Here is a 57,413-nt window from a genome sequence, read left to right on the forward strand (position 1 = left end):
TTTGTCTACAGTCTGAGACAAGCTTAGTATCACTAAGCTTGTCTTTTTGTTAGTGCTTTACAGTTGTAAGTTCTTTGGCAAGATCCGCGAAATTCATGGATGAATCTACTTCATGTTGCCCGATCTGCATCTTTCCAGATAAGCCATTTTTAGTTAGATATCCTTCAAATTCGGTTGCACTTTTTATAATTCCCGATTTTTCAAGAGAATCAGAAGCATCTTTAGAAGTGTCACCGGACGACAGGGTGAGAATCATCTTGGTAACAGAGTCCTTCTTCTCGGATTCGTCGGACTTTTGTGTAGATACTGTAGTTTTATCATCAGCTTTGGTAGCTTTTTGTGCGTCTGCTAAAGCAGCTTTAACAGTAGCTAATTCTTGATTGAGCTCTGCAATTGCCTTGTCCTGATTCACAGAGTTTTTGTCTTCTGAAGAAATAGTCGCGCTTGTGAAAAATAAAACAGTGCCTGCTGTTAAGCACCCGACGCCTATAAGTTGGAGGAGTTGTCGGATCATACGCGCACACCTTTCGAACGGAGGACTGAAAGTACCTGTTCAGAAGGGAGGGAAGAGCGTTTGGATATGTCATCAATAGAATATCCTTGCCCGTGAAGTGCAATAATCTGACTTACGATAATCGTATGTACTGGTTTCTGCATTTCATTTGTTCGGGGTAGTTGAGTGATTGGTGCTGGCTCTACCATTAACTCTTCTTCTAGTGCCTTCAACCTTTTTTTCAATTGGCTGGTCTCTTGGTGTAAACTGATTGAAATTTTTTCGATTTCGTCTGTATTCGGTTGCTTTGAACCAAAAAAGATGGAAACGAACAAAGCAATAATCCCTACTATCATAAGGGTGATAGGCAGTGACACAATAGCGCCCTCCTTGGTAAGTTAGTTTACTTAATGGTACCATATCAAAAACCAATTAGGGAATTTAGATTTCTTGCTAGACAATCATTGAATTTATGATACAATAGAACAGTCGTATAAATCATGCTCATAAATACTCTACTATCGCTGATGAGTGGGAGGGACAACAATGCGCGTAAATATTACACTTGCTTGCACAGAATGTGGTGAGCGTAACTATATCACAAAGAAAAACAAGCGTAACAATCCAGAACGTCTTGAAATGAAAAAATATTGCTCACGTGAAATGAAGCAAACGCTTCACCGTGAAACGAAATAATTGCTCATGCCAAAACCTATCACGGTTTTGGTTTTTTCTTTCAAAAAGAAGGGAAGAGAGTATATAATGAAAACTATAATCAGGAAAAATTGTTTATTGAAATTGAAAAATATGTCTGCGGATGAATATATAAGAAAGTCAGAATGTATCCGTTTACGCTTACTTAAAACCGCAGAATTTATAAAAGCTGAAACGATAGCTATTACTATATCACGTCAGACCGAAGTTCAAACACGTACAATTATTGAAGCATGTTGGACTTTAGGGAAAAATGTTGTAGTTCCGAAGTGTAACCCGGAACAAAAAACAATGGATTTCAGAGGGATTACTTCATTTGAACAACTAGAGACAGTTTACTTAGATTTACAAGAGCCTAATCTATTAACGACAGACTCTTTGAATAAGATTGAAATCGATTTACTGATCGTTCCCGGAGTTGTGTTCACAAAAGAGGGGTACCGCATAGGCTATGGAGGCGGTTATTATGATCGTTATCTAGAAACTTATACTGGAGAAACTATATCCATTGCTTTTGAACTTCAGCTTGTCGACCAAGTACCGATTGAAAATCATGATGTACCAGTGCGAAAAATAATCACAGAAGAGCGTGAAATTCAATGCAACATACAGGAATGAAAGAATTTTGGGACGTCATAAGACTTATGAAGCGTTTCGGTGCATATATCTATACGGGTGATAGAAGAGCGGATATATTATTAATGCAGTCCGAACTGAAAGATTTGTATGATGACAAACTTATCATGAAAGAAGACTATATCAGTGCATCATTACTCATACGAAATGAGTTGTCCAAATGTGTGGAAACTCCCGAAAAGTAGACACATCATTCCAATGTATTTTGTTATAGTGAAACTTTTGTGTGTCCTAAAACGTTATTATAAGGTAGATGCATGTTTTCGATTTAGAAAGGACGAGATGAAATGAATAGAATTAACTGGCCGAAACACTCCGTGCTAGTGGTTGCAGTTCTTGCAACCTGGCTAACGACCTACTTCGGTTATTTGACAAGTTTTAATATGAGTATAGATAATATGGTTCAACAACTAATTCTTTTTATAAACCCACTTAGTTTTTTATTGTTAGTTTATGGAGTAGCACTATTTATCAAAACAACGAAACGTCGTAATATTTATATAATCACTATCAGTGTAATGACATCGATTGTAATGTTCGCGAACGCAGTGTTTTATCGTTTCTTCAGTGACTTCATAACCATTCCAACGCTTTTCCAAACAAATAACTTCGGAGACTTGTCTTCATCGGTCATGGCAAATATTCATGGCACTGATATTTTCTTTTTCACGGATGTAATTATTGTGGCACTTGCTGTGAAATTTATCCCCCAGCCAACCGAGACCGTAAATCAATTTAAAATGGGTCGCCGGTTATATTTCATCGCAACAGCGGCATTGTTTATGGTGAACTTAGGTCTTGCTGAGGCAGAGCGTCCTCAATTATTGACACGAAGCTTTGATCGTGAATTGCTTGTGAAAAACATTGGTACGTACAACTATCACATTTATGACTTGATTATCCAGTCGAAGTCACATGCACAGCGTGTACTGGCTGATGGCAGTGAGCTTTCTGAAGTCGAGAACTATGTACATGCGAATCATAAAGAACCAAGTGTAGATATGTTCGAAGATGCAAAAGGACGTAATATTATTACGATTTCTCTTGAATCCCTTCAAAGTTTTGTCATTAACCAAGAAATGGATGGTCATGTAATTACACCATTCCTTAACGAATTGACAAAGGATGAAGATACATTCTACTTCGATAACTTCTACCACCAAACAGGGTTAGGAAAAACATCGGATGCAGAATTTATTGTTGAAAACTCAATTTATCCGAGAAATGGTAGTGCCGTGTTCTTTACACACAGTGGTAATACATTCGATTCTATGTCAGAAAAACTAGCTGACAACGGTTATTTTACTAACGTAATGCACGCGAATAACCGGAGCTTCTGGAACCGTGACATCATGTACAAAGCTCTCGGTATTGAAAAGTTCTATGATGTAGAGAGTTATGATATTGGTGAAGGTCAAGCTGTAAACTGGGGAATGAAAGATATTCCATACTTTGAACAGTCTGTAGAGATGATGAAAGAGATGCCACAGCCATTTTCTTCTCGTTTGTTGACTTTAACCAATCACCACCCTTTTGACTTGGATGATGAGGATATGCTAATTCCTCCATATACATCAAATTCGAAAACGTTAAACAAATACTTCCAAACGTCTCGCTACTTGGATGAATCGATCAAAGTATTATTCGAAGAGCTAAAAGAGAGTGGACTTTACGATAATTCCATTATTGTGATGTATGGTGACCACTATGGTATTTCTGAAAATCACAACAAAGCAATGAGTATGTATTTAGATAAAGAAATTACACCGTTTGACAATACTGAGCTTCAAAAAGTGCCATTCTTCATTCACATTCCTGGCAATGGTAAAGGAAAAGTGATGCATGAACTTGCTGGCCAAATGGATATTCGTCCTACAGTACTAAACTTGGCCGGAATTGATACGAAAGACGATTTACAGTTCGGCTCTGACTTGTTCTCGAAAGAACATGAAGACTTTGTAATTTTTAGAGACGGCAGATTTGTAACGGACAAATACGTTTATGCACATGAGGTTTGTTATGATGCTGAAACGGGTGAACCTACAGATGGAGAGCTATGTGCGCCTTATGTAGAGCGAGCATCCAAAGAACTTGAGTACTCAGATACAATTATTAATGGTGACTTGCTACGATTTAAAGATGGGCAAGGTAATCATTCAGAACCGCAGACAGAAATAAAACAACAAACAGAAACAAAAGGTAAAGAATAAGAAAAAACCCGATTGCGAGTTATTATGCGCAATCGGGTTTTCTGTGTGATCTAATAAGGAGAAAAAAGAAAACGTCTTTTGCAATTAAGCAAAAGACGTTTTCGATTGACATTAATGTAGGGATGGTGGATAGCCTTGGAAAACAATTGTAGCAATTGTAAAGCCACCAAAAATTACGGCTGCCAATAAGTTAAATACAATACTGAGCAAGTTACGCTCTTTGAATCCTTGCACGGTACCAACTACAGCTAAAATAGCAATAAGACCAAAAATAACCATTAAAAGATTCATGAATGATGACACTCCTTTCAAAAAAGAACAGATGAATGCCTAGTTAGCAATACTCACCTTCTATTGTACTGTTTCGTTGATAGTTTGTCGAGTTGTAAACGTGACGATTGTTTGAAATTTTTGCAAGGATTCCGTACTATAAAGTAGAGGAGGCGATTCTTATGAAAATTAAAACCTTACCACTCGGACCTATACAAGCGAATTGTTATCTGATTAGTAGTCCCAACGGTAATTGCCTAATAATCGATCCAGGAGAAGAGCCAGAGAAAATTATTGAAGCAATCGAAGCGGCAAATATGAAGCCGATAGCGATTTTACTGACACATGCACACTTCGATCATATTGGAGCACTTGAGCCAATACGTAAGCGATACGACATTCCGGTATACATCCATATAGATGAAAATTTATGGTTACGCAATCCGGATTTAAATGGATCAGCGAAATATCCAATGTTAGCACCTGTTGTATGTCAACTGGCAGATCATACTATTGACCGTGAAGGTACAATGCAACTCGGTCCTTTTGAGTTCGAAGTACGCCACACCCCAGGCCACTCACCAGGAAGCGTAAGTTACGTTTTTCATGATAATCGGTTCGTTATTGTTGGAGACACGTTGTTCCGCCAAGGAGTTGGTCGTACAGACCTTCCTGGAGGTAACACACATCAATTGCTGACAGCGATTGAGCAGAAGTTATTATCTTTAGACGAAGATTATAAAGTCTATCCAGGACACGGGCCAAAAACAACTCCTAAAGACGAGATGGACTCAAATCCATTTCTAAATGGATTTTAAAAAAAACAGCCGAATTTCGGCTGTTTTTACTTTTAGTGTCCTGCTCCTGGTACGTGAATGAATGTTGCATAGTACGTGAACCCAACTGTAAATAACATTAAGTACGCGCCAAACATATACAAGTACATTCTTTCAGTAAGTTTCATGTAGCCAAGCAGCATGAAGAAAATAGTACTTGCGACAAATAAAAGTGCGACTTGGTCCATATGACCAACAAAAAACATAACTGCGAAAATCCCTGTCCAGAAACCACACAGCTTGAACATATTATCCATAAGTGCGTCCCTCCTTACAACAATACAATAAACTCCTCTCTATTATATAGGATAGTGCTGTCAAAAGTAAACTCAAAGTAAAGGGTTCGATATGACAAATCCGTGATTTTAAAATAATTTTAATTAAATGAAAATTAAATTGACATACGGCTATGGGTATCCAAAATGCTACTTTCGCGCAAACTATTCCTTTTTGTCTTAAGGGGCATTATACTATGGGCAAGACATAAAGCGGTCTTATGTTTATAGAGAGAGGGGTGTACATGGAAACTCAAGAAAATGTGATTGAACAAAAGTGTTTTCAATTATTGCAAAAAGCAATTGATGTGGATGCAACAGATATTCACCTTGTACCAACTGAAGATGGCTATGGCTTGTTTCACAAAAAAAGCACCAAGCTGGAACGGATCGGTAAACTCCCCCCACAGTTAGCGACCCGCATGATTTCTTTTTACAAATTCCTATCTTCCCTCGATATTAGCGACCGCCGAAAACCCCAAAGCGGTTCATTCCACAAACAATTCAACAAAAGTAACTACTCATTTCGTATTTCAACAATTCCATCCATACATTTAAATGAAAGTGCGGTCATACGGATTCAACAACATGACCGGATTGTATCACTTGATCAATTATGCATCGAACCATCATGGGCTGAAATGCTGAAACACTCCATAACTAAGCAGCAAGGTCTTTTCATGATCACAGGTCCAACTGGCTCCGGCAAGACCACGACTATCTATTCGTTAACTGCACATTGTGTTAATGAGTTAGAGCGTCACGTAATTACATTAGAAGATCCCGTTGAGAATCCTCATAGTCATTTATTGCAAATTCAGGTGAATGAACGTGCGGGTATGTCTTATGCAGCGGGACTCAAAGCAATTCTACGCCATTCGCCGGATGTCATTATGATAGGTGAAATTCGTGACTCAGAAACAGCGAAAATTGCTGTGCAAGCTTCTTTAACGGGTCACTTAGTTTTAACTACTGTCCACGCAAAAGATCCTTTAGGCTGCTTTTATAGAATGATGGATTTCGGTATCTCGGCAGAGGAACTGCGGCAGACTGCCGTTTGCATTTCAGCTCAGCGTCTCATTCGTAAATCTGATGGCGAATTGGCAGCTGTTTTTGAGATTTATCAAGATGAAGAATTAGAGAATCTTAAAGACTCCCTTAGAAAGAAAGAACCGATCTATCTCTCTGAGGAAGGGAGTGTAGAGGCAGTTGCGAGAAAATACAGTAACTCCAATTATTCATCCTAAGCGTTGGTATTCACGAAAAAGAAATTCGTTATACGTTGTAAAAGACAAGTCGCTGTTTCTTTTGCGTGCTTCTGAATTACTGCAGGAAGGCTATACGATTCATGAATGTTTTTCTTTATTACTACCTCATCACAGTTTAAATAGTTTGAGTTTGATACAAGAAGTTGATGACATTTTTAGAGAAGGAGCCAACGTTTCCGAAGTACTTAGAGTACTCGGATTTCCAGACAGGATTTTATTGTCTGTTGAGTTGTCGGAGACTGATGGAAGGTTAGCAGAAGCGTTGAATGGCGCGTCCCTACGTCTAGAAGCAGCACAACAAAGAAAACAGAAATTCATTCAAGCAGCGACTTATCCAGTTGTACTCATGTTGGCTATGGCGTTATTGCTGATTGCATTCAAGATTTATTTTCTACCGAACTTCGAGACACTAGCCACTTCTCGTTCGGTGACAACTCAAGGTATTGAAAAATACTTACCTCGTGTGGTAGCGAAAGCACCTGATATGTTATTAGGAGGAATCGGCGCTGGTGGGGCTTTGTTAGTATTTACTAGAATCTATTTGAAACGATTAAGTCCTGCAGCAAAAATCAAAAGAATAGTAGCGCTTCCGTTTGTTGGTGAAATGTATAGTAGCGTTTTGACGAGACTATTTGCTTCTGAAACCGGAAACTTACTCTCAGCGGGTAATTCAATTCAAGAAGCGATGACTATTTTAACGAAACAAAAAACGGATCCCATTTTAGCGCGAGTTGCACAATCGATTCATGAGGAAGCAGGAAAAGGAGAACCTTTTCATATAGCGATAAATCTTACAGATGGGCTTACACGAGACTTATCGTTCTTTGCAAAACACGGATCTGACAGTGGCCATTTAGCTAAGGAATTGTTGCTCTATAGTGAGCAGTTAGGGAGCACAATTGATCGGAAAGTGAACCGGATGATGGCCATGTTGCAACCAGTTTTGTTTGTCGCTCTAGCCGTTTGCATAATTGCAGCGTATTTAGCACTATTATTGCCCGTATACGGAATGATAAAAAACATGTAAAAGGAGCAAATCCAATGAAATTTTTACGCAATGAGAAAGCGTTCACTCTGATAGAAATGATGATTGTTCTATTAATTATTTCTGTACTGATTTTAGTTGCGATTCCTAACGTGACAAAGCACTCCAAATCCATTGACACAAAGGGTTGTGATGCCTACTTGAAAATGGTGGAGGGGCAAGTGCAGGCTTACAAAATGGATACGAAACAAATTCCTACTAGTCTTGAGGATCTAACTGCTAAAGACTATTTGCCTGCAGAGGCGAAATGTCCAGATGGCACTGTGCTAACCATAAATGCAGAAGGGAAAGTGATTAATCCTAAATCAGCTTCTGGAACTGAATGAACAATTCGACTGAAAAGGGTATGACGTTTTTGGAGTTGCTCCTAGTTCTCACACTCTTAGGAGTCCTGACTGCAATTATTGTGCCGGTGAGCAGTGGATGGACAACCGTACAGTCGGAACGGGACGGGCTTGAAGCATTTAAGGCGACTATTCAAAAGATGCAGGCGTATTCCATTGCACATCAAACCACTACGTGGCTTAGTTTCACGAATGACGGGAAAACGTATTCGGTGACTTACTCTGATACTAATGAGAAGACAAAAACCAACTTTCCACCAACCGTAAAATTTGACAACACTAGTACATTACGGACTATCAGTTTTCAGGAAAATGGAAATATGTATAAAACAGGGACCATGACTTTTGAAACTTCAAGTGGATCGAAAAAGATTCGATTTCAGTTCCAAAGGGGGAGGATGCTGCTCTATGAATGAATCAGGTTATTCTTGGCCGGAAGCCATCTTAACATTAACTATTATGATGGTCATTTTTAGTACGTTACTGCCTTTATCGTTTAGGATGCTATCAGGATTAGAAAACAAAAAACATGAAATGAGAGCAAAAGAAACGATGTATCAAGGGGCTTTGCTCTATACGACTTATGGAATTAATGGAGGAGTTCGAACTGAAGAAGGTACGGAATATGAATGGACGGTAGTAAATGATCGGCTGTGCGTCAATTACCCAACATCCAAAAATACAGAAATGATATGTACACCGTGAAGGAAGCCCGGCATGAGTCAGGATATACGTTGCTTGAAAGTTTGTTTCAATTGCTCATTGCGGCAGCGTTCCTACACCTCATAATCATGTTCTTGCTCTTTAAAGAGTCCACACATAGCCAGTTAACAGATAGTCAAACTACTGAATGGGAGCTGTTTATGGTAGATTTGCAAACAGATCTCTCAGCAGTGCAAATGATTGGCGTCAACAATGATGGAACGATATTAACTGCCTTTACGATGGATACATCTACTAATACCGAGTATAGCAGCGTAGGTGGTGTCATACGAAGGAGAGTTGGAAGTCAGGGGCATGTCCCATTGCTAACAAACGTGCAAAAAGTCAATTTCGTTGATGAAGGTCCATTACTCGTAGTCTCTGTAACACTTCAAGATGGGACCGAACGCCAAAGGAGGGTTGCGGTTGGTCTTAGTGAAAAATGAACGAGGAGTCGTCCTTGTTATGGCACTTGCATTATTATTTTTCGTCTCCCTCTTTCTTTTTACATTCGTTTCGTGGCATGATAGTTTATATGGAACGTATGATTCGCTGGGAACGGTTTATGAGAAGGCAGTGATAACAAAAATGCAGGGCGGATGATTTTATGAACAAAGTATACCTAGTTGGATTCATGGGGTGTGGAAAAAGTGCAATCGGTAAGCGATTGAGTTTTTTTACAAAGCTCCCCTTTTATGACATGGATCATGAAATCGTACAGAAAACAGGTATGACGATCCCACAAATTTTTGCAACATATGGGGAAGAACGATTTCGTGAGATGGAAACCGAATTTCTTCAAACCTTTCGAGACGAAAAGTGTATCATTGCAACGGGTGGCGGTGTTGCTATGCGTAAAGAAAATCGCAAGCTCATGCGTGCAACTGGACTGGTGTTTTTCCTTGATGCCCCTTTTCGAGATATCTGGAGAAGGATTGCAACGGATAAAAACAGACCGATCGTTCAGCGCTCTTCCCGCGCTGAAATCGAGTTACTTTACCACAAACGCTACGATGCGTATAAACAATCCGCACATTTCATGGTTCAGACAAGGCAGCGATCTCTTAGTAAAGTCACCGAGTACATCGCATTCCAAATGGAACGTTTGTCTAGTGAAACGGATTCTATTGAAATCCCTTATGATCCATTAAGCAGCGCTCAAAAGTAATTGCACTTCAATCGACAAACTGGTAAGATAGGGTCGAAAGATATTAGTTTTCGGAATCTTAAACTATCTTGCGGCGAATTGAATAGTGCGGATGAATGCATGGGGAGAGAGCGCAAAAAGCGCCGCCGAAGGAGCAAGTGACAACGTCATGAATCTCTCAGGCAAAAAGACTCATGTTGGACGCATCTCTGAACAGTGTTGGTCAAATGTGGCCGACCTCTGAAGTTAGCTTCCGCAATAAGGAGCGTTCAGAAGGATGAACAGGGGCTCTCTTTTAAAAAAGGGGGTCTCTTTCTTTTTTTTAGATGAATGGGGGAGATTGTGTTGTCAGGAACTTTGAAACGAACACCGCTTTTTGATAGTTATGTGCGGTATAATGGAAAAACTATCGATTTTGGTGGTTGGGAACTACCAGTTCAGTTTTCTAGCATAAAAGCAGAACATGAAGCTGTACGAACAAAGGCTGGACTCTTCGATGTATCCCACATGGGTGAAGTTCTCGTTAGTGGTGAAGGCGCATTACCTTTCTTGCAAAAGCTTGTGACGAATGATGTTGCAAAATTAGTGGACGGGCAAGCCCAGTATACTGCTATGTGTTATGAAGATGGCGGCACAATCGATGATTTGTTAATCTATAAACGGGGAGAAAACGACTATCTTTTAGTTGTTAATGCATCCAATATTGAAAAAGATGTTAGCTGGATGAAAAAACAAGCTAATGAAGACGTGCAAATTGACAATCAGTCGGAGAACTGGGCGTTACTTGCATTGCAAGGACCTAAAGCAGAAACCATTCTACAACGCCTTACGGATGAACCACTGTCAGAAATTCGTTTCTTCCGTTTTAAAGACAATGTGGATATTGCTGGTGAAAAAACGTTGTTATCGCGTACCGGATACACTGGAGAAAATGGTTTTGAAATCTACTGTTCTCCTGAAGCAGCAGTTATACTTTGGGATAGAATACTGACTGAAGGGAAAGAAGATGGATTAGTTCCAACAGGTCTCGGTGCGAGGGACACGCTTCGTTTTGAAGCGGGTTTACCATTGTACGGTCAAGAGTTGTCGAAAGAAATTTCGCCACTGGAGGCAGGACTTGGTTTCGTTGTGAAATTGAAAAAGGAAGAGGACTTCCTTGGTAAGTCAGTTTTGGCAGCACAAAAGCAAGATGGCGTTCCGCGCAAACTTGTCGGAATTGAAATGATAGACAAAGGGATTCCGCGTACAGGATATCCCGTTTATCACAATGACGAATTGGTCGGTGAAGTAACGACTGGAACACAATCTCCTACACTGAAAAAGAATATAGGCTTTGCTTTAGTGAACCAAGAGGTATCTGATCTTGGACAAGAACTTGAAGTGGAAGTCAGAAATAAAAAGCTGAAAGCTCTAATTATCGAAACACCATTTTATAAGCGCTCATGAAGTGAAACGGATACTATTTCCGTACAAAGGGAAAGAGGGGAACTATTTATGATGCATCGTTATATGCCAATGACTGAAGCCGATCGTGAAGAAATGTTGAATGTTATCGGAATTTCTTCCGTCGACGAACTGTTCGCAGACATACCTGAAAGTGTTCGTTTCACTAGGGATTTAGCTATTAAGGAAGCAAAATCCGAATCTGCATTACTCAAAGAGCTTTCGAGATTAGCGGCGAAAAATGCGGATTCCAAACAGTTTGCATCCTTCCTTGGAGCAGGCGTTTATGATCACTACAAGCCAATCATTGTCGACCATGTTATTTCCAGATCTGAATTTTATACAGCGTATACACCGTATCAGCCGGAAATTTCCCAAGGGGAGCTTCAAGCAATCTTTGAATTCCAAACGATGATTTGTGAATTGACAGGAATGGATCTTGCAAACTCTTCCATGTATGACGGTGGTACGGCACTTGCAGAAGCGGGAACACTTGCAGCAGGACATACAAAACGTAAAAAACTGCTTGTTTCTGAAACGGTACATCCTGAATCCCGCGATGTAGTTCGCTCTTATGCAGATGGTCAACAGATTGAAGTTATCACCATTCCGCAAAAAGATGGCGTGACAGATGTCGAAGAATTAAAGAAATTGTTGGCTGATGACACGGCTGCTGTTCTAGTGCAATATCCGAACTTCTTCGGTCAAGTTGAAGAATTGCAGGCAATCGGCGAGTTGGCACACGACAATGGTGCATTGTTTGTCGTATCCTCCAATCCACTGGCGCTTGGAATTTTAACACCTCCAGGGGAACTTGGTGCGGACATTACAGTGGGGGATGCACAACCCTTCGGTATCCCTGAACAGTTCGGTGGACCACATTGTGGCTATTTCGCAGTAACTAAGAAACTTATGCGTAAAGTTCCAGGACGTCTTGTCGGCGAAACGACAGATGATCAAGGTCGACGAGGCTATGTACTGACATTGCAAGCGCGTGAACAGCATATTCGCCGCGATAAAGCCACTTCCAATATTTGTTCAAACCAAGCCTTGAACGCACTTGCAGCTTCTGTTGCGATGACAGCTCTAGGTAAAACTGGTGCACGTGAAATTGCCTATCAAAACTATGCAAAAACTCATTATGCTAAGCAAGCATTCGAAAAAGCAGGTTTTACAGTTCTTGGAGGGAATTCGCACTTTAACGAAATCGTAGTAGATTGCAAGCGTTCAGTGAAAGAGTTGAACAAACAATTGCTAGAGCAAGGTATTATTGGCGGATACGACCTCAGTTTGACATATGCAGGAATGGAAAATCACGCATTATTTGCAGTGACTGAGCAACGGACGAAAGAAGAGATTGATGCACTTGTGCAGGAAATGGAGGCCGTCCATGCATAACGAAAACCAACCACTCATTTTTGAAGTCTCAAAACCAGGGCGTATTGGATACAGCCTAACTGATTTGGATGTTCCAGAAGTAGATTTGTCAGCACTTCTGCCTAACTCGTTAGTTCGTAAAGAAGATGCTGCACTTCCTGAAGTTTCTGAGTTGGACATCATGCGTCATTACACAGCATTGTCGAACCGGAATCACGGCGTCGACACAGGATTCTATCCGTTAGGATCATGTACGATGAAATACAATCCGAAAATTAACGAAGCGGTTGCGCGGATTCCAGGATTCGCTAACATTCATCCTTTGCAAGATGAGTCAACTGTTCAAGGCGCAATGGAAGTTGCCTACGACTTGCAGGAGCATTTATGTGAAATTACAGGTATGGATGAAGTCACACTTCAACCAGCAGCTGGAGCACATGGAGAATGGACTGCATTGATGATGATCCGTTCATTCCATGAAGCGAATGGCGATACTGGACGTACAAAAGTGCTTGTTCCAGACTCTGCACATGGTACAAACCCTGCATCTGCAACGGTGGCAGGCTTTGATACGGTTACTGTTAACTCCGATGAAAACGGTCTAGTGGACATCGAGGACTTGAAAGCGAAAGTCGGAGACGATACGGCAGCTCTCATGTTAACGAATCCTAATACTCTTGGTCTTTTTGAAGAGCATATTATGGAAATGGCAAAAATCGTCCATGGGGCTGGCGGGAAGTTGTATTACGATGGTGCGAACTTGAATGCAGTCATGTCAAAAGCTCGACCTGGAGACATGGGCTTCGATGCAGTTCACTTGAACTTGCATAAAACGTTCACAGGGCCACACGGCGGTGGCGGTCCAGGCTCTGGTCCAGTTGGCGTGAAGAAAGATCTTGCTGCCTTCTTGCCAAAACCTGTATTAGAAAAGAACGATGGTGTCTACACGTTCAACTACGACGTTCCACAATCTATTGGTCGTGTAAAACCATTCTACGGGAACTTCGGAATTTACTTGCGTGCTTATACGTATATTCGTTCGATGGGGCCGGATGGTTTGAAAGCAGTTACGGAGAATGCAGTTCTGAATGCGAACTACATGATGCGTCGTTTGGAGCCGTTTTTCGACCTTCCATATCCGCAGCACTGTAAGCATGAGTTTGTTTTATCAGGTCGACGTCAGAAAAAACTTGGTGTTCGGACGCTCGATATGGCGAAGCGACTGCTCGATTTCGGATTCCATCCACCAACAGTCTACTTCCCACTCAATGTCGAAGAAGGCATGATGATCGAGCCAACTGAAACAGAGTCTAAAGAAACGCTCGATTCCTTTATCGATGCGATGATTCAAATCGCTAAAGAAGTGGAAGAAAACCCTGAAATCGTACAAGAAGCTCCTCATACGACTGTCATTAGTCGTTTGGATGAAACGAAAGCTGCGCGTAAGCCAGTACTTCGTTACACTCCTGCAACGGAAGAAGAATTAGTGAAAGCATAAAAAAAGGACCGAAGCCTAAGCGCTTCGGTCCTTTTCAAATAATTACTTTTTACTTTTCACTTTACCTGACCACGTACGGAATCCACCTTGTAAATGGTAAAGCTGCGTATAATCTTTCTTTTTCAAGAAAAGAGCTGTTCGCGCGCTTTTACCTCCATTTTGATCATACAAGTAGACGGGTTTGTCAGCACGGATTTCTTTATACCTTTGTCGCAGTTGAGTGTACGGAATGTTGCGGGCACCAAGTATATGACCTGCATCAAAATCTTTTGGTTCGCGCACATCGATCAGTTGTGCTTTCCTGTAACCTTCAATGAATTGCTCTTGAGTCAAATTCGTAACCGCTTTGCGGAGGCGAAGAGCCGTAATGACGAAATAAGCAATCATCACAACTAACATCCCTATTAATACATACCAATTAGCATCCAAAACATCTTTCCCCTTTCTATCTCATTCTTCATTATAAAGATTAAGTGGCACATGTTCAATTGCAATGATAAAATTGAGTTCGTTATGAAGGGAAAGGCGGGGGAAAATGGATAAATTGAAATGGAATTATATACAGTCAGGCAAGTGTTCTCCATCATTTAATATGGCATTGGACGAAGCACTACTCGACTGGCACAGTAAAGGGGAAATCGGTCCGGTTCTTCGTTTTTACGAATGGGATCCTGCAACGCTTTCCATCGGTTATTTTCAAAGTGTGTCTAAAGAAATAGATACCGAAGCTGTGCGGCAACACGGACTCGGTTTCGTGAGGAGACCTACAGGGGGAAGAGGGGTACTTCATGAACACGAACTTACATACAGTGTGATTGTTTCAGAAGATTATCCAGACATGCCTGAAACAGTGACAGAAGCGTATCGTGTCATTTCAGGAGGATTGCTCGAAGGATTTCGGAATCTCGGCTTAGAAGCCTCTTTTGCAGTACCATCAGACCAAGTATCGGAACAACTGAAGCGTCCGAAAAGCGGAGTGTGTTTTGACACTTCAAGTTGGTATGAGCTCGTTGTAGAGGGGAAAAAAGTGGCGGGCAGTGCACAAACACGTCAAAAAGGCGTGATTTTACAACACGGTGCGATTTTACTCAGTTTGGATGAAGACAAGCTTGTGTCGCTATTTAAATTCGATACTGAAGAAATTAGAGAACAAGTAAGAAAAGGACTCCCACAAAAGGCAGTCGCTATTGACCGTTTAACTGATCGTAATATCACTGTGACAGAGTGTTCGTTAGCTTTTTCTAGAGGTTTCGAAAAAGCACTCGACATAGAACTCGTACCGTATGATCTCTCTGCTGAACAACTCAAGATTGTGAAAGAAATTGAAAATCGTAAATACGCGAATGATGAATGGACATATAGAAAGTGAAAAAGGAAGGCTCCCAATCGTGGAAGCCTTCCTTTTGCGTTATAGGTTCACTGTACTCATTTCACTCTCGGGAGATAAAGGAGATGGATTAGTTAGAACATCCTCACCATGTACTTCAATCTCAAGCAATTTGTTAAACGAAGCAATCGCTACTTCTACCTGATCGTCTTCGGGCTCTTTTGTTGTTAACAATTGGAGCCATAACCCAGGATATCCCAAGTAACGTAACACTGGAATATTTCGCACAGCATTCGTTATTTGAAGCACTTCGAATGATACTCCAAGAACAACAGGGATCAGTAGAATTCGATTCACAATTCGTAACCAGAATGGATCGGTCGGTACTAAGAAGTAAATGAACATCCCAACAATGACCGTGAATAGCAAGAAACTACTGCCACATCGATAATGCAAGCGTGATTGAGCCTGTACATTTTCCACAGTTAACGGAAGATTATTTTCATAAGCATTGATGACCTTATGCTCCGCACCATGATACTTGAAGACCCGTTTTATAAGTGGCGTCATGGATATGAGGGAAACATAACTCAATAGGAGTGTCAGTTTAAACAACGTCTCTAACAGAATCTGAGCTGTTTTTCCTGGGAAGATCGGATGGAAAAGTCCAGCAAGGAATACTGGGAATAACGTAAAGACAAATTTCCCGAATAGGAAGGAAAGTACACCGACTGCCGCAACCCCTAAAATCATCGTCAATTTAGAGGATTCTTCATCTGATTTGTCGACTTCTTCGCCTGGCATCACATCATAATGATCACTTGCAAAAGTTAAATGCTTTGAACCGAGTCCTGCAGACTCGATTAGCGCCACAATTCCTCTGAGTAAAGGGATTTTCTTTAACTTTTGACGAAGCGGGCTACTCTCTTTTAGTACGTGAAAATAATCAATCGTACCGTCTTTTCGACGAATAGCGGTTACTGTATGTCGTCTTCCTCCAAACATGACGCCCTCAATAAGTGCCTGACCGCCATATGCAGGGGATTGATGATTTTTTTCCATGTACAGCCCACACTTTCTTTATAAAGTCTCAATTTTGTATCAATGTTCTCATTGTACAGGAAAATAAGTGATTGCTCCACCATCACGTTTAAAATTGAGAGAACCGGTGAGACTTGGAGCAGGAGGGACAACTATGCATATGCCTACACTTTTTTGGACCGCGTTAGTTGCTGCATTACTAACGGCTCTGAGTCTGAAGTTTTTAAAGGTATTCCATTTTGTTAAATGGTCACCAATTGGCTGGTCGCGCAAATGGAATATCCTTGCTACAGAATCACCGATTTCGAAATGGCTGGTTTTAACTATCGTATTACTTTTACTATTCATCGTGCTGTATAGTGTGATGCAATTCGCTTCTAAACTACCGCCCTCAATTATGTCAATCATACTTGCGGTATTGTTTGTTTGTGCAGTGGAATGGACGATTTCAAGACCTGATTCTGTAGGATCTGCTTTTAAATCTGTTTCAATTCCGTTTCTTTGTCTAGCCGCCATTATTACGAGGTTTGTCGTGGGCACTTCAGTTTTCATGAAGAATGAACTGCCGAAGAAAGCCAAATAGGTTACCTCGTCTAAATGTTGTGATAAAATAGAAAGGAAAATGGCTAGGGGCTGATAGACTATGGATTTGTTGCTGCTAAATGGTCCGAATTTGAATCGATTAGGAAAACGAGAACCTGATGTTTATGGACATGATACACTCGAGGATATTGAAGTTCGTATTCGCGCGTTATGCATGGACCATGATATCGGGTTATCGTGTTTTCAATCGAACCATGAGGGCGCGTTGATTGATCGTATTCATCAGGCGGCAGACGAGGATACATATGGAATCGTTTTTAATCCTGGAGCTTACACACATACGAGTATTGCTATTCGGGATGCCATTGCATCTGTGAACTTACCAGTTGTAGAAATACACATTTCGAATATACATAACCGAGAGTCATTCAGGCAGACCTCTTTGCTTGCTCCTGTGTGTGCAGGGCAGATTTCGGGATTAGGAACCGATGGCTATGAGTTGGGTGCACGCGCATTGATTCGTAAAATGGAAAGGAAATGATCATTATGAAACTTACAAAACTTAGAGAATTGCTGGTTGAAAAAGAACTGGATGCATTATTTGTTACGAGTGGCTATAATCGCCGATATATGACAGGCTTTACAGGGACTGCAGGTGTTGCGATCATTTCTAATGACGACGCGGTATTCATTACCGATTTCAGATATATGGAGCAAGCAGCAGACCAAATCAAAGATTTCCGCATTGTTCAACATGAAAAAACGATTATTGAAGAAGTTGCGCTACAAGTTGAGCAGATGAAGGTGCAACGTTTAGGGTTTGAAAAAGAAGATTTGACATTCGGGATGTATGAACTGTATAAAAGCAAAGTAACAGCTGAGCTGATCCCAACTGCAGGACTTGTTGAAAAACTCCGGATCATTAAGACACCAGAAGAATTGGAAGTATTGAAGCAAGCCGCAAAAATTGCAGATGATGCATTTACACATATTTGTGGATTCATCAAAGCGGGCATGACGGAACTGGAAGTAGCGAACGAACTGGAGTTCTTCATGCGTAAACAAGGGGCGACTTCTTCGTCATTTGATACAATTGTCGCTTCGGGTATTCGAGGTGCACTTCCTCATGGTGTAGCAACCGACAAAAAAATAGAAACTGGAGAACTCGTGACATTGGATTACGGTGCGTTGTATAATGGATACATCTCCGACATAACGCGAACAGTGGCTGTCGGTGAACCATCGGAAAAAATGCGGGAAATCTATGAGATTACCCTTGCTGCGCAGAAACTGGCAGTTGAAGGCATCAAACCAGGGATGACCGGCATCCAAGCAGATGCGATTGCACGGGATTACATTGCTTCAAAAGGGTACGGTGAAGCGTTCGGCCATTCTACAGGTCACGGTATCGGTCTTGAGGTCCACGAAGCTCCTGGGCTGTCCTTCCGCTCTGAAACAGTACTTGAACCGAACATGACGGTTACTGCTGAACCAGGCATTTATTTGCCAGGTATCGGAGGCGTAAGGATCGAAGATGATCTTGTAATCACTGAAAATGGTTGTGAACGGTTAACTCACTGTACAAAAGAACTGCAAATTTTATAAGAGCTATTGGAGGAAACAAGATGATTTCAGTAAACGATTTTAAAACAGGATTGACAATCGAAGTAGACGGCGATATTTGGCGCGTTATGGAATTCCAACACGTTAAGCCAGGAAAAGGCGCTGCGTTTGTCCGTTCGAAATTACGTAATTTACGTTCAGGTAACGTGAACGAGAAGACTTTCCGTGCTGGAGAGAAAGTAGCGAAAGCACAAATTGACAATAAACGTATGCAGTATCTTTATGCAAACGGTGACGATCACGTATTTATGGATAACGAAAGTTTCGAGCAAATCGAACTGCCTACAAAGCAAATTGAAGAAGAATTGAATTACTTGAAAGAAAACATGGAAGTGCACGTCATTCAATACAAAGAGGAAGTACTTGGCGTAGAAGTACCTGCAACGGTTGTACTTGAAGTTGCTGAAACTGAACCTGGTATTAAAGGAGATACAGCGAGTGGCGGATCGAAGCCTGCGAAGCTAGAAACAGGCCTTACCGTACAAGTTCCGTTCTTCGTAAACATTGGCGATAAACTCATCATTAATACTGGTGAAGGAGAATATGTGTCCCGCGCATAATCTCTAATGTATTGAAAACCTATATAAGTAACCTCTAAAACGCTTGCCCATTCACATCGAATGGGCAAGCGTTTTTCATATTGTCTGAAGCACATGCGTATAGTGAAACAGGAGGAGGATCGCCGGATGGAACTGAATGATTTATTGCGAATTGCCGGCATCGGACTAGTTATCGGTTGTTTGCACATCTTTTTCGAACAGACAGGAAAGAAAGAGTTCTCTTTTTTCTTATTTTTCATTGCGTATTTGTACATCGCAGTAGAAATGATTCGCTTTTTAAAGATTTTCTTTACTGAGATTTCTGAGTTTTTCCAATGGCTCTCTTTGGCAATGTAATGGCACTCCTTTTTCAATTACTCGTCGTTTTCTTGTTGCTGCTCGTTATCCGTTTTGCAGTCCCGCAGTTACATCCGATCTTGTATAGTGCCTTGTTTCTATTTGTTCTTGCTTATATCATGATGAACGTTTTGATCCCATTTATTAAAAAATTAAGCGATATTTTTCACGGTGTACCTGAGCCATATGGGCAACTTCTGTTGGTCAGCGCGTTTTTGTTTTTTATTTCCGAATCGATTACGCAACATTTGTCTGAATCCGGATATTCGTCGCTCGCGAACTTAGCTCAATTTGTAGTCAAAATTGCTATCCTGTCCTTCTGGCTGCCTGAGCTTGTCAATCTCATACAGACACTCACTGCGCTCATTTCGCCGTGAATGGGGGATGATTACCATACTCGATTTTCTGCAATCACTAATTAGTGGCTTGCTATATAGCTTCATTGTCGTAATTATCATTGCGCTATTGGCGACAGTATTGAATTATCTATTCCCCTCATTCTCGGAGTGGACAAAGCAATTACTTTATATCGTGATAATTCTAGTAGTTTTACGTCCGGCATTTGAGCAACTCTTGCTGATCCAACAACTCATGAAGTCGATAGCCATGTTATTTGTTACGAGCTATCCGGTTTTAACTGCAGGCATGGCTATCTCGGGAAATGCACTGAGCCTTCTCAACTTCCAGCCTGCTCTGCTGTTGTTTGCAAATGGTGCTGTGTTTTTCGCTGATAGATTGTTGTTGCCCTTGGTCACTGCTGCGTTGCTGTTTGATATCGTTACCCGGCTGAATCCTCTCATTTCGTATTCAAAGCTTTCGGACATGCTGCGGACAACATTATTAGCTGTTGTTTCATCAATTGTTGCGGCCTACTCGATTTTCATAACTGCTGGAGGAGCGGTTTCTTGGGGAATTTCAGAAGCAGCAAGTGAGCCTCTGAAGGAATTGATTCGACAGAACATTCCGTTCGTCGGATCATTTGTAACAGACAGCATGGGGACACTTGGCCGGTATTCATCAGGGGCAGGAGTTATGGTGGGAGGCTGGCTACTAGTAACATTGTGGGGGATTGCCATCCTACCTGTCGTGCAGACGTTGCTTTTGGCCTTTTTATATCGATGGTGTGCAGCGCTGATCGAACCGTTCACTTCATCTGAGTTATCTGACGTATTGGATGATATCGGCCGATCTCTATTCGTGTTATGCGCTATTACATTTCTAATGATTTTTGCTTTTGTTTATACAGTTCTATTTTTTATCGTTTACGTGAAGCTTTCAATGACTTAAGTGAAAAAGGGGGAATTCGAAATGGCAAATTTCTAATAGGAGTTGTCCTGATTTCGGTTCTCTCGGGGGTTTTGTCTATGATGATGCCAGAATCCAGAAAAGAAGAATTCGGCTATTTGGCTAAACTTGCTGCTGGAATGTGGTTGCTACTGAATATCTTTTCCTTTCTCAGGTTATAGGAACAGGAAATCGTGCATACATTGTTTCATAGATGAACAGGCCCCCGGTCCTAAACAGACAGATGGAATGGTGATGTCATGCAAAAACCGACTGGGAAAATGCAAGTGATCCTATTCATAGCGATCACGGTTCTCGTATTCATCTTACTCAATCCACCCTGGAAATCAGAAGGAACGACGTCCGGGAAGTCAAATGAAAAGGAGGGGAATACAGAAGCGGCAGCACTTGAAACAGCGTTGAAAAAGATTGATGGAGTGGGGGAGGTTTCCATATACCTTCATCCTCCTAAGGGAGCAAAAGAACAATCACCGCTTTCTGATTACTTCACAAAGTCAGCGGACTCCAACACAAACGAAGCGACGGGTGTACTTGTTGTGGCGGAAGGAGCCGGGAATCCTGGTCTCAAATCTGAACTCACAAGGATATTGTCTGCTGTCCTTCAAGTACCAGAACATCGAATTGTTATCGTGGAAATGACCAAAAGGGGGAACTATGATGAGAACAAATAAACGAACAGTTTGGTTTTTAACACTAATGAGCCTTGTTGCTGTCATCTCGATTTACTATATTAAAGAGAAAGCACCAATGCCTTTCGACGGAATCTCCATTTTTTCAAGTGATATGACTGAAACGGCTGAAGTCCCGAAAAAGGGTTCATCCGATAAGCAAACGCCGGTGTTTGCAACGTCGTATCTATTTGAAGAGATGCGGATGGCTGTCCGTGATGAGCGTAGCAAAATATCAGAACAACTGAATGCTAAGATGACATCCCCTGATTATACAGCTGAAGAGAAAAACGAAGCATTCGACGAAATGTCCGAGCTTAATAAACGGGATTCCGCGGAAGCGTTATTAGAATTACAAATCAAGGCGCTCGGATATCCAGAAGCATTTGTCCGAACAGAAAACGGAGAAGTGAAGGTAACTGTTCTCTCAACTGAAGGGCATTCTGCTAAATTGGCAGATGAAATCACACAATATGTTCTAGCAAGTTGGGACGATGCTAAAAAAGTACAAGTCGATTTCACAGGCAACCAGTAATCTGTTAAAGGCCCAAAATCCGGGTCTTTTTTTCTGTTTACATGTTTTTTAGAGGGGAAATGGGGGTTAACTATTTCAAAATCCTTAAAAAACGTCTACTATAGAGAATGAGGGTGTAAAACAAAACTTTATGGAGTCAGGAGAATCGTTCATGTTAAAGATTCAAGAAATTAGAGAAATTATTAAACTTATCGATCAGTCTTCAATCGACAAATTTACGTATGAAGCAGATGGGGCTAAAATTAAAATTGTAAAAAGCAATACAACTGCAACAGCTATGGCACCGGTTCAAGTTCAAATGCCAGTACCGGATGTTCAAGATTCCACTTCAGGAGCACAGGTTGTTCAACAAGCTGTACCAGAAACTGTAGAGGCACCTAAACAAGTGGCGAAGCCGGTTGCAGAACCTGCAGCTGAAGTAAAAGCTGCTGATCCATCATTAAAGAGTATCGTATCTCCAATGGTCGGTACGTTCTATAAGTCATCATCTCCAGAAGCAGCAGCATTTGTTCAAGTGGGACAGAAGGTTGGAACTGAAGATGTTGTCTGTATCGTAGAAGCTATGAAGCTTTTCAACGAAATTGAAGCAGAAGTATCTGGTGAAATTGTTGAAATCCTTGTTAAAGATGGACAGCTCGTTGAGTACGGGCAGCCACTTTTCCTTGTAAAAGAAAATTAAAGGGGGAATGGACGATGAAGAAAATTCTAATCGCAAATCGCGGTGAAATTGCCGTACGTATTATCCGTGCATGTAAGGAGCTCGGTCTGGAAACAGTAGCTGTTTACTCTGAAGCCGATCGAGATGCATTGCATGTAAAAATTGCCGATGAAGCGTTTTGCATCGGACCCAAACTCTCAAAAGACAGTTACTTGAACTTTTCAAATATCATAAGTGTTGCTAAAATGACAGATTGTGATGGAATCCATCCAGGCTATGGTTTCCTTGCTGAAAACGCAAGCTTCGCTGAAATGTGCGAAGAAGTAAATATTGAGTTTGTCGGCCCTACTTCTGATGCGATTGCACGTATGGGAACGAAAGACGTGGCTCGTGAAACTATGCGTCTAGCAGGTGTTCCAATTGTGCCTGGATCTGACGGTCTAGTTGCTGATGAAGAGGAAGCGCTTACGGTTGCTGAAGAAATCGGTTTCCCAGTTATTATTAAAGCAACGGCTGGCGGCGGTGGAAAAGGAATCCGTGTAGCACGTGATCCGGAGGAACTTAAAAAAGGTATCAAGATTACGCAGAAAGAAGCTGCAGCTGCGTTTGGTAACCCTGGGGTTTATCTTGAGAAGTTCATTGAAGTATTCAGACACGTTGAAATTCAAGTATTGGCGGACAAGCATGGCAACACAGTTCACCTAGGTGAACGTGATTGTTCCATTCAGCGCCGTATGCAGAAGTTAGTAGAAGAAGCACCATCTCCGGCGCTAACTCCTGAATTGCGCAAGGAAATGGGACAAGCAGCTGTGAAAGCGGCAGAAGCCGTTGATTATAGAGGTGCTGGTACTGTTGAATTCATCTTCGATCACATCAACAAGAAGTTCTACTTCATGGAAATGAATACGAGAATCCAGGTAGAACACCCTGTAACTGAAATGATCACGGGAATTGACCTAATTCAGCAACAGTTGAAAGTTGCAGCAGGTGAAAAGCTACCTTTCAAACAAAAAGACATTAAAATTAATGGCTGGTCAATCGAGTGCCGCATCAACGCGGAAAATCCAGAGAAAAACTTCATGCCGTCTCCAGGTACGGTTGAAATGTATCTTCCACCAGGTGGAAATGGAGTTCGTGTAGATTCAGCAGTTTATCCAGGATACAAAATTCCGCCGTTTTATGACTCGATGGTAGCGAAACTGATTGTTCATGCAGACACTCGTGAAGAAGCAGTTGCACGAATGAAACGTGCTCTAGATGAATTTGTAGTAGAAGGGGTTAAAACAACCATTCCTTTCCACTACAATCTTATGAAAAATGATGTGTTTAAATCAGGGGACTTTGACACGAAGTTTCTTGAAAAATATGATGTCATGAATTTAAACTAAGGAAGGAGGCGCGCTGATATGGCTGAAAAAGCGAATTCTTTTATTGAAGCAAACTCCTCTGCAAACGAGAGCCTTGGCCAGATTGAGCTCGCTCCTGAAGTTCTGGAAGTTATTATTGGAATCGCAACTTCTGAAGTGCAAGGGATTGCGATGACTTCAGGAAACTTTGCAACTGGTGTTGCAGAACGACTTGGGAAAGTCATGCATGGTAAAGGCGTGAAAACTGACTGGGTAGATAACAAACTCATTATTGACGTCTTTTGTATCGCAGAAGAAGGTCAACTTATTCCTCAAGTAGCTGCAAATGTGCAGAAAAAGATTAAAGAAGCGGTGTATCATATGACTTCGATTGAAACAGGAGAAGTCAATGTACACGTAACTGGAATCCGTTCTGAAGTGAATTCAGTGACAGAATGACGAAAAGCATCATCTTCGGATGATGCTTTTGCCTATTGTGACTGTATCTTCATACTGCATTTGTGCTATGATAAAGCCTAATCGAACCAGTGACGAAGGAGACAAATTGTATGAAACGAAGAGAAGCGAGAGAAAAAGCGGTTCAGACCCTTTTCCAGCTTGATGGAACAACACTGCCTGTAGATGAGGCAATTAGCTATATTACTGAAGGACCAATCGATTCTTTTTACGAAATGCTGGTAAAAGGAACACGTGACAAGCAAGAATCTATTGATGAAGTGCTAACTGGAAAACTAGAGAATTGGTCGTTGGAGAGACTTCCGAAAATTGAACGGACTGTACTACGACTTGCAGTATACGAGTTACTGTATAACGAGGACGTTCCACACAGAGTAGCAGTGAACGAAGCAATTGAACTTTGTAAAACATTTGGAGACGAAAAATCAGGACGATTTGTTAATGGTGTACTGTCGAAATTTGACCAACAAAGGATGTGACGAATTTGTCAAGTGTACTCATAGATGGAAAAGCGATCGGCGCAAAAATTCGAGAAGAGATTAAAATAGACGTGGACCGACTCATTGAAAGAGGATGTCGTCCAGGTCTTGCTGTTGTCCTCGTGGGAGAAGACCAAGCATCTCGTACATATGTGAAGAATAAGGAGAAATCCAGTACTGCAGCAGGTATGAAATCTGAAATGATTGAGTTGCCGATTACTGTGAGTCAGAAAGACTTGCTGGATACCGTTGAACGACTCAATAACGATCCAACAATTCACGGAATTCTTGTCCAATTGCCATTACCGCCTCATATCGATGAGAACAAAGTAATCCGCTCTATTTCCCCTAAAAAAGATGTAGATGGTTTTCATCCGGAAAACGTTGGGAAAATGATTATTGGACAAACATCATATGTTTCATGCACACCTGCAGGTATTTTAGAATTACTTAAACATACGGGTACTGATATATCCGGAAAACATGCGGTAATTGTTGGTCGCAGTAATATTGTTGGAAAGCCTATGGGGCAATTGCTTCTTCAAAAAGATGCAACAGTCACCTATTGCCATTCTAAAACCGAAGACTTGGTGTCATTTACACGTCAAGCGGATATATTGATAGTTGCAATTGGGCAGGCAAAATACATTACGGCTGAGCATATTAAAGCAGGTGCAACAGTGATTGACGTTGGTATGAATCGTGATGAAAATGGGAAACTATGTGGCGATGTCGATTTCGAGAGCGTCAAAGAGAAAGCAGGTGCACTAACACCTGTCCCTGGTGGTGTCGGTCCCATGACTGTAACCATGTTACTGAAAAACACGTTGAAGAGTGCGCAATTAGCGTGCAGTAATTATATTTAAGAAAGCGGCTGATGCCGTTACATAGAATACAACAGTGCTGTTTCTTGTAAGTGAGAGACAGCTTTTTATACGCAGGAGGGGAATTCGTTGTCAGGTAATCCATACTTAACCGTACAAGCTGTCACTAAATACATTAAGCGGAAGTTTGATGCCGATCCACACTTGCGGAATGTCTATATAAAAGGTGAATTATCCAATGTGAAAATTCATCCAAGCGGACACATATACTTCACGTTGAAAGATGACAAAAGTAGAATTCAAGCAGCCATGTTTCGTGGTAATGCCTCTAGTTTGAAATTCAAACCAGAAAGTGGCATGAATGTACTGATAACAGGGGATATTAATGTATATGAAAGTAGTGGACAATATCAGCTTTATGTACAATCCATGGAACCAGATGGTATCGGGGCTCTTTTTCTTGCTTTTGAGCAGTTAAAAGAGCAATTAAGCAAGGAAGGCTTGTTTGACGTCCGATGGAAACAGCCGTTACCGTGGATTCCTAAGAAAGTCGGTGTCGTTACCGCTAAATCTGGCGCTGCGTTCCAAGATATTTGTTCTACGATAGCTCGTAGATTTCCTATGGCTGAAATAGTATTATTCCCGGCAGCTGTGCAGGGAAAACAAGCGGTACCTTCAATTGTTGAAGCGATTGAACAAGCGCAACTCCAAGGAGATATAGACGTCCTCATTGTTGGAAGAGGCGGTGGCTCCATAGAAGATTTATGGGCATTTAACGAAGAGGCGGTCGCTCGTGCAATTTTTTCTTGCCGAATCCCTACCATCAGTGCAGTCGGACACGAAACAGATACAACGATTGCGGATTTTGTTGCAGATCATCGTGCGCCCACACCGACTGCCGCTGCAGAACTTGCAGTCCCTGCAAAGGAAGAGTTGGCAGGACGTATTTTGGATCGAAAGCGAGTGATTTATCGTTTTCTTGCGACGCGTCTGTCTCAAGAACAAAAGCAGTTGGATCGGTTGAAAAATGCGTATCCGTTTCTTTATCCGGAAAGATTATATCGACCATTTATTGAAAAACAGTCATCTCTTGAGGAGCGTCTTACTCGGAGTCATAGTGAATTGCTATATCGAAAATCCCAGCATGTCACTCAAGTAAGTGCTCGTTTACAATACGTTTCACCAGTCGTCCAGCTACAGCAACGTTTAAAAGATTCGGAGATTGCTGAAGAAAGACTCCTTCGGGCAATGCGCCAATCCTTAGGTGGCAAACAAGACCGCTTCCTGACTGGTATTCGAATGTTGCAAGCCCTCAATCCACTAAACGTGATGGAGAGAGGATTTACAATCGTATACAAACAGGGTGAACTAGTAAAGAACGCCGGATCTCTAACACCTGGAGATTTTGTAGAGATCAACATGCAGGATGGTACTGCGATTGCTGAAGTCCGCTCGATTGAACCCATTAAGGAGGAATCATGAATGGAAACTGATTCAATGAAATTTGAAGAAGCGATGCTGGAATTGGAAAAGATTGTTCAACAACTTGAAACTGGAGATGTTCAACTAGAAGATTCCATCACTTTATATAAAAAAGGGATGGAGCTTTCTACATTTTGTCAACAAAAACTGCAACATGCAGAGAAGCAACTCGTTACTATTGTAGACAAAAATGGAGAGACCACTTCATTGGACCCTTCGAAGGGAGAGGAAGCAAGTGAGTGAGCAGCTGAATAGGTTTATTGATGAAAAAATACCACTTTTACATACTCACTTCTCTGAGCTCTTTGACGGGATGAACTATCCACAAGTCTTGCAAGAAGCGATGGCTTATTCTGTGAATGCAGGTGGAAAAAGAATACGTCCTCTCCTTGTACTTGCAGTGTTACAAGATTTAGAAGTGACTTCTAAAGATGCAGTTCAAGTAGCTGGTGCAATTGAATTGATACACACATATTCTTTAATCCATGATGATCTTCCATGCATGGATGATGATGACTTTAGAAGAGGGAATCCAACCAATCATATTGTTTTTGGAGAAGCAACAGCCGTATTAGCTGCAGATGCTTTACAAACACTTGCATTTGAAGAACTTGCGTCACTTCAGCATACGGACCCAGCAACGATGCTTGCCATTTTGAAAGCTGTGAGCACAGCATCAGGTGCTTCCGGAATGGTAGGCGGTCAAATTCTGGATATGCAAGGAGAGGGTAAACAACTATCCTTGACAGAACTCGAAGAAATCCATGTTCATAAAACAGGCGCATTACTTGCGAGCTGTGTTGAATCAGGTGCTCTGCTTGCTGGAGTACCAGAAGTGAAAATGGAAAGTCTCCGTATATTTTCGCGTAATATCGGTCTAGCTTTTCAAATCAAAGATGACATATTAGACGTCACTGCTTCCACTGAGCAACTTGGAAAGACGGCTAACAAAGATACAGCGAGTGCTAAGAGTACATACCCTGCATTACTCGGGCTAGAAGGCGCTCAAGCAAAACTTGAAAATCATCACAAACAAGCACTAGATGCTTTAGAGGAAATCGGTTTAGGAAGTTCTTTATTATCTCAAATTGCAGACTATATTATTAATCGAAACGCATAAAGTAAGGCGTCTAGATGGTACTGTTTGTTGGATTGTTGATATAATAAGGAAAACGAGTGGAAACAGTAGTATTAACTTATGAAGGTGTGTGATAGAGATGGATCTTACAAAGATCAGCAGTCCATCGGATATTAAAAACTTGAACCTGGAAGAGATGAAAGAACTCGCTTCAGACATTCGGAAGTTTCTTATAAACAAATGTTCTGTAACAGGCGGTCATATCGGACCTAATCTAGGTGTTGTGGAGTTGACAATCGCTCTTCACAAATTTTTTAATAGTCCACAGGACAAATTCATTTGGGACGTTGGGCATCAAGCGTATGTTCATAAAATTTTAACCGGTCGAGCTGGTGATTTTGACACGCTACGTAAATACAAAGGGTTAAGCGGTTTCCCAAAGATGTTAGAGAGTGAACACGACGTCTGGGAAACAGGACATAGTTCAACTTCGTTATCTGCAGCAATGGGGATGGCGGCAGCACGTGACATTAAAGGTGACGACAACTACGTTATTCCTATTATTGGTGATGGAGCACTAACAGGCGGGATGGCGCTCGAAGCCCTTAACCATATCGGGAGTCAACAGACAAACATGATTGTTATCTTAAATGATAACGAAATGTCAATTGCGCCAAACGTAGGAGCACTCCATTCTGTACTAGGGAAATTACGTACAGCTGGAAAATATAACAGCGTAAAAGATGATGTAGAAGAATTGATCAAGCGTATCCCTGCAGTTGGAGGGAGGATGGCATCTTTAGCTGAACGTCTCAAAGATAGTCTTAAATATTTGGTTGTATCCGGTGTCTTCTTTGAAGAGCTTGGGTTTACGTATTTAGGACCAATTGATGGTCATGATTTCAATGAATTGGAACGCAATCTACTTTATGCTAAAAAAATGGAAGGGCCTGTCCTTCTTCATGTTGTTACGAAAAAAGGAAAAGGCTATCATCCAGCTGAAAATGATAAAGTGGGCACGTGGCATGGAACTGGCCCTTATAAAATAGAAACAGGAGACTTTGTAAAATCTCCTGCCAAAGGACCATCTTGGAGTGGCTTGGTTGCAGCAACGGTTGCAAGAATTGCTCGGGACGATCGACGTGTTGCGACGATTACACCAGCGATGCCTGTCGGTTCAAAACTAGAAGCAATTTCAGCGGAATTCCCTGACCGTTTTTACGATGTTGGAATCGCAGAACAACATGCAGCGACAATGGCTGCAGGTATGGCGACACAAGGGATGAAACCGTTCTTGTCCATCTACTCTACGTTCCTTCAACGTGCATATGATCAGTTAGTCCATGATATTGCTCGTCAAAAGTTAAACGTTTTCATCGGTATCGATCGTGCGGGACTAGTTGGCGCTGATGGAGAAACCCACCAAGGTGTTTTTGACATCGCATTCTTACGTCACTTACCAAACATGGTCATAATGATGCCGAAAGATGAAAATGAAGGTCAGCATATGGTTAAAACTGCGTTGGAGTATAACGATGGACCAATTGCTATGCGTTACCCACGAGGAAATGGGTTCGGTATTCCTATGGATGAAGAATTAAAAGTATTACCAATCGGGAAATGGGAAAAGTTAACCGATGGACAAGATGCAACAATCTTAACATTCGGTACGACGATTCCTATGGCATACGAAGCTGCAGAACTATTAGCAGAGCGAGGAATTTCAGTTAGCATCGTCAATGCTCGTTTCATTAAACCATTAGATGAAGAGATGTTGGATGAGCTCTTTGCAGCTGGCAAACCGATTATTACTGTGGAAGAAGCAGTTCTTGCGGGAGGTTTCGGTAGCGCAGTTCTTGAATACGCTCACGATACCGGCGTCAGTGCCCCGATTTACAGAATGGGAATTCCTGACCAATTCATCGAACATGGAGATGTCGATGCATTGCTTGCTGAGATCGGGATGACTCCTGGTGCACTTGCGGATTTGACGGCAGATGCAATTTCCGTATTGGAACGGAAGAAGGAAGTTCAATGACCAATACGGACCCTAAAGAACGGGTCGACGTTTTGCTCGTTCAACGTGGTTTGGTAGAAACGAGAGAACAGGCAAAGCGATCGATTATGGCAGGCATCGTGTATTCCAATGAAACACGTATGGATAAGCCTGGAGAAAAAATAAAATCCTCCTTACCGTTACAAGTAAAAGGCTCAACGTTGAAATACGTGAGCCGTGGAGGATTGAAATTAGAAAAAGCATTAGAGGAATTCGATGTTACGGTAGATGAACGGATAATGCTGGACATTGGTTCTTCGACAGGCGGATTTACGGATTGCGCTCTTCAGAATGGTGCACAACATTGCTATGCTTTAGATGTGGGTACAAACCAGCTTGCGTGGAAGATCCGCTCAGACGCTCGCGTTACGGTAATGGAGAAATGCAACTTCCGATATGCAACACCTGATATGTTTACTGAAGGATTACCTGATTTCGCGACAATTGACGTATCCTTCATTTCCCTAGGACTGATACTACCACCTTTGAAACAAATACTGATTCCTGGTGGAGATGTTTTGGCGCTAGTGAAACCTCAGTTTGAAGCTGGTAAGGAGAATGTTGGGAAAAAGGGAATCGTACGCGACGTTGCAGTTCATAAAGAAGTATTGCGGAAAGTAGCGGAGTTTGCTTCACAAGAAGGGTTTAGTTTACGGGATATGACGTATTCTCCAGTTACTGGAGGGGAAGGGAATATTGAATTCCTTTTCCATTTAGTTGCTGAAGATCAACCTACAACAAAGTTTGCAGACAAAGACTTCTCAGAATTAGTTAAGCGAGCCCATTCAGAATTATCGTAACAGGAAACGGGATTCATCTGAAAATAATGATGGAATCCCTTTCTTTTTATTACAAATGACGTGCAGGGAGTGATTGATATGAACAAAGGGCAGCGCCATCTTCGCATCCGCGAGATTATTACATCTCAAGCGATTGAAACGCAAGATCAGCTCGTGGATACATTAAAAAGTTCGGGTGTGGATGTGACACAAGCAACAGTTTCCCGGGATATTAAAGAATTACACTTATTTAAAACACCATTGCCTGATGGACGTTACAAATATAGTTTACCCGCAAATCCACAATTCAATATCGAGGATAAATTGCACCGAATGTTGACAGATGCTTTCATAAGTATTGATGGCGCAAGTCATTTTCTCATATTGAAAACGCTACCAGGTAACGCACATGCAGTCGGTTCGCTCATTGATCATTTGGAATGGATCGAAATGCTTGGTACTATTTGTGGTGACGACACGTGTATGATTATTTGTCGGGATGAAGTAGGTGCAGGTTCGGTGAGAGATCGCTTGCTTGCAATGCTGTAAGAAAGGGGGAGAATCCCTTGTTAAGTGAACTATCCATTAAGAATTTCGCAATTATAGAAGAGCTGGATGTTTCGTTTGAAGAGGGACTTACCGTTCTGACAGGTGAAACGGGAGCAGGCAAGTCCATCATTATTGATGCCGTGCAGCTCGTAGCTGGCGGGCGAGGCTCTGTTGAATTCATCCGTCATGGAACAAAGAAGGCGGAGCTTGAAGCAATGTTTATAATTACTGACTCCAAACATCCGGTTTTTCAAAAACTGAGTGAAGTTGGTATAGAAGCAGAAGAGGGCACCATCATTTTGCGCAGAGAGTTGAACCATAGCGGTAAAACGACTTGTCGGGTTAATGGAAAACTGGTCACGATTGCGATTCTTCGTGAAATTGGAAGTCAGTTAATTGATATCCATGGTCAGCATGAGAATCAGGAATTGATGCACCAGAAGCGACATATCCATTTGTTGGACTCGTTTGCGGGGGCGCCATTTAAACGAGCGATGAAAAACTACGCAGAATTATACGAAGACTATGTAAAGTTGCACAAAAAGTTAAGTCTTGCATCGGAAAACGAACAGCAAATTGCGCAACGCATCGATTTGTATACGTTTCAATTAACTGAAATCGATGAAGCCACGCTCCAAATCGGTGAAGAAGAAACGTTGGAATCCGAACGAGTGAAGCTTCAGCATTTTCACCGTCTTTTTGACCGGTTAAATAGTGCATACGAAGCCATTCAAGGTGATTCGCATGCATTGGATTACCTCGGAACAGCAATGGGCGATCTGGAGGATGCTGCGTCGGTGGATGGAGACTTAAAAACACTTGCAGAAACAGCGGGTGAGAGTTTTTATTCATTGCAAGATGTCGCCCATGACATTAAAGGCATGATTGATGAAATGGAATATGATCCGAATCGTTTAGAAGTTGTCGAAGATCGATTAGCTTTGTTTACAACCCTTAAACGGAAGTATGGCACTTCCATTGAAGATATATTACTGTACAGGGATAAAATTGCCGATCGGTTAGATGAGCTGATTAACCGGGATGACCGTCTTGAAAAAGAACAAGAAAAATTACAGCATTTGCGAGCAGACTTGGAAATCGAAGCAGGGGAACTTTCTGCCATTCGAAAAGAGTCATCATCGATGCTGGAAGAAGCAATTATGGAACAACTTCGTCAACTACATATGGGGAAAGCCGAATTCCAAGTCAAAATCGATCGCAAAGAAGCCGGTTCTTTTGATTATAATGGGTTCGATGATGTCGCGTTTTATATATCGACCAATGTTGGTGAACCTATGAAGCCGCTTGTCAAAGTCGCTTCAGGTGGAGAGTTATCACGTGTAATGCTCGCATTAAAAACGATTTTTTCCAAACACCAAGGAATCACATCGATTATCTTTGACGAAGTCGATACGGGTGTTAGTGGTCGTGTCGCCCAAGCGATTGCAGAAAAAATTGCAATGGTTGCGATGAATTCCCAAGTATTATGTATTTCCCATCTGCCTCAAGTAGCTGCAATGGCAGATCATCATTACCTCATCCACAAAGAAGTGACAGATGAACGCACACGGACTTCGATTCAAGATGTATTGGATGAAGATCGCACTAGGGAATTGTCTCGGATGTTATCAGGTGCTGAAGTGACGCCACTGACTTTGCGTCATGCTGACGAATTACTGCAGCTTGCTGAAGCACGTAAAAGCATATTATAAAAAACAAAGGAATGTCGGGTGTTGTTACCGATATTCTTTTTCAATTCCACCTTTGCATGTTTTACCCTTTCATAACAACCTTCATAACGCACACTCTATAGGTAATCTAAAATTGAAGGAGGTGACTTATGGAATGGAGTAGACAGCTGAAATTTTTCATGGCGTCTGTTGTGATGATTGTAGGTATGTCCTGTAGTTCTATCGCTGCCCTTGCGACAAGCGGCTCTTTAATTCCAATGGGAAATTCAATTGGAATTCAACTTGAGCTAGCGGGTGTCTTTGTGACAAGTGATGTGCCGCTAAGTAAAAAGAATGCTTCGCTTAAAGCTGGGGATCAGCTAATGAGCATCGATGGCACGTCCATTGAATCACTAAAGAACCTTCAAGAAAAAGCGGGAGTAATTGAAGATGAATCAGTTTTAAAACTCATTCTCAAACGTGATGAAAATGACGTTAAGATTGAAGCGGACGGATTGTCATTCAAGCGAGCGCTACCATTTTTAAAGGACACTACAGAAGGAACCGGGACACTAACATATGTCGATCTCAACGATGGGACATATGGAGCACTCGGACACCAAATCATCGATAGTTCTCTGAACAGTGCACCTAATTTCGATAGTGGTTCCATTTACTTGTCGGAAATCGAACAAATTAAGAAAAGTACTCCAGGAAACCCCGGTTATAAGATTTCTTCAATCATCGATCAGGAAAAAACACTCGGTTCAATTTTAACCAATAGTGTTTATGGAATCTTTGGCGATTGGAATACTTCTTATAAGGAAGTCTTGACGGAACCATTGGAAGTTATGCAACCAACAGAGTTAACTGTTGGAAAGGCTGAAATTTTAACGACGATTCAAGGGACGGAAGTCGAATCGTTTGATATTGAAATCTCCAAGCTGTCAAATGATTCATTTCAATTTAAACTGACAGATCAGCGTCTCCTTGAAAAAACAGGGGGCATTTTGCAAGGGATGAGTGGCAGTCCTGTCATCCAAAAAGGAAAATTTGTTGGCGCAGTCACCCATATGTTCGTAGACGAGCCTGAAAAAGGAGCCGGTCTATTCCTTGGAAAAATGACAGAAGTAGGTGCGAAGTAAACAAAAAACAGCCAACTCTGAAAAGAGTTGGCTGTTTTTTGTTAAATTAAAGTGTTAAAAATTAAAGAATTCTGTCGAAATAAAGAGAAACCGTACGCCATTGGATTCATTTTAAATTTCAATAAAGGAAATGAGGAACCTTTGTCGAAAATTTTACCAAGCAAGGAATCGACAGGGAATTGCAGCAACAGACTTGCTGCGTGTCAATCAAGGGGGAATTGAGAATGGGTAAAATTAAAATAGCAATAGCTGATGATAACAAAGAGCTTGTAAAAACAATGACTGCTTATTTTGAGAAGCATCCTGAAATAGATGTGCTATGGACAGCTCAAAATGGAAAGCAGTGTTTACAGAACTTAGAACAATCGGTTCCCGATGTACTATTATTGGATATTATAATGCCGTATTTGGATGGAATTGCCGTGTTAGAAAATATTCGTAATAACGATGTGACTTCGGACTTGAAAATAATAATGCTAACTGCCTTTGGTCAAGAAGACGTAATGACACAAGCCGCTGGATTAGGTGCATCCTACTTTATGTTAAAGCCGTTTGAATTTGAACAGCTCGTTAACCAGATTTTCCAAGCCGCAAGTGTACAGAAACCATCCCGTGAGCAACAACCAGCACAACAAGCTGTCAAAGCCGAAGAGGGCGTATCTCAAAAGGTACTGGATACAGCTATTACTACGACCATTAAAGAAATTGGAGTTCCAGCTCATATTAAAGGTTATTCATACCTTCGAGAAGCAATCCAAATGGTTTACAATGACAATGATCTACTAGGGGCTGTGACGAAAATTTTGTACCCTGATATTGCGGAAAAGTACAAAACAACTCCTTCACGGGTAGAGCGAGCAATTCGTCATGCTATTGAAGTTGCGTGGAATCGTGGGAATTATGAAGTTATCTCAAAAACATTTGGCTATACGGTTCACCATTTAAAGAGTAAACCTACAAATTCTGAGTTCATCGCTATGATCGCTGACAAAATCCGTTTGGAACATATGGCAAGCTAAAGACATTTGCCGCTGAATGTAGGATATAGCAAACAAACCTAAGAAACATACAAAGGCGGGAGAACTTGGACCTGCCTTTTCGTGTGCCCATAATTCCTAGTCAGTTCAATGGGCCATTACGAAGTAATTTTACCTAATCTGAATTTAGGAGGTGGAAAGCATCCCAACTTACTTTTTTTCTAGTAGACAAGTCGATGCTTACTGTGTGAAAAGATGCAAAACTTTATTGTTCCTTGAAAAGCGAAAGGGCTAAGTGTAGACGAAACACCTATTTCTTATAATGTTCAAAGATTTATAATGGATGAAGGGAGAGGTGAACAAAGTGTTATATGAAAACGATTTCATCGAACTAACACGAAATGAAAACACGATATCAATGCGAACTAAAAAGAGCGGTTTTCCGATCAAATCTTTTGATAAAATCACACAAAAATTACCCCGATTAAAAATCACATCTTTTCCAGAGCTTCGTCGAGCACTTTCTACTGAAGGGAACGAGGGAGAAATCGCTAGTTACGCTCCTATAATTGAAATTATCGTTTCATCCGACAAAATGAAAGCAGAAGCTGAGATTTATTTGACTGCAGAAGAAATTGAGGAAAAAAGAAATGAGCTTCCCTCGCTAGTAGCAGAGGCTTTAAAGAGCAAAGGAATTCAGCCAGGTCAATATAACGTAAATTGGAATGCAGTTAAGGCACGACAAACCATTGTTGTAGCTGAGGGCGAATTTCCAGTAAAAGGCGAAGATGCACGTATTACATACATAGAGATTCCTGAAAGACGTCCAGTTATACGCGCAGATGGCTCTGCGGATTATTACGAGATGAATTTTGTAACCCCCATTAAAAAAGGAGACTGGCTGGGTGAAAAAACTCCACCTCAAGAAGGAACACCAGGAATGGACGTTTTTGGAAATGAGTTAGCGAGCAAGAAAGGGCTGGACAACAAGCTCTACTATGATAGGAAGTCTGTCGAAGAAGTGGATGAACATGGAAAAAAGGTGCTTCGTGCAATCCATGGCGGCGTTTTGGAATTTGAAAATGGTGTCGTTGGTATTGGCCAACAACTCATCATTAATGGGGATGTTGGTCCGGAAACTGGCTCCATTACCTTTGATGGCACCGTTGTTATTTCAGGTACTGTACTTGCAGGGTACAGCGTAAATGCTACAGGGGATATTTCAATCGGAGCAAAAGAAGGCGTAACAAATGCAAAAGAAGTGAGATCTGAACAAGCTGATGTCTATATTAAAGGTGGTGTATTTGGCGGAGGTACAACTCTCATTGAAGCGAAAGGGAGTATCTTCATTAAACATGCTAATGAGTGTAGTCTTTTTGCAAATACTGTACAAGTCGGACTATATTTGCTTGGATCTGAAGTGATTGCAGATTATGTTTATGTAGATCGCCATAAAGGAAAAATCATCGGTGGAACTACCGAAGGGAAGTATCGTATAGAGTGCGCAACTGCTGGCAATCGTCATGAACGTGCTACTTTGTTGAATGCAAAAGGAATCGATAAAGAAGTACTCCAAATTGAAGTTCAAAGAATGGCCCAGTCGATTAAAAACTTGCAAAAACAGATCGTTAAGTTAGAGTCGCATATTGAACCATTAGAAAAAGTAGTTGCAACGTTAGTAGGCGCTCAGCGTGAAGCATATGATAAGATACAAGATACACTAACAACAAGTCGTGAGGAGATTTTTGTCCTCGATCAAGCCATTCAATCGAATTTACAAATCATGAAATCAGCGATTCCTCCACAAATCGAAATTACACATGAAGCAAATCCTGGAGTATGTATTCATATCGGACCTAAGACTTCTATTATTGAATCCCCGACAAAAGGTGTTTTTGAATTGATTGATGGGGTATTAAACATCTAAGTCATATCATAGACCAGGAGGTTGCTATATGTCTGTAGAAAACAAAGTAGAGAAACGTCGAGAAATTTATGCACATCGAGGTGCCTCAGGAAAATACTTTGAAAATACTATGAAGGCATTTTATGGAGCTGTTGAAGAAGGAGCAGATGGTATTGAATTAGATGTCCAGTTGTCAAAAGATGGCGTCTTTTTCGTCATCCATGATTCTGATCTCTACCGTTTGTCAGGTATTCGTAAAACGATTTCGGAAATGGATGCAGCTGAAATTCAACAAATTCGTATTGGAAAGCGGTTTTTGAGAGGAGTAAAAGGCAGTTCGATTCCTACTCTTACTTCCGTGATCTCATTTGCAGCGTTGGAGTCTATTGGGTTAAATATTGAACTCAAAGAGACTGTTTCGGATCATCCTGAATGTCTTTCCTCTTTACTAGACCAAATTTCAGTGCTTGATGAAGTTTACATATCCTCATTCGATTATAATTTGGTTGAGAAAGTGAAACAATTAAACCCGGATATGGAAGCAGGATTGCTACTTAAAAAATCAATGCTGACAGATAAACAACTATCAGATTATCCTGCTGCAGATGCATTTCACTTTCACAAAAGAATGATGAAAGAACCTTACCTTAGTCAATGGCAACAAACAAATAAAACGATAAGGGTTTACGGAGTGGATGGAGACGAATCCTTTGTCAAAAGTCCTCCAGACTTCATCTATGGGTGGATTACAGACTATCCCGAATGGTTTACCAAGTAGTTTACTGTTGCTCCTTGTCTCCGCAATGTTCTCTTGAGTAGAAGAAAAAAGTTCCTTGGAAAGCAGTTAATGGCAATAAGCGCGCTAAAAATATCCATATTAGAAATAGGAGACCTGGCAATTACGCCAAGTCTCCTATTTTTATTTTCTCTTTTTTTGTATTCTACCTGTTCGCTGATCTCTTCGAAACAAAAATCCAGCGAAAAACCCGATGCTTACCGCGAGTAAAAGAAACCCTGCAATAAATTGCATCCATATGTATGGGAACGGACTAAATAAGATACCGAACAATGCATCACGCATTAACTTTATGCCAAGAGCTGCGGCAATACCTGGTATTACGAGCACTATGAACGCTGCCAAACGAGCCATATGAACCCCTCCAATCCTTATTAATTTTACCTGCTGTCGAAAGATTGTCAAGACGCGAAGGATAATGTATGATAAAATTGGAAATGCAAAAGATTGCACAAAGGTGAGAGGGGGATTGAACATCTTTGCAAAACATTTTAATAATTGATGCTGACCAAGAAAGCATGTGTGTTTTACAACACATTGAGCAAATAGATACTTACCAAATCATCGGTATTGTTGACCGTACAGAGAACGGTGATAGCAATAAGTTTGCAAGTCAGAACGGAATCCCTCATGGACCTGATCCAGAAAGTTTTCTTTCAGGAAATGTGCAGCTAATTCTAGACTTTTCGGGGGATTCCCCATCCATTTACAATCAAAAATATCCACAAATTACAGTGATACCGAAATCCATTAGTCAACTTATAGTGAAGATTTTGGCTTATCACCACTCAGAATTGCATTCATTGGAATCTGACAACATAATATACAAATCCATTTTCAACTCAGTCGGTGAAGGCATGATAGGAATTGACAAAAAAGGTCATATAAACCTATTTAATGATAGCGCTTCCAAAATGCTTGATTTTTCAGTTGAAGAAGTAATCGGAAAGCCGATTTTATCGATAATCCCAGCTTCAGGTTTGCCGGACATTCTACAAAATGGTCAACCTGACTCTGATGTTGAACTTCAACTAACAAATGGACTGGATATTTTGAGTTCCAGATATCCTATCGTCATGCCAGACGGAACGATAACTGGAGCGTTTGCTGTTTTTAAAGATGTAACAGGTGTAATCCGCACCGCAGAAGAAATTACAGACTTGAAGCGGGTTAAAACGATGCTTGAGGCCATTATTCATTCGAGTGATGATGCAATATCCGTCGTCGATTCAGAAGGCTTAGGAATCTTAGTTAATCCAGCTTACACACGTTTAACGGGTTTAACAGAGAGAGAAGTTATTGGACAACCGGCAACTGTCGACATTAGTTCAGGCGAAAGTATTCACATGAGAGTCCTTGAGACAAAAGCACCCGCACGTGGTGTGAATATGCAAATCGGTGAAAATAATCGAGATGTGATTGTAAATGTTGCACCGATAATTGTTGACCAGGAAGTGAAGGGCAGTGTCGGTGTCATTCACGATATTACAGAAATACGCAGTCTTATGAAACAACTTGACCATGCAAAAGCGATGATCCGTGAGTTAGAATCGACGTATACGTTTGATGATATTATCGGCACCAATGAAGACCTGCTAATTGCAGTCAGTCAAGCAAAAATTGCAGCAGGTTCGGAAATCCCTGTCATGCTTCGAGGGGAACCAGGGAGCGGAAAAGAACTTTTCGCTCATGCCATTCATACAGGAAGCAGAAGAAATGAAGGAGAGTTCATCAGGGTTTCATGTGCGTCATTAGATGTAGAAGCAATTGAAGTCGCACTCATGCACACAGAAATTCAACATGATAAAAGTTCAGGAACGCTGTTTTTGGACGAAATCACTGAATTGAAACCAGCTGTACAGAAAAAGCTCTTGGAATACATAGGTTCTGGACGTATAACGGCAGCGGGGCAACCTATACAACTGACAGTGCGAATAATTACATCTTCTGCAGCCAACCTAGAACGCGCTGTTCACGAGGGAGTTCTATGTGAAGACTTGTACTATCAACTCACACGCATGTCTATCCGAATTCCTCCGTTGCGAACAAGGACAGATGATATTGAGCTTTTGACAGATGTTCTCCTCGCGATGCTTAATCAGGAATTCGGTATGACCATTCAGCAAGTGACGCCTAAGGCGATGCAACGTCTTCAGTCCTATGAGTGGCCAGGAAATGTCCGCGAACTGGAAAACGTGTTAAGTCGAGCGATGATTTTAACGGAAGCAGGTTCTACAAAGCTCGATGAAGAGGACATCGTACGAGCATTGTCTTCACGTAGTGAACAGCAAACAGATCCTGGAATTCCTGAAAAGCGGACGCTCGCTTCGCTGATGGAAGATCATGAAAAGATATTGCTTGAGACCTCATTGAAGGAAAATAACGGTCAAAAAGTTTTAACAGCTGATCGACTTGGCATTTCACTTCGATCCTTGTACTACAAATTAGAAAAATACAAATTGATTTAACGAAAGTGAGGTGACGGAATGGAGACACTTTCAGAACTTGTACAACAAGCAGCTGCGTTATCGGACAGACCGTGCACCGCTGTTGCTTGTGCAGCAGATGCGGATGTATTGGAGTCTGTTGAACTTGCTGTTTCGCGAGGTCTTGCAACTTTCAAGCTCTATGACGATAAAAAGCAATTGCTTGAAACAATTCAATCGAAGTATCCTCAGCTCGCTAATCATCCTGATATCGAATTGATTGATAGTGAAAGTATGCAGCATGCAGCTCAATTAGCAGTCGATGCAGTATCTACAGGGAACGCCCAAGTACTTATGAAGGGAAATCTTCCTACTGCAGCATTGATGAAGGTTGCACTACGAAAAGAAGCGGGTTTGAGAACTGGGAACGTACTTTCACACGTAGCTGCGTTTGAAATTCCGGGCTTCAACAAGCTATACTTCGTTACCGATTCTGCGATGAGCATTACACCTGATCTACAAGTGAAAGTACAAATCATCCAAAATGCGGTAACTGTTGCTAGAGCTTGTGGTATAGATGTTCCAGTTGTTGTTCCGCTCGCTGCGGTAGAGTCTGTAAACCCGGCGATGCAAGCAACATTGGACGCAGCTTCCTTGACGATGATGAATCAGCGAGGACAGTTGAAAAATTGTGTTGTTGAAGGTCCTATGGCATTGGACAATGCGATTTCACCAGAAGCAGCTCAACATAAAGGGCTCTCTGGTCCGGCAGCAGGAAAAGCGGACATTTTAGTTGCGCCCAACTTGGAAGCTGGTAACATTCTCTACAAATCGTTAACCTACTTTGCTCGTGCGAAAGTAGGCGGAATCATCCAAGGGGCTTCCGCGCCAATCGTTGTCACGTCACGTGCGGACAATGCCGAAACGAAACTTCATTCACTAGCACTTGCATTATTAGTAAGTAAAAACTGATTGAATAATTGGAGGAATTACAAATGGAAATTATCAAATACATGGAAACTTACGACTATGAGCAATTGGTGATCTGCCAAGACAAAACAACTGGCCTAAAAGCATTCATCGCAATTCACGATACGACACTTGGACCTGCACTTGGTGGAACTCGCATGTGGACATACAACAGTGAGGAAGAAGCAATTGAAGACGCGCTTCGCCTTGCACGCGGAATGACTTACAAAAACGCTGCTGCTGGTCTAAACCTTGGCGGTGGTAAAGCAGTTATTATGGGTAACCCTAAAACAGACAAAAACGACGAATTGTTCCGTGCATTCGGGCGCTTCATCGAAGGACTGAACGGTCGTTACATTACAGCTGAGGACGTAGGTACAACTGAAGAAGATATGGACTTGATCCACCTTGAAACAGATTACGTAACTGGTGTTTCCGCTGAATTCGGTTCTTCAGGTAACCCATCACCTGTAACAGCGCTTGGTGTATATGTAGGAATGAAAGCAGCAGCTAAAGAAGCATTCGGAGATGATTCTCTTAAAGGGAAGACTATCGCAGTACAAGGTGTCGGTAACGTTGCCTACACAATGTGTGAATACCTTCATGAAGAAGGCGCGAAACTGATTGTTACGGATATTAATGAAGAAGCGGTGCAACGTGCAGTCGACAACTTCGGAGCTACAGCAGTGGGCATTAACGAAATTTATGGCGTAGATGCAGACATCTTCTCACCATGTGCACTTGGAGCTGTCATTAATGATGATACAATTCCACAATTGAAGGCAAAAGTCATTGCAGGATCTGCAAACAACCAATTGAAAAATCCTGAACACGGAGATAAGATTCACGAAATGGGTCTTGTATACGCACCAGACTACGTTATCAATTCAGGCGGAGTTATTAACGTAGCAGACGAATTGGACGGATATAACCGTGAGCGTGCATTGAAAAAGGTCAACACGATCTACGATACAATCGAAAAAATCTTCGCGATTTCTAAGCGTGACAACATTCCTTCATATGTTGCAGCAGACCGTTTGGCTGAAGAGCGCATTGAACGAGTTTCAAAAGCACGCAACTCATTTCTACAAAAAGAAAAAAGCGTACTCTCAAATCGTCGATAAGGTACTTTGAGCTGTGCCGTGAAAGGAGACGATACTTGTGCACCATGGAGTTGCTAGAATTTTGACGATTAATCCTGGCTCTACCTCTACAAAAATTGGCGTGTTCGATAATGATCAACTCGTCATGGAAGAGACATTGCGTCATTCCACCGAACAACTTGCCCAGTTTGCTTCTATCACAGCGCAGTACGAATTTCGTAAGTCGATGATTGTGGAAGAGCTAAAACATCATAAAATTGATGTATCCTCGCTATCTGCAGTTTGCGGGCGCGGCGGTTTGCTGCGTCCGATTGCAGGAGGCACGTATCCTGTGAACGAAGCTATGCTTGAAGACTTGCGGAAAGGATATGCAGGTCAGCATGCATCTAACTTAGGCGGGATCCTTGCGAATGAAATTGCTGCAGAAGAGAATATTCCCGCCTACATTGTAGATCCAGTCGTAGTAGATGAACTGCAGCCTCTAGCAAGAGTTTCAGGATTTAACTTATTGGAGCGGCATTCGATTTTTCATGCATTGAACCAAAAAGCAGTTGCTAGAAGATATGCGCTGCGTACGGGGAGAAAGTATGAGGAACTTAAACTGATTGTGACACACATGGGTGGCGGGATTACTGTTGGCGCTCATCATCATGGAAAAGTTATTGACGTGAATAACGGACTTCATGGTGACGGTCCCTTTAGCCCAGAACGTGCAGGTACAGTTCCTGCTGGAGATTTAGTGGATATCTGCTTTTCTGGAAAGTACTATCGCCAGGAAATTATGGAAATGCTCGTCGGTAAAGGTGGTCTGACAGGATACCTTGGTACTAATAATGCGGTTGAAGTCGAAAAAAGAATTGCAGCTGGGGATGGACATGCAAAAGAAGTTTACAGCGCAATGGCTTACCAAGTCGCTAAGGAAATCGGTAGCGCAGCGGCCGTACTCCAAGGTAAAGTGGATGCAATTATTCTGACTGGCGGACTCGCATACGGCAAAGACTTTACAGCAGAGATACAAGGATATGTTGACTGGATAGCAGAGGTAGTTGTCTACCCGGGGGAAGACGAATTGCAAGCCCTTGCGGAAGGGGCAATCCGTGTTCTTACCGGTGAAGAGGAAGCAAAAGTGTATCCATCACGAGAGACAAACATAGAAATGGAGGCTGAACACATTGGCTCAAGAGTATGATGTAGTAATTCTTGGTGGCGGAACAGGCGGATATGTAGCTGCCATTCGTTCTGCACAGCTTGGTCTGAAAACAGCGCTCGTTGAAAAAGGCAAATTAGGCGGTACATGCTTACATAAAGGATGTATTCCTAGTAAAGCATTATTAAAAAGTGCAGAAGTTTACCAGCTGACGAAAGAAAGAGCTCAAAGTTTTGGTGTTGAAACAGAAGGCGTTACACTTAATTTCTCAGCTGTCCAAGAAAGAAAGAAGTCTATAGTCGACCAACTTTATAAAGGTGTTCAAGGTCTCATGAAAAAGGGCAAGATCGATGTCTATGAAGGAACAGGTAGAATGCTCGGACCCTCTATCTTCTCACCGATGCCTGGAACCATTTCAGTTGAGATGAATAACGGTGAAGAGAACGAAATGCTCATTCTGAAAAACTTAGTGCTTGCAACTGGATCACGTCCAAGAACATTGCCAGGACTAGAGTTGGACGAACAGCAAATCCTTTCTTCAGATGGTGCACTCTCTCTTGAATCATTGCCATCTTCTATGCTAATCATTGGCGGTGGAGTCATTGGAATTGAGTGGGCTTCTATGCTCAACGATTTCGGTGTTGACATTACTGTTGTTGAATATGCAGATCGAATTCTTCCTACTGAAGACGAAGTCATTTCAAAAGAGATGAAAAAACTTCTTGAGAAAAAAGGCATCAAATTCGTTACAGGAGCAAAAGTGCTTCCTGAAACAGTTGAAAAGACTTCAGAGAATGTAACCATTTCAGCAGAAATTGGTGATTCTACACAAAGCTTCACAGCAGAAAAAGTTCTAGTTTCAGTTGGCCGTCAAGCGAATACTGAAGGGATCGGTATTGAAAATACGGAAATTGAAATTGAAAAGGGTTACATCAAAACACGTCCAACCTTCCAAACAAAAGAAAGCCATATCTATGCGATTGGAGATTGTATCGGTGGACTTCAACTTGCACACGTTGCTTCTCACGAAGGAATTGCTGCAATTGAACATATCGCGAATAACACCCCAGAGCCTATGGATTATGAAAAAATCTCACGGTGTATCTATTCAAGTCCTGAAGCAGCAAGCGTAGGCATCACCGAAAAACAGGCGAAAGATCGCGGTTTCACTGTAAAAATCGGTAAATTCCCATTCCAAGCAGTAGGTAAAGCACTGGTAAATGGAAAAGCGGACGGCTTTGTGAAAATTGTTGCGGATGAAAAAACTGATGATATTCTCGGTGTACACATGATTGGTGCCGGCGTTACAGACATGATCTCTGAAGCAGGCTTAGCTATGGTATTAGACGCAACACCTTGGGAAGTTGCAGAAACGATTCATCCACATCCATCACTCTCAGAAGTGATTGGTGAAGCGGCATTAGCTGTAGATGGTAAAGCAATCCACATGTAAAAAGGGGGAAATAATCATGGCAACAAACCGCCACGAAGAGCTTGGGCTCACGAATGATGATGTATTACAAATCTATGAAACAATGTTAATGGCTCGAAAAATAGATGAGCGCATGTGGCTTCTCAACCGTGCAGGTAAAGTTCCATTTGTTATTTCTTGTCAAGGACAAGAAGCTGCACAAGTAGGAGCTGCATATGCACTCGATAAAGATAAAGACTGGACTGCCCCTTACTATCGCGACATGGGAGTCGTCTTGCACTTCGGTATGACGCCGAAAGATTTGATGCTTTCAGCATTTGCGAAAGCAGAGGATCCGAACTCAGGTGGACGACAGATGCCAGGTCATTTCGGACAACGCAAGAATCGTATTTTGACAGGTTCTTCACCTGTTACGACACAACTTCCACACGCAGTAGGGGTTGCACTTGCAGCGAAGATTAAAGGCGAAGATTTCATTACATTTACAACACTTGGGGAAGGGTCTTCTAACCAAGGAGATTTCCATGAGGGTATGAACTTTGCAGGCGTACACAAATTACCTACTGTTGTCATGGTAGAAAACAATAAATATGCAATTTCAGTTCCTGTTGAGAAGCAACTTGCATGTGAACATGTAGCAGATCGTGCAGCTGGTTACGGCATGCCTGGTACAACAGTCGACGGAACAGATCCACTTGAAGTCTATAAAGTCGTGAAAGAGGCGGCAGACAGAGCACGACGTGGGGATGGACCAAGTCTCGTCGAAGCAGTATGTTATCGCCTGACGGCTCACTCATCTGATGATGATCACCGTTTGTATCGTGATGCTGAAGAGTTGGAAACAGAGCGCAAACTCGATCCAATCCCTAAGTTTGCTAATTATTTGAAAGAAGCTGGTGTGCTTACAGATGAGCTGAATAGCGAAATCGAAGAGCGGATCATGAAGCAAGTGAACGAAGCGACAGATTATGCAGAAGCAGCTCCTTATGCAGATGCAGAGTATGCACTTCGTCATGTATATGCTGAACAAGGAGGGAACGACTGATGGCGGTCATTTCATATATCGATGCAATTACTAGTGCTATGGCAGAAGAAATGGAACGTGACGAAAACGTTTTCGTAATGGGAGAAGACGTTGGCCGTAAAGGTGGCGTTTTCAAAGCGACAACAGGCTTATACGATAAATACGGTGAATACCGTGCACTTGATACACCTCTTGCTGAATCCGCAATTGCTGGTGTTGCAATCGGTGCAGCGATGTATGGCATGCGCCCAATTGCTGAAATGCAGTTTGCAGATTTCATAATGCCTGCTGTCAATCAGATCGTTTCGGAAGCGGCAAAAATCCGCTACCGTTCAAATAATGACTGGTCTTGTCCACTTGTTGTACGTGCACCATTCGGTGGTGGCGTTCACGGTGCTCTTTATCATTCACAATCTGTGGAATCGATGTTTGCAGGAACTCCTGGACTTAAAATTGTTATTCCATCCACTCCATACGATGCGAAAGGTCTTCTAAAAGCAGCAATTCGTGATGATGATCCAGTTTTGTTCTTTGAGCATAAACGTGCATATCGACTTATCAAAGGCGAAGTACCTGAAGAAGAATATACAATAGAAATCGGAAAAGCGGATGTGAAGCGTGAAGGCGAAGACATTACAATCATCACATATGGTCTTTGTGTCCACTTTGCGCTGCAAGCTGCAGAGCGTCTTGCTGAAGACGGAATTTCAGCACATATTCTCGATTTGAGAACGATTTACCCGTTGGATAAAGAAGCGATCATTGAAGCGGCTAAAAAGACAGGTAAAGTTCTTCTTGTTACAGAAGATAACAAAGAAGGCAGCATCATGAGCGAAGTGGCAGCCATTATTTCTGAAAACTGCTTATTCGACCTAGACGCTCCGATTCAACGTCTCGCTGGACCGGATATACCTGCAATGCCGTACGCACCAACAATGGAGAAATTCTTTATGGTGAATCCGGATAAAGTAGAAAAAGCAGCGCGAGAGTTAGCTGAATTTTAATAATGAACGGAGGGAAATCCAGTGGCAATTGAATCCATTAAAATGCCTCAACTCGGTGAGAGTGTAACTGAAGGTACGATTGAAAAATGGCTCGTGAAGCCAGGTGATCACGTAGAAAAGTATGACTCACTTGCAGAAGTGAATACAGATAAAGTGACAGCTGAAGTACCTTCATCATTCACAGGGACGATTAAAGAAATCCTTGTTCAAGAAGGTCAAACAGTTGCTGTAGGTGAAATCGTTTGTACCATTGAAACTGAAGGCGGAAGCAGCGAGTCTGCCCAACCGGAAGCAGCACCAGCCCAAAAAGAGCCAGCGAACGAAATGCCGGCAGAAGGTTCACAAAAACCAAAAAGTCCTGTGAAGAAAGAAAAGGGTGCTGCTGCAGGTCGTTACTCACCAGCTGTTCTTCGTCTTTCCCAAGATCATAATATCAACCTAGCAGATGTCGATGGTTCCGGACGCGATGGACGGATTACACGTAAAGACATCCAAGCAATCATTGATAGTGGTGAAAAGCCACAACCGAAATCAGCTGTTGAGGCACCAGCTTCAGCTCAGCAATCCGCGCCAGTAGCGCCTGCTTCAAGTGCACCTGCACAAAGTGCAACCAATGTACCTGTTGCAGCAGGTGATATTGAAATTCCTGTTACTGGAGTACGCCGAGCAATCGCAAACAACATGCTGAAGTCTAAACACGAAGCACCGCATGCGTGGACAATGATCGAAGTTGACGTAACAGAAATGGTGAAATACCGCGATTCATTGAAAGCAGAATTCAAGCAAAAAGAAGGCTTCAATTTAACGTACTTCGCATTTTTCGTCAAAGCAGTTTCTCAAGCATTAAAAGAATTCCCGATGATGAATTCAATGTGGGCTGGCGACAAAATCGTGCAGAAAAAAGACATCAACATTTCGATTGCTGTAGCAACTGATGAGGCATTGTATGTCCCAGTAATCCAGCAAGCGGATGAGAAAACAATTAAAGGCATAGGCCGTGAAATTACAGAGCTTGCTGGGAAAGTTCGTTCCGGCAAACTGAAATCACAGGAAATGCAAGGCGGTACGTTTACTGTAAATAACACGGGATCATTCGGTTCTGTTCAGTCAATGGGAATCATTAATCACCCGCAAGCAGCAATTCTGCAAGTGGAATCGATTGTCAAACGTCCAGTTGTTATGGACAATGGCATGATCGGCGTTCGGGATATGGTTAACCTTTGTCTGTCATTAGACCACCGTGTATTAGACGGCCTCGTAGCAGGTCATTTCCTAGCACGTGTCAAGGAAATACTAGAAAACGTATCACCAGAAACAACATCTGTCTACTAAGTTAGACACACCAACCCCCTCGGCCATATTTAGAATGGACGTGGGGGTTGTCTTTTCAAGAAGGATCCATTTCAGGTACACTATGAGGTAACAGTTATACAGGGAGGGATTTTAAATGAGCAACTCTGACATACATAACATGATGCAACAACGATTTGAACTTCCGGATTGGAACGAATGGGAAGAAGTAGCGGATCGGTCATTGAAAGGGAAGACAGTAGACTCCCTTAAAACAACGACAGCAGAAGGTATCACACTTAATCCGCTGTATACAGCAACCGTCGATCCAAATAAAAATATACGTCCTAGTCAACGGAAGTGGATTAGTGCGCAACCGACAGCTGGAAGTACAGGCTCTGAGTGGATTGCTTCGATGTCTGAAAGTCTTGAAAAGGGAAATGAAGCGATCTATATTGATGGAAGAACATCGATTGAATGGAACGATGCTTCTTTACATGCACTTGCCAGATTAATGAAAAACCATCCTATTGCCTTTATACACATTGAATCTCAAGATCGTTTGCTTGAAGTATTTGAGATGATTTCCTCTGAAGAACGCGAAAAAGTGACAGGTCTATTGCTGACTGCTGAATTTGACTTACCTTCAGGATATGAAAAAATCAGGTCACTCGGTATCGATTTGGAACCACTTCATATGAATGGGGCAGATAGTGTCACTGAGCTTGCAATCGCATTATCAGAAGCAACGGATCTCGCAACGCAAGCGGCTTCATTTGATCAATTTAAGAAAAATGTCTTTTTTAGATTTCCTGCAGACACTCATTTCTTTATGGAAATCGCAAAATTTAGAGCGTTCCGTACTTTATGGCAATTATTCAGTAGTGCATACGATGAAAACGAGTTAAGTCCTGTTCCTTTAATTGGAGTAACTTCGCTGCGATCGTTCTCAAAAATAGATCCTTATGTGAACTTGCTAAGAGCAGGAAATAGCGCTTTTTCCGCAGTGTTAGGTGGGGCGGACTGGCTAACGGTCTACCCTTATAACGAGTTGACGGGAAATACGGCACAGTCACTCCGATACGCTAGGAATGTACAACTCATTATCCGAGAAGAAACGCATGCAGACAAAGTCATCGATCCTGGCGGCGGCTCGTACTTCATCGAACAACTAACAGAAGAACTAGTTCATAACGCTTGGGAACTGTTCCTAGAGATTGAGGAAAACGGCGGCAAAGATGTCTACCTGCAATCCGGTAAATTACAACAGCTTGCAGATGAACGAAAAGCTAATGCCGCAACTGGAGTTACTTCTTTGATAGGAACCAGTGTTTATGCAGATCCTGAGAATCATAATTTAGCTGAAAACGCTTTTAGAATCGAGACATCACGTCCGGCATATCCATTTGAGGAGCTGCGTAAAAAAGCAGCTGAACATCCGATTGATATTCGACTGCTCGTATTCGGCAGCTTAAAATCGTACAAACCCCGGGCCGATTTTGCAACAGGGTTTCTAGCAACAGGTGGGTTAACTGCCCAACATAGTCCAGCGTTTCCTGATGCCGCCTCAGCCATTGAGTGGCTGAAACTGGAGAAACCAGACTATGCAATCGTGTGTGCTGCTCCAGATATGACGGAACAGGTTGCTGCAGAACTAATTGCAAATAAGCCTCAAAGTCTTCTATTGGATGTTGCAGGGCGTGTGAGTGAAGAGTTAACGGACGGATGGCTGGCAAGCGGACTAGATGGATTTGTATACAACGGACAAGATCGTATTGGGAAGCTTACTCAAATCCTCAATCGTTTCAAGGGAGGCGCAGAAGCATGAAGAAGCCTGATTTTAGCAAAGTGGATATTAACCAAGTGACTCAGAAATTGACATCTGGTCAGAACGAAGTGACGGAATCATTTCTAACAAATGAAGGAATTCAAGTTAAGCCGTTCTATACTTCCGAGGATAGTAAAGGACTCGATCACTTAGGGGACTTTCCGGGAATAGCACCAAATACAAGAGGTCCATATCCGACTATGTATGTCGCTCGTCCATGGACCGTCCGTCAATATGCCGGGTTTTCAACTGCTGAAGAAAGTAATGCATTTTACCGAAGGAATCTCGCGATGGGGCAAAAAGGGTTATCAGTAGCATTCGATTTGGCGACACATCGAGGCTACGATTCAGATCATCCGCGTGTAACGGGCGATGTAGGAAAAGCAGGGGTTGCAATCGATTCAGTTGAAGATATGAAAATCTTATTCGATGGCATCCCTCTTGATCAGATGTCCGTTTCGATGACGATGAACGGTGCCGTATTGCCAATTATGGCATTCTACATTGTCGCTGCGGAAGAACAAGGGGTTTCTCCTGAGCAACTTGCTGGTACGATTCAAAATGACATTTTAAAAGAATACATGGTGAGGAATACGTATATATTCCCTCCAGAAATGTCGATGCGCATTATTGCTGACATTTTTGACTATACATCAAAGAATATGCCGAAGTTCAACTCTATTTCGATTTCTGGTTATCATATGCAAGAAGCTGGTGCAACGGCGGATATTGAACTGGCATATACACTTGCTGACGGTTTGGAATATGTACGAACAGGATTAAAAGCTGGAATAGACATCGACTCATTTGCTCCGCGATTGTCGTTCTTCTGGGCGATTGGCATGAATTATTTCATGGAAATTGCCAAGATGCGTGCAGCACGTATTATTTGGGCGAAAATGATGAAAACGTTCGAACCAAAGAACTCGAAATCTTTAGCGTTAAGAACCCACTCACAGACATCAGGCTGGAGTTTGACTGAACAAGATCCCTTCAACAATGTAACACGCACATTAATTGAAGCGAATGCGGCTGCAATGGGACATACCCAATCGTTGCACACGAACGCTTTAGATGAAGCGATTGCACTGCCTACGGATTTCTCTGCACGAATTGCGAGGAATACACAGTTGTTCTTGCAAGAAGAAACGATGATGACGAAAACAATCGACCCATGGGGTGGCTCTTATTATGTGGAGTCGCTTACGAATGAACTCGTTGAAAAAGCTTGGGAATTAATCGAAGAAATTGAAGAATTGGGTGGAATGGCGAAAGCGATTGAAACTGGTCTTCCGAAGATGAAAATTGAAGAAGCAGCTGCTAAGCGACAAGCGAAAATCGATTCGAAAAGTGAAACGATTGTCGGTGTGAACAAATATCGCTTAGATCAGGAAGAACCGATTGATATTTTAGATATCGATAATACGTTAGTACGTCAAAAGCAAATTGACCGTATCCATCGCATGAAAGAAGAGCGGGACGATATGTTAGTTGCACAAGCTCTTACTGAACTTACTCAGAGTGCCAAAGAAGGATCAGGTAACTTACTGGCGCTCGCTGTGAACGCAGCGAGATTGCGTGCCTCAATAGGGGAGATTTCAGATGCGATCGAAGAGGTTTCGGGTAGACATAAAGCTGTTATCCGTTCTGTGAGTGGTGTGTACAGTCAAAATTTCTCGAACTCAGAAGAAATTGATGAAGTGAAATCGATGACAGATGAATTTCTTGAAAACGAAGGCCGTCGTCCGAGGATACTAGTCGCCAAAATGGGGCAAGACGGTCATGACCGCGGTGCGAAAGTCATCGCATCTTCGTTTGCGGATCTAGGTTTCGATGTAGACATAGGACCACTTTTCCAAACACCGGAAGAAACAGCGTTGCAAGCAGCGGAAAATGATGTCCATGTCATTGGTGTAAGTTCGCTTGCAGCAGGACACAAAACACTCGTTCCAGCATTACGGGCAGAATTAGCGAAAATAGGTAGACCAGATATCTTAGTAATTGTTGGTGGGGTCATTCCTGCCCAAGACTATGAATTCCTTCGGGAGAATGGTGCAGCAGCGATATTCGGGCCTGGTACCGTCATTCCAGTAGCTGCTCAAAAAGTAATTGAAGAGATCTATCGCCAACTAGGTTATGAGGAAGTGATGGAGTGAACCGACGTGATGAGGACGTGCGGGAGGAAACCGCGCTCAACGTTATGGAAGGTCTGCATTCGTCCCATGATGGCATGAAGTCTGTAAAAAGAAGAAAGTTTAAACGAAACAAATCGCCGATTGATATTACTGAGCTTTCGCAAGGAATTGCTGAGGGCTCTCGGCTTAGTCTAGCAAAAGGAATTACTCTTCTTGAAAGTATCGCCATCCATGACAAACCGGCTGGTCAAGAATTGCTTCGTACGTTGTTGCCCAAAACCGGAAATAGCATCCGAATCGGAATTACTGGAGTCCCTGGAGCGGGGAAAAGTACTTTTATCGAAGCATTCGGACTCATGCTGACGAAGGCGGGTCATAAAGTAGCCGTTCTCGCGGTCGACCCAAGTTCTTCCATTACGGGTGGAAGTATTCTGGGTGACAAAACGAGGATGGAACTGCTGGCACGTGATCCTCAAGCCTTCATTCGACCGTCCCCTACAGCTGGAACGCTCGGTGGGGTCCATCGTAAAACACGTGAAACGATGTTGCTTTGTGAAGCAGCAGGCTATGATGTCATTCTGGTAGAAACTGTGGGCGTTGGTCAATCCGAAACTGCGGTACGCGAAATGACGGATTTCTTCTTACTGCTTGCGTTAACAGGTGCGGGGGATGAACTGCAAGGGATGAAAAAAGGAATTATGGAGCTTGCAGATGGCATCATTGTCCATAAAGCGGATGGAGAAAACGAAAGACTTGCAAAGAAAACGGTGCGGGAATATCGTCAGCTAGCTCATTTCCTTCAACCTGCTTCTCCTGGGTGGACAACACGCGCATTACCGGTATCCTCCATAAAGGAAACAGGGCTGTCCGCAACATGGGAGATGATTCAAGAGTTTAGAGTTGTGATGGAGCGGTCAAACTATTGGACAGAAAGACGGCAATCTCAAACGCGCAGCTGGTTTTACTCGATGATCAATGATCACTTGATCGATTCGTTCTACGGTGAACCAGGTCGCAAGCAGCAAGTTTCAGAGCTGGAAGGAAGGCTATTGAGCGATCAGATAACCGTTGCTGGAGCCGTTAAGCAACTATTTGATAAGGAAAGCCGCTAATTAATTACGCTGTCGTATTTGCATAAGTAAGCGAAATTGCTGAACAGTTTTCATCGCACTCGTAAACTGGTATGATAGTAGTATCATGCACCAAAGGGGGACAACTAGATGTCAATGGATTTTAATTTTTATATGGACGATATAACAGGCCAGGCTCGTGGAGAAATGGAAGCGGGTGGCTATGAGCAATTGAAAACAGCGGATGACGTTGAAAATGCATTCAAACGTGAAGGTACAACTCTTGTCATGGTTAACTCGGTATGTGGTTGTGCAGGCGGTATCGCACGTCCGGCAGCACTTCATGCAATCCACTACGATAAGGCTCCTGATCACTTAGTAACTGTGTTTGCAGGACAAGACAAAGAAGCGACTGCGCAAGCACGTATGCACTTTGGAGATTATCATTTACCATCTTCACCTTCATTCGTCTTGATGAAAAATGGAGAAATGGTTGCTGAAGTCGGACGTCATGAAATTGAAGGCCATGATCCAATGTCTGTTGTGACAAACTTGCAAGATCAGTTTGAACAGTATTGCGAAGAACTATAAAAAACAGGCCGGCATCAGTGTGACTGATGCCGGCCTGCATTTTCATGTCTTCTATTAAAATAATGTACTGAGACCGAACAAGACAGTAGAAGCAACCATAGCAGCTATCATAATAATGACAATCGTTTTTTGAACTTTTTTATTGCTCATGTGCAAAAACCCCTTAATTGGTTTGATACTTTTAGTTTAACAGAATCTGCACAATTCTCAACTGGTGGCGCATTATTTTAGGAGCAGGTACAATAGAATAGGGGTGGAATGGTGGAAAAGGTTGACCATATCGGTATTGCGGTGAAAAGTCTTGACGAATCAATGGATTATTATATACATACACTTGGTTTGAAGTTGTTGGGCGTGGAAAAAGTCCCGCAACAGCATGTGACGGTAGCATTTTTAGATGCCGGTAATATCAAGCTTGAGTTGCTCGAGCCGATTGGTACTGAAGGAGCCATTGCAAGTTTCCTGGAAAAACGCGGTGAAGGAGTCCATCATATTGCATTCGGTGTGAGCAATATTCGTGAACGAATGGAAGAATTGAAGACCAACGGCGTCCGGTTACTTCAAGAGGAACCTAAAATAGGTGCAGGTGGAGCAGAAGTCGCATTCCTGCATCCAAAATCTTCGTTTGGAGTTCTTTATGAACTATGTGCCAAACGCTCATTGGGGGATGAGTAAGATGGATATTTACGATAAAATTAACGAACTTTACGATAAGAAACGGAAGATAGAACTAGGTGGTGGCGATGAACGCATTGCCCGCCAACATGAAAAAGGAAAACTAACTGCTCGGGAACGCATCGAATTACTCGTCGACAAAGGAACATTTGTTGAATTGAGTCCTTTTGTGGCTCATCGGACACGTGACTTTGGGATGGACAAAATGGAAGGTCCAGGTGATGGAGTCGTGACGGGGTATGGCAAAGTGAATGGCCGTCCGATTTACTTATTCTCACAAGACTTTACTGTTTTTGGTGGAGCACTTGGTGAAATGCATGCCATGAAAATTGCCAATGTCATGGATCTTGCAGCAAAGAACGGAGCACCTTTTATTGGACTAAATGATTCAGGTGGCGCCCGTATTCAAGAGGGAGTTGTCTCTCTGGATGGTTATGGTGAGATTTTCTATCGCAACTCCATTTACTCAGGTGTGATTCCACAAATTTCGGTTATTCTAGGTCCATGTGCAGGCGGAGCCGTCTATTCACCAGCGATTACAGATTTCGTATTTATGACTGATGAAACAAGCCAAATGTTCATCACTGGACCGAAAGTCATTGAAACCGTTACGGGTGAAAAGATTTCATCTGAAGACTTGGGTGGTTCCAAAGTGCATAATGCCATTAGCGGGAATGCCCACTTCCGAGGAGCCGATGAGCAGACAGTACTTCAAGAAGTACGTCGGTTACTGACGTATTTACCTCAAAACAATGAAGAAAAAACACCAATTCAACCTATAGCTGAACAAGATGATTATCGTCCAGATTTAGCGGATATCGTGCCATTTGAAACAATCAGACCCTATGATGTTCGGAAAGTGATCGAGCAAATTGCGGATGCAGACTCATTCATGGAAGTTCAAAAAGAGTTTGCGCGTAATGCCGTCGTCGGGTTTGCAAGAATCAAAGGAGAGGCCGTAGGGTTTGTCTGTAACCAGCCGAAAGTAATGGCGGGTGGCTTAGATATCGATTCATCCGATAAAATCTCAAGATTCATACGTACGTGTGACTCGTTCAATATCCCACTGATTACGTTTGAAGATGTGACTGGATTCTTCCCAGGAGTGAAACAAGAGCATGGCGGCATTATCCGTCATGGGGCAAAGATTTTGTACTCTTATTCGGAAGCGACAGTACCAAAGATCACAGTGATTTTGCGTAAAGCATTTGGTGGTGCTTATGTTGCCCTCAATTCGAAAGCGATTGGTGCGGATCTCGTATTCGCTTGGCCGAATGCAGAAATTGCGGTAATGGGAGCAGAAGGTGCAGCGAACATAATCTTCGCACGAGATATTGCGGCTAGTGAAGACCCTGAAGCAACGCGAGCTGCTAAGATTGCAGAGTATCGGGATAAGTTTTCGAATCCATATGCAGCTGCAGCAAACGGAATGGTCGATGATGTCATTGACCCACGCGAAACGCGTATTAAACTTGTGCAAGCGCTAGACATGATGAGAAATAAAAAAGAACAACGTCCTAAAAAGAAGCACGGCAATATGCCGTTATAAGAGGAGAGATTCCATGAATTACGAACGTATGCTTGATGAATTTTTTGAATTAGTGAAGATAGACTCTGAAACACGACACGAAGAACAAATTGTTGGCGTTTTAAAAGAAAAAATGGAACAGATGGGCTTCGATGTCTATGAAGATGACTCAAAAGAACGTACAGGTCACGGTGCGGGGAACCTAATCGCGACGATGAAAGGTTCTGTACCGGAAGCAGATCCAATTTACTTCACTTGTCATATGGATACAGTTACGCCTGGAGTCGGGATTGAACCGGTCTTAAAAGAAGATGGATATATCTATTCTGCGGGTGAAACGATTCTAGGTTCAGATGACAAAGCAGGACTTGCGGCGTTATTTGAGATGATGCGGACACTTAAAGAGAGTGGAGAAGCGCACGGGGATCTACAATTCATCATTACTGCTGGGGAAGAAAGCGGTCTAGTAGGAGCTCGAGAAATCGATAGAACTCTCATGAAAGCAAAATACGGCTATGCAGTTGACAGTGATGGAAAAGTTGGAGGAATCGTCACTGCAGCGCCATATAATGCGAAATTGAAGACAGTCATTCATGGTCGTACTGCCCACGCAGGAGTTGAACCGGAAAAAGGTGTTTCCGCGATTACGATTGCTGCAAAATCAGTGGCAGCCATGAAACTTGGAAGAATCGACTCTGAGACAACTGCGAACATTGGAATGTTTTCCGGCGGACAAGCAACGAATATTGTTTGTGATGAAGTCAACATTGTTT

At 42.2% G+C, this 57,413-nt stretch carries 65 protein-coding genes and 1 riboswitch (1 of these 66 running past the window's edge); of the genes, 57 read left to right on the forward strand and 8 right to left on the reverse strand.

The window, feature by feature from the left end; genetic code table 11:
• Positions 1–49: 49 nt before the first annotated feature.
• Entirely contained in the window at positions 50–514 is a 465-nt protein-coding gene (locus RL70_RS12875) for a hypothetical protein (RefSeq protein ID WP_039043814.1), read from the reverse strand.
• Positions 511–870 carry a hypothetical protein gene (locus tag RL70_RS12880; protein ID WP_052245959.1) on the reverse strand — a complete coding sequence of 120 codons (360 nt, stop codon included), beginning with the start codon at positions 868–870 and terminating at the stop codon, positions 511–513. The genes RL70_RS12875 and RL70_RS12880 overlap by 4 nt, the downstream gene beginning before the upstream one ends.
• A gap of 169 nt (positions 871–1,039) precedes the next feature.
• On the opposite strand from RL70_RS12880, the gene rpmG reads away from it, so the two are divergent.
• The 4 genes from rpmG (at position 1,040) to RL70_RS12900 (ending at position 4,053) form a co-directional block, all read left to right on the forward strand.
• Positions 1,040–1,189, forward strand: coding sequence for a 50S ribosomal protein L33 (rpmG, locus tag RL70_RS12885; protein WP_025784754.1), 150 nt, complete (start codon positions 1,040–1,042; stop codon positions 1,187–1,189).
• A gap of 66 nt (positions 1,190–1,255) precedes the next feature.
• Positions 1,256–1,825, forward strand: coding sequence for a 5-formyltetrahydrofolate cyclo-ligase (locus RL70_RS12890; RefSeq protein WP_039043815.1), 570 nt, complete (start codon positions 1,256–1,258; stop codon positions 1,823–1,825).
• Positions 1,807–2,028 (forward strand): YqgQ family protein, encoded by a 222-nt coding sequence (locus RL70_RS12895; RefSeq protein ID WP_231567276.1) that lies wholly within the window; start codon positions 1,807–1,809, stop codon positions 2,026–2,028. Before RL70_RS12890 ends, RL70_RS12895 begins: the two co-directional genes overlap by 19 nt.
• A 102-nt stretch (positions 2,029–2,130) precedes the next feature.
• Entirely contained in the window at positions 2,131–4,053 is a 1,923-nt protein-coding gene (locus tag RL70_RS12900; RefSeq protein WP_039043816.1) for an LTA synthase family protein, read from the forward strand.
• 111 nt (positions 4,054–4,164) lie between these two features.
• Here RL70_RS12900 and RL70_RS12905 read toward each other — a convergent pair whose 3' ends face one another.
• Positions 4,165–4,344, reverse strand: coding sequence for a DUF2759 domain-containing protein (locus RL70_RS12905; RefSeq protein WP_025784750.1), 180 nt, complete (start codon positions 4,342–4,344; stop codon positions 4,165–4,167).
• A gap of 161 nt (positions 4,345–4,505) precedes the next feature.
• Between RL70_RS12905 and RL70_RS12910 the strand changes: the two genes are divergently transcribed.
• On the forward strand, positions 4,506–5,141 hold the full coding sequence (locus tag RL70_RS12910) for an MBL fold metallo-hydrolase (RefSeq protein ID WP_039043817.1): 636 nt from the start codon (positions 4,506–4,508) through the stop codon (positions 5,139–5,141).
• Positions 5,142–5,173: 32 nt separating this feature from the next.
• On the opposite strand, the gene RL70_RS12915 is transcribed toward RL70_RS12910, so the two are convergent.
• Complete coding sequence (locus RL70_RS12915; protein ID WP_025784748.1) at positions 5,174–5,416, reverse strand: DUF2626 domain-containing protein; 243 nt, start codon at positions 5,414–5,416, stop codon at positions 5,174–5,176.
• 263 nt (positions 5,417–5,679) lie between these two features.
• Here RL70_RS12915 and comGA point away from each other — a divergent pair, with 263 nt between their 5' ends.
• The 11 genes from comGA to gcvPB all read left to right on the forward strand — a co-directional run bounded on the left by comGA (position 5,680) and on the right by gcvPB (position 14,258).
• Complete coding sequence (gene comGA, locus RL70_RS12920) at positions 5,680–6,681, forward strand: competence type IV pilus ATPase ComGA (protein WP_039043818.1); 1,002 nt, start codon at positions 5,680–5,682, stop codon at positions 6,679–6,681.
• Positions 6,644–7,729, forward strand: a complete 1,086-nt coding sequence (gene comGB, locus RL70_RS12925) for a competence type IV pilus assembly protein ComGB (RefSeq protein WP_039043819.1) — start codon at positions 6,644–6,646, stop codon at positions 7,727–7,729. Before comGA ends, comGB begins: the two co-directional genes overlap by 38 nt.
• A gap of 14 nt (positions 7,730–7,743) precedes the next feature.
• On the forward strand, positions 7,744–8,073 hold the full coding sequence (gene comGC, locus RL70_RS12930) for a competence type IV pilus major pilin ComGC (protein ID WP_039043820.1): 330 nt from the start codon (positions 7,744–7,746) through the stop codon (positions 8,071–8,073).
• Positions 8,074–8,093: 20 nt separating this feature from the next.
• Positions 8,094–8,507, forward strand: coding sequence for a hypothetical protein (locus RL70_RS18410; protein WP_369795234.1), 414 nt, complete (start codon positions 8,094–8,096; stop codon positions 8,505–8,507).
• A complete protein-coding gene (locus tag RL70_RS12940; RefSeq protein ID WP_039043822.1) occupies positions 8,500–8,796 on the forward strand; it encodes a hypothetical protein in 297 nt (98 codons plus the stop codon). The genes RL70_RS18410 and RL70_RS12940 overlap by 8 nt, the downstream gene beginning before the upstream one ends.
• Positions 8,793–9,239: a competence type IV pilus minor pilin ComGF gene (gene comGF / locus RL70_RS12945; protein ID WP_197054124.1), complete on the forward strand. Its 447-nt coding sequence runs from the start codon at positions 8,793–8,795 to the stop codon at positions 9,237–9,239. The genes RL70_RS12940 and comGF overlap by 4 nt, the downstream gene beginning before the upstream one ends.
• Positions 9,220–9,396, forward strand: a complete 177-nt coding sequence (locus tag RL70_RS17925; RefSeq protein WP_156137979.1) for a hypothetical protein — start codon at positions 9,220–9,222, stop codon at positions 9,394–9,396. Before comGF ends, RL70_RS17925 begins: the two co-directional genes overlap by 20 nt.
• Positions 9,397–9,400: 4 nt before the next feature.
• Positions 9,401–9,961, forward strand: coding sequence for a shikimate kinase (locus tag RL70_RS12950; RefSeq protein ID WP_052245960.1), 561 nt, complete (start codon positions 9,401–9,403; stop codon positions 9,959–9,961).
• Between the two features lie 91 nt (positions 9,962–10,052).
• A riboswitch (glycine riboswitch) is annotated at positions 10,053–10,144 on the forward strand.
• Positions 10,145–10,285: 141 nt separating this feature from the next.
• Complete coding sequence (gene gcvT / locus RL70_RS12955) at positions 10,286–11,386, forward strand: glycine cleavage system aminomethyltransferase GcvT (protein WP_369795233.1); 1,101 nt, start codon at positions 10,286–10,288, stop codon at positions 11,384–11,386.
• A gap of 48 nt (positions 11,387–11,434) precedes the next feature.
• Entirely contained in the window at positions 11,435–12,781 is a 1,347-nt protein-coding gene (gene gcvPA, locus RL70_RS12960; protein WP_039043825.1) for an aminomethyl-transferring glycine dehydrogenase subunit GcvPA, read from the forward strand.
• Positions 12,774–14,258, forward strand: a complete 1,485-nt coding sequence (gene gcvPB, locus RL70_RS12965) for an aminomethyl-transferring glycine dehydrogenase subunit GcvPB (RefSeq protein WP_039043826.1) — start codon at positions 12,774–12,776, stop codon at positions 14,256–14,258. Before gcvPA ends, gcvPB begins: the two co-directional genes overlap by 8 nt.
• A 42-nt stretch (positions 14,259–14,300) precedes the next feature.
• Here the strand turns inward: gcvPB and RL70_RS12970 are convergent, their stop codons facing one another.
• Positions 14,301–14,657, reverse strand: coding sequence for a rhodanese-like domain-containing protein (locus RL70_RS12970; protein WP_039043870.1), 357 nt, complete (start codon positions 14,655–14,657; stop codon positions 14,301–14,303).
• 136 nt (positions 14,658–14,793) lie between these two features.
• Between RL70_RS12970 and RL70_RS12975 the strand changes: the two genes are divergently transcribed.
• Complete coding sequence (locus RL70_RS12975) at positions 14,794–15,627, forward strand: biotin/lipoate A/B protein ligase family protein (RefSeq protein ID WP_039043827.1); 834 nt, start codon at positions 14,794–14,796, stop codon at positions 15,625–15,627.
• Positions 15,628–15,666: 39 nt separating this feature from the next.
• Here RL70_RS12975 and RL70_RS12980 read toward each other — a convergent pair whose 3' ends face one another.
• Positions 15,667–16,647: a DUF1385 domain-containing protein gene (locus tag RL70_RS12980; RefSeq protein WP_052245961.1), complete on the reverse strand. Its 981-nt coding sequence runs from the start codon at positions 16,645–16,647 to the stop codon at positions 15,667–15,669.
• Positions 16,648–16,780: 133 nt separating this feature from the next.
• Between RL70_RS12980 and RL70_RS12985 the strand changes: the two genes are divergently transcribed.
• The 25 genes from RL70_RS12985 to RL70_RS13105 all read left to right on the forward strand — a co-directional run bounded on the left by RL70_RS12985 (position 16,781) and on the right by RL70_RS13105 (position 38,400).
• On the forward strand, positions 16,781–17,209 hold the full coding sequence (locus RL70_RS12985; protein WP_039043828.1) for a hypothetical protein: 429 nt from the start codon (positions 16,781–16,783) through the stop codon (positions 17,207–17,209).
• A gap of 60 nt (positions 17,210–17,269) precedes the next feature.
• Positions 17,270–17,710 (forward strand): type II 3-dehydroquinate dehydratase, encoded by a 441-nt coding sequence (gene aroQ / locus RL70_RS12990; RefSeq protein ID WP_039043829.1) that lies wholly within the window; start codon positions 17,270–17,272, stop codon positions 17,708–17,710.
• Between the two features lie 2 nt (positions 17,711–17,712).
• Positions 17,713–18,774: a Xaa-Pro peptidase family protein gene (locus RL70_RS12995; protein WP_304413266.1), complete on the forward strand. Its 1,062-nt coding sequence runs from the start codon at positions 17,713–17,715 to the stop codon at positions 18,772–18,774.
• 20 nt (positions 18,775–18,794) lie between these two features.
• A complete protein-coding gene (gene efp / locus RL70_RS13000) occupies positions 18,795–19,352 on the forward strand; it encodes an elongation factor P (protein ID WP_039043831.1) in 558 nt (185 codons plus the stop codon).
• Between the two features lie 126 nt (positions 19,353–19,478).
• Positions 19,479–19,688, forward strand: a complete 210-nt coding sequence (locus tag RL70_RS13005; protein WP_025784730.1) for a hypothetical protein — start codon at positions 19,479–19,481, stop codon at positions 19,686–19,688.
• Complete coding sequence (locus tag RL70_RS13010; protein WP_039043832.1) at positions 19,667–20,065, forward strand: SpoIIIAC/SpoIIIAD family protein; 399 nt, start codon at positions 19,667–19,669, stop codon at positions 20,063–20,065. The genes RL70_RS13005 and RL70_RS13010 overlap by 22 nt, the downstream gene beginning before the upstream one ends.
• Before the next feature lie 7 nt (positions 20,066–20,072).
• Positions 20,073–20,975, forward strand: a complete 903-nt coding sequence (locus tag RL70_RS13015; protein WP_082003416.1) for a hypothetical protein — start codon at positions 20,073–20,075, stop codon at positions 20,973–20,975.
• Positions 20,976–21,232: 257 nt separating this feature from the next.
• Entirely contained in the window at positions 21,233–21,664 is a 432-nt protein-coding gene (locus tag RL70_RS13020) for a hypothetical protein (RefSeq protein ID WP_039043833.1), read from the forward strand.
• Entirely contained in the window at positions 21,651–22,196 is a 546-nt protein-coding gene (locus tag RL70_RS13025; RefSeq protein WP_039043834.1) for a SpoIIIAH-like family protein, read from the forward strand. Before RL70_RS13020 ends, RL70_RS13025 begins: the two co-directional genes overlap by 14 nt.
• Positions 22,197–22,347: 151 nt before the next feature.
• A complete protein-coding gene (gene accB, locus RL70_RS13030; RefSeq protein WP_039043835.1) occupies positions 22,348–22,875 on the forward strand; it encodes an acetyl-CoA carboxylase biotin carboxyl carrier protein in 528 nt (175 codons plus the stop codon).
• Between the two features lie 14 nt (positions 22,876–22,889).
• Complete coding sequence (accC, locus tag RL70_RS13035) at positions 22,890–24,242, forward strand: acetyl-CoA carboxylase biotin carboxylase subunit (RefSeq protein ID WP_039043836.1); 1,353 nt, start codon at positions 22,890–22,892, stop codon at positions 24,240–24,242.
• A gap of 18 nt (positions 24,243–24,260) precedes the next feature.
• Positions 24,261–24,659: an Asp23/Gls24 family envelope stress response protein gene (locus RL70_RS13040; RefSeq protein ID WP_039043837.1), complete on the forward strand. Its 399-nt coding sequence runs from the start codon at positions 24,261–24,263 to the stop codon at positions 24,657–24,659.
• 110 nt (positions 24,660–24,769) lie between these two features.
• Positions 24,770–25,156, forward strand: coding sequence for a transcription antitermination factor NusB (gene nusB, locus RL70_RS13045; RefSeq protein WP_039043838.1), 387 nt, complete (start codon positions 24,770–24,772; stop codon positions 25,154–25,156).
• 5 nt (positions 25,157–25,161) lie between these two features.
• A complete protein-coding gene (gene folD, locus RL70_RS13050) occupies positions 25,162–26,022 on the forward strand; it encodes a bifunctional methylenetetrahydrofolate dehydrogenase/methenyltetrahydrofolate cyclohydrolase FolD (RefSeq protein ID WP_039043839.1) in 861 nt (286 codons plus the stop codon).
• 87 nt (positions 26,023–26,109) lie between these two features.
• A complete protein-coding gene (gene xseA / locus RL70_RS13055; RefSeq protein WP_039043840.1) occupies positions 26,110–27,462 on the forward strand; it encodes an exodeoxyribonuclease VII large subunit in 1,353 nt (450 codons plus the stop codon).
• Positions 27,463–27,705 (forward strand): exodeoxyribonuclease VII small subunit, encoded by a 243-nt coding sequence (locus RL70_RS13060; protein WP_039043841.1) that lies wholly within the window; start codon positions 27,463–27,465, stop codon positions 27,703–27,705.
• Positions 27,698–28,582, forward strand: a complete 885-nt coding sequence (locus RL70_RS13065; protein ID WP_039043842.1) for a polyprenyl synthetase family protein — start codon at positions 27,698–27,700, stop codon at positions 28,580–28,582. The genes RL70_RS13060 and RL70_RS13065 overlap by 8 nt, the downstream gene beginning before the upstream one ends.
• Before the next feature lie 97 nt (positions 28,583–28,679).
• Complete coding sequence (gene dxs / locus RL70_RS13070) at positions 28,680–30,578, forward strand: 1-deoxy-D-xylulose-5-phosphate synthase (RefSeq protein ID WP_039043843.1); 1,899 nt, start codon at positions 28,680–28,682, stop codon at positions 30,576–30,578.
• A complete protein-coding gene (locus RL70_RS13075; RefSeq protein WP_039043844.1) occupies positions 30,575–31,396 on the forward strand; it encodes a TlyA family RNA methyltransferase in 822 nt (273 codons plus the stop codon). Before dxs ends, RL70_RS13075 begins: the two co-directional genes overlap by 4 nt.
• Positions 31,397–31,474: 78 nt before the next feature.
• Positions 31,475–31,924: a transcriptional regulator AhrC/ArgR gene (ahrC, locus tag RL70_RS13080; protein ID WP_025784715.1), complete on the forward strand. Its 450-nt coding sequence runs from the start codon at positions 31,475–31,477 to the stop codon at positions 31,922–31,924.
• Between the two features lie 17 nt (positions 31,925–31,941).
• Complete coding sequence (gene recN / locus RL70_RS13085) at positions 31,942–33,636, forward strand: DNA repair protein RecN (RefSeq protein ID WP_039043845.1); 1,695 nt, start codon at positions 31,942–31,944, stop codon at positions 33,634–33,636.
• Between the two features lie 128 nt (positions 33,637–33,764).
• A complete protein-coding gene (locus RL70_RS13090; protein WP_052245963.1) occupies positions 33,765–34,739 on the forward strand; it encodes a SpoIVB peptidase S55 domain-containing protein in 975 nt (324 codons plus the stop codon).
• A gap of 224 nt (positions 34,740–34,963) precedes the next feature.
• Entirely contained in the window at positions 34,964–35,758 is a 795-nt protein-coding gene (gene spo0A, locus RL70_RS13095) for a sporulation transcription factor Spo0A (protein ID WP_039043846.1), read from the forward strand.
• Between the two features lie 313 nt (positions 35,759–36,071).
• Positions 36,072–37,643, forward strand: a complete 1,572-nt coding sequence (locus RL70_RS13100; RefSeq protein WP_197054125.1) for a DUF342 domain-containing protein — start codon at positions 36,072–36,074, stop codon at positions 37,641–37,643.
• Positions 37,644–37,671: 28 nt separating this feature from the next.
• Positions 37,672–38,400 (forward strand): glycerophosphodiester phosphodiesterase family protein, encoded by a 729-nt coding sequence (locus tag RL70_RS13105; RefSeq protein ID WP_052245965.1) that lies wholly within the window; start codon positions 37,672–37,674, stop codon positions 38,398–38,400.
• A gap of 141 nt (positions 38,401–38,541) precedes the next feature.
• Here RL70_RS13105 and RL70_RS13110 read toward each other — a convergent pair whose 3' ends face one another.
• Complete coding sequence (locus tag RL70_RS13110; RefSeq protein WP_039043848.1) at positions 38,542–38,772, reverse strand: DUF2627 domain-containing protein; 231 nt, start codon at positions 38,770–38,772, stop codon at positions 38,542–38,544.
• Positions 38,773–38,897: 125 nt separating this feature from the next.
• Between RL70_RS13110 and RL70_RS13115 the strand changes: the two genes are divergently transcribed.
• From RL70_RS13115 to RL70_RS13170, 12 genes are all read left to right on the forward strand, one after another.
• Positions 38,898–40,886 (forward strand): sigma-54-dependent Fis family transcriptional regulator, encoded by a 1,989-nt coding sequence (locus tag RL70_RS13115; protein WP_039043849.1) that lies wholly within the window; start codon positions 38,898–38,900, stop codon positions 40,884–40,886.
• Between the two features lie 18 nt (positions 40,887–40,904).
• Positions 40,905–41,816 carry a bifunctional enoyl-CoA hydratase/phosphate acetyltransferase gene (locus RL70_RS13120; protein ID WP_039043850.1) on the forward strand — a complete coding sequence of 304 codons (912 nt, stop codon included), beginning with the start codon at positions 40,905–40,907 and terminating at the stop codon, positions 41,814–41,816.
• A gap of 23 nt (positions 41,817–41,839) precedes the next feature.
• On the forward strand, positions 41,840–42,937 hold the full coding sequence (locus RL70_RS13125; protein WP_039043851.1) for a Glu/Leu/Phe/Val dehydrogenase: 1,098 nt from the start codon (positions 41,840–41,842) through the stop codon (positions 42,935–42,937).
• 37 nt (positions 42,938–42,974) lie between these two features.
• The gene (buk, locus tag RL70_RS13130; RefSeq protein WP_039043852.1) at positions 42,975–44,105 is read left to right on the forward strand and encodes a butyrate kinase; all 1,131 of its coding nucleotides are present in this window, start codon (positions 42,975–42,977) and stop codon (positions 44,103–44,105) included.
• Positions 44,089–45,516 (forward strand): dihydrolipoyl dehydrogenase, encoded by a 1,428-nt coding sequence (lpdA, locus tag RL70_RS13135; protein WP_039043853.1) that lies wholly within the window; start codon positions 44,089–44,091, stop codon positions 45,514–45,516. Before buk ends, lpdA begins: the two co-directional genes overlap by 17 nt.
• A gap of 16 nt (positions 45,517–45,532) precedes the next feature.
• A complete protein-coding gene (locus RL70_RS13140) occupies positions 45,533–46,540 on the forward strand; it encodes a thiamine pyrophosphate-dependent dehydrogenase E1 component subunit alpha (protein ID WP_025784703.1) in 1,008 nt (335 codons plus the stop codon).
• Positions 46,540–47,523, forward strand: coding sequence for an alpha-ketoacid dehydrogenase subunit beta (locus tag RL70_RS13145; RefSeq protein ID WP_025784702.1), 984 nt, complete (start codon positions 46,540–46,542; stop codon positions 47,521–47,523). The genes RL70_RS13140 and RL70_RS13145 overlap by 1 nt, the downstream gene beginning before the upstream one ends.
• Positions 47,524–47,544: 21 nt before the next feature.
• Complete coding sequence (locus tag RL70_RS13150; protein WP_039043854.1) at positions 47,545–48,855, forward strand: dihydrolipoamide acetyltransferase family protein; 1,311 nt, start codon at positions 47,545–47,547, stop codon at positions 48,853–48,855.
• A gap of 115 nt (positions 48,856–48,970) precedes the next feature.
• Positions 48,971–50,641 carry a methylmalonyl-CoA mutase family protein gene (locus RL70_RS13155; RefSeq protein WP_039043855.1) on the forward strand — a complete coding sequence of 557 codons (1,671 nt, stop codon included), beginning with the start codon at positions 48,971–48,973 and terminating at the stop codon, positions 50,639–50,641.
• Positions 50,638–52,797: a methylmalonyl-CoA mutase gene (gene scpA / locus RL70_RS13160; protein ID WP_039043856.1), complete on the forward strand. Its 2,160-nt coding sequence runs from the start codon at positions 50,638–50,640 to the stop codon at positions 52,795–52,797. Before RL70_RS13155 ends, scpA begins: the two co-directional genes overlap by 4 nt.
• 44 nt (positions 52,798–52,841) lie before the next feature.
• Positions 52,842–53,888, forward strand: a complete 1,047-nt coding sequence (gene meaB / locus RL70_RS13165; RefSeq protein ID WP_052245966.1) for a methylmalonyl Co-A mutase-associated GTPase MeaB — start codon at positions 52,842–52,844, stop codon at positions 53,886–53,888.
• Positions 53,889–53,996: 108 nt separating this feature from the next.
• Positions 53,997–54,437 (forward strand): BrxA/BrxB family bacilliredoxin, encoded by a 441-nt coding sequence (locus tag RL70_RS13170; protein ID WP_039043858.1) that lies wholly within the window; start codon positions 53,997–53,999, stop codon positions 54,435–54,437.
• Between the two features lie 54 nt (positions 54,438–54,491).
• On the opposite strand, the gene prli42 is transcribed toward RL70_RS13170, so the two are convergent.
• Complete coding sequence (gene prli42, locus RL70_RS17930; protein ID WP_156028906.1) at positions 54,492–54,587, reverse strand: stressosome-associated protein Prli42; 96 nt, start codon at positions 54,585–54,587, stop codon at positions 54,492–54,494.
• 111 nt (positions 54,588–54,698) lie between these two features.
• Here prli42 and mce point away from each other — a divergent pair, with 111 nt between their 5' ends.
• The 3 genes in view from mce to RL70_RS13185 are tightly spaced (at most 13 nt apart) and all read left to right on the forward strand, a layout consistent with a single transcriptional unit that may run on beyond the window.
• On the forward strand, positions 54,699–55,112 hold the full coding sequence (mce, locus tag RL70_RS13175; RefSeq protein ID WP_039043859.1) for a methylmalonyl-CoA epimerase: 414 nt from the start codon (positions 54,699–54,701) through the stop codon (positions 55,110–55,112).
• A 1-nt stretch (position 55,113) separates the two neighbouring features.
• Positions 55,114–56,661, forward strand: a complete 1,548-nt coding sequence (locus RL70_RS13180) for an acyl-CoA carboxylase subunit beta (protein ID WP_039043860.1) — start codon at positions 55,114–55,116, stop codon at positions 56,659–56,661.
• 13 nt (positions 56,662–56,674) lie between these two features.
• Positions 56,675–57,413, forward strand: the 5' portion of a protein-coding gene (locus tag RL70_RS13185) for a M20/M25/M40 family metallo-hydrolase (RefSeq protein ID WP_039043861.1). 398 nt of this gene lie beyond the right edge of the window; the window shows 739 of its 1,137 coding nt (coding positions 1–739); its start codon is at positions 56,675–56,677; its stop codon lies beyond the right edge, outside the window.

This window comes from Sporosarcina sp. ZBG7A (assembly GCF_000813425.1).
Taxonomy (GTDB): Bacteria; Bacillota; Bacilli; order Bacillales_A; family Planococcaceae; genus Sporosarcina.

Excerpts from the sequence above, each read along its gene's own strand:
- RL70_RS12875 (WP_039043814.1), bottom strand. The coding sequence starts at position 514 with ATGATCCGACAACTCCTCCAACTTATAGGCGTCGGGTGCTTAACAGCA.
- rpmG (WP_025784754.1), top strand. The coding sequence starts at position 1,040 with ATGCGCGTAAATATTACACTTGCTTGCACAGAATGTGGTGAGCGTAAC.
- RL70_RS12890 (WP_039043815.1), top strand. The coding sequence starts at position 1,256 with ATGAAAACTATAATCAGGAAAAATTGTTTATTGAAATTGAAAAATATG.
- RL70_RS12895 (WP_231567276.1), top strand. The coding sequence starts at position 1,807 with ATGCAACATACAGGAATGAAAGAATTTTGGGACGTCATAAGACTTATG.
- RL70_RS12900 (WP_039043816.1), top strand. The coding sequence starts at position 2,131 with ATGAATAGAATTAACTGGCCGAAACACTCCGTGCTAGTGGTTGCAGTT.
- RL70_RS12905 (WP_025784750.1), bottom strand. The coding sequence starts at position 4,344 with ATGAATCTTTTAATGGTTATTTTTGGTCTTATTGCTATTTTAGCTGTA.
- RL70_RS12910 (WP_039043817.1), top strand. The coding sequence starts at position 4,506 with ATGAAAATTAAAACCTTACCACTCGGACCTATACAAGCGAATTGTTAT.
- RL70_RS12915 (WP_025784748.1), bottom strand. The coding sequence starts at position 5,416 with ATGGATAATATGTTCAAGCTGTGTGGTTTCTGGACAGGGATTTTCGCA.
- comGA (WP_039043818.1), top strand. The coding sequence starts at position 5,680 with ATGGAAACTCAAGAAAATGTGATTGAACAAAAGTGTTTTCAATTATTG.
- comGC (WP_039043820.1), top strand. The coding sequence starts at position 7,744 with ATGAAATTTTTACGCAATGAGAAAGCGTTCACTCTGATAGAAATGATG.
- RL70_RS18410 (WP_369795234.1), top strand. The coding sequence starts at position 8,094 with ATGACGTTTTTGGAGTTGCTCCTAGTTCTCACACTCTTAGGAGTCCTG.
- RL70_RS12940 (WP_039043822.1), top strand. The coding sequence starts at position 8,500 with ATGAATGAATCAGGTTATTCTTGGCCGGAAGCCATCTTAACATTAACT.
- RL70_RS12950 (WP_052245960.1), top strand. The coding sequence starts at position 9,401 with ATGAACAAAGTATACCTAGTTGGATTCATGGGGTGTGGAAAAAGTGCA.
- gcvPA (WP_039043825.1), top strand. The coding sequence starts at position 11,435 with ATGATGCATCGTTATATGCCAATGACTGAAGCCGATCGTGAAGAAATG.
- gcvPB (WP_039043826.1), top strand. The coding sequence starts at position 12,774 with ATGCATAACGAAAACCAACCACTCATTTTTGAAGTCTCAAAACCAGGG.
- RL70_RS12970 (WP_039043870.1), bottom strand. The coding sequence starts at position 14,657 with ATGTTAGTTGTGATGATTGCTTATTTCGTCATTACGGCTCTTCGCCTC.
- RL70_RS12975 (WP_039043827.1), top strand. The coding sequence starts at position 14,794 with ATGGATAAATTGAAATGGAATTATATACAGTCAGGCAAGTGTTCTCCA.
- RL70_RS12980 (WP_052245961.1), bottom strand. The coding sequence starts at position 16,647 with ATGGAAAAAAATCATCAATCCCCTGCATATGGCGGTCAGGCACTTATT.
- RL70_RS12985 (WP_039043828.1), top strand. The coding sequence starts at position 16,781 with ATGCATATGCCTACACTTTTTTGGACCGCGTTAGTTGCTGCATTACTA.
- aroQ (WP_039043829.1), top strand. The coding sequence starts at position 17,270 with ATGGATTTGTTGCTGCTAAATGGTCCGAATTTGAATCGATTAGGAAAA.
- efp (WP_039043831.1), top strand. The coding sequence starts at position 18,795 with ATGATTTCAGTAAACGATTTTAAAACAGGATTGACAATCGAAGTAGAC.
- RL70_RS13005 (WP_025784730.1), top strand. The coding sequence starts at position 19,479 with ATGGAACTGAATGATTTATTGCGAATTGCCGGCATCGGACTAGTTATC.
- RL70_RS13010 (WP_039043832.1), top strand. The coding sequence starts at position 19,667 with ATGGCTCTCTTTGGCAATGTAATGGCACTCCTTTTTCAATTACTCGTC.
- RL70_RS13015 (WP_082003416.1), top strand. The coding sequence starts at position 20,073 with ATGATTACCATACTCGATTTTCTGCAATCACTAATTAGTGGCTTGCTA.
- RL70_RS13020 (WP_039043833.1), top strand. The coding sequence starts at position 21,233 with ATGCAAAAACCGACTGGGAAAATGCAAGTGATCCTATTCATAGCGATC.
- RL70_RS13025 (WP_039043834.1), top strand. The coding sequence starts at position 21,651 with ATGAGAACAAATAAACGAACAGTTTGGTTTTTAACACTAATGAGCCTT.
- accB (WP_039043835.1), top strand. The coding sequence starts at position 22,348 with ATGTTAAAGATTCAAGAAATTAGAGAAATTATTAAACTTATCGATCAG.
- accC (WP_039043836.1), top strand. The coding sequence starts at position 22,890 with ATGAAGAAAATTCTAATCGCAAATCGCGGTGAAATTGCCGTACGTATT.
- RL70_RS13040 (WP_039043837.1), top strand. The coding sequence starts at position 24,261 with ATGGCTGAAAAAGCGAATTCTTTTATTGAAGCAAACTCCTCTGCAAAC.
- nusB (WP_039043838.1), top strand. The coding sequence starts at position 24,770 with ATGAAACGAAGAGAAGCGAGAGAAAAAGCGGTTCAGACCCTTTTCCAG.
- RL70_RS13060 (WP_039043841.1), top strand. The coding sequence starts at position 27,463 with ATGGAAACTGATTCAATGAAATTTGAAGAAGCGATGCTGGAATTGGAA.
- dxs (WP_039043843.1), top strand. The coding sequence starts at position 28,680 with ATGGATCTTACAAAGATCAGCAGTCCATCGGATATTAAAAACTTGAAC.
- RL70_RS13075 (WP_039043844.1), top strand. The coding sequence starts at position 30,575 with ATGACCAATACGGACCCTAAAGAACGGGTCGACGTTTTGCTCGTTCAA.
- ahrC (WP_025784715.1), top strand. The coding sequence starts at position 31,475 with ATGAACAAAGGGCAGCGCCATCTTCGCATCCGCGAGATTATTACATCT.
- RL70_RS13090 (WP_052245963.1), top strand. The coding sequence starts at position 33,765 with ATGGAATGGAGTAGACAGCTGAAATTTTTCATGGCGTCTGTTGTGATG.
- spo0A (WP_039043846.1), top strand. The coding sequence starts at position 34,964 with ATGGGTAAAATTAAAATAGCAATAGCTGATGATAACAAAGAGCTTGTA.
- RL70_RS13105 (WP_052245965.1), top strand. The coding sequence starts at position 37,672 with ATGTCTGTAGAAAACAAAGTAGAGAAACGTCGAGAAATTTATGCACAT.
- RL70_RS13110 (WP_039043848.1), bottom strand. The coding sequence starts at position 38,772 with ATGGCTCGTTTGGCAGCGTTCATAGTGCTCGTAATACCAGGTATTGCC.
- RL70_RS13120 (WP_039043850.1), top strand. The coding sequence starts at position 40,905 with ATGGAGACACTTTCAGAACTTGTACAACAAGCAGCTGCGTTATCGGAC.
- RL70_RS13125 (WP_039043851.1), top strand. The coding sequence starts at position 41,840 with ATGGAAATTATCAAATACATGGAAACTTACGACTATGAGCAATTGGTG.
- RL70_RS13140 (WP_025784703.1), top strand. The coding sequence starts at position 45,533 with ATGGCAACAAACCGCCACGAAGAGCTTGGGCTCACGAATGATGATGTA.
- RL70_RS13145 (WP_025784702.1), top strand. The coding sequence starts at position 46,540 with ATGGCGGTCATTTCATATATCGATGCAATTACTAGTGCTATGGCAGAA.
- RL70_RS13155 (WP_039043855.1), top strand. The coding sequence starts at position 48,971 with ATGAGCAACTCTGACATACATAACATGATGCAACAACGATTTGAACTT.
- scpA (WP_039043856.1), top strand. The coding sequence starts at position 50,638 with ATGAAGAAGCCTGATTTTAGCAAAGTGGATATTAACCAAGTGACTCAG.
- meaB (WP_052245966.1), top strand. The coding sequence starts at position 52,842 with ATGGAAGGTCTGCATTCGTCCCATGATGGCATGAAGTCTGTAAAAAGA.
- RL70_RS13170 (WP_039043858.1), top strand. The coding sequence starts at position 53,997 with ATGTCAATGGATTTTAATTTTTATATGGACGATATAACAGGCCAGGCT.
- prli42 (WP_156028906.1), bottom strand. The coding sequence starts at position 54,587 with ATGAGCAATAAAAAAGTTCAAAAAACGATTGTCATTATTATGATAGCT.
- RL70_RS13180 (WP_039043860.1), top strand. The coding sequence starts at position 55,114 with ATGGATATTTACGATAAAATTAACGAACTTTACGATAAGAAACGGAAG.